The sequence below is a fragment of the Kineococcus haloalkalitolerans genome, from assembly GCF_050871905.1.
Lineage (GTDB): Bacteria > Actinomycetota > Actinomycetes > Actinomycetales > Kineococcaceae > Kineococcus.
Map to the genome: position 1 here is coordinate 1 of NZ_JBJLSH010000038.1, position 45,315 is coordinate 45,315.

The 45,315-nt window shown below is 77.0% G+C and carries 44 protein-coding genes and 1 pseudogene; 19 read left to right on the forward strand and 26 right to left on the reverse strand.

The features are described 5' to 3' along the window. Positions 1–115 precede the first annotated feature (115 nt). The 3 genes from ACRYMY_RS14585 to ACRYMY_RS14595 are packed head-to-tail and all read left to right on the forward strand — an operon-like array spanning position 116 to position 1,519. Entirely contained in the window at positions 116–271 is a 156-nt protein-coding gene (locus ACRYMY_RS14585; protein WP_369052658.1) for a DUF4177 domain-containing protein, read from the forward strand. Between the two features lie 2 nt (positions 272–273). Next, positions 274–747: a RidA family protein gene (locus ACRYMY_RS14590; protein ID WP_432547977.1), complete on the forward strand. Its 474-nt coding sequence runs from the start codon at positions 274–276 to the stop codon at positions 745–747. Further along, positions 734–1,519: an MBL fold metallo-hydrolase gene (locus ACRYMY_RS14595; RefSeq protein ID WP_432547978.1), complete on the forward strand. Its 786-nt coding sequence runs from the start codon at positions 734–736 to the stop codon at positions 1,517–1,519. Before ACRYMY_RS14590 ends, ACRYMY_RS14595 begins: the two co-directional genes overlap by 14 nt. Before the next feature lie 123 nt (positions 1,520–1,642). Here the strand turns inward: ACRYMY_RS14595 and ACRYMY_RS14600 are convergent, their stop codons facing one another. Further along, positions 1,643–2,317, reverse strand: coding sequence for a Crp/Fnr family transcriptional regulator (locus ACRYMY_RS14600; RefSeq protein ID WP_432548016.1), 675 nt, complete (start codon positions 2,315–2,317; stop codon positions 1,643–1,645). Positions 2,318–2,528: 211 nt separating this feature from the next. Then, on the reverse strand, positions 2,529–3,242 hold the full coding sequence (locus ACRYMY_RS14605; RefSeq protein ID WP_432547979.1) for a hypothetical protein: 714 nt from the start codon (positions 3,240–3,242) through the stop codon (positions 2,529–2,531). Positions 3,243–3,326: 84 nt separating this feature from the next. Between ACRYMY_RS14605 and nth the strand changes: the two genes are divergently transcribed. Genes nth through ACRYMY_RS14620 form a run of 3 tightly spaced genes read left to right on the forward strand, consistent with a single transcriptional unit; the run spans position 3,327 to position 6,000 of the window. Continuing rightward, positions 3,327–4,064, forward strand: coding sequence for an endonuclease III (nth, locus tag ACRYMY_RS14610; RefSeq protein ID WP_432547980.1), 738 nt, complete (start codon positions 3,327–3,329; stop codon positions 4,062–4,064). Further along, entirely contained in the window at positions 4,061–4,801 is a 741-nt protein-coding gene (locus ACRYMY_RS14615; RefSeq protein ID WP_432547981.1) for an NUDIX hydrolase, read from the forward strand. The genes nth and ACRYMY_RS14615 overlap by 4 nt, the downstream gene beginning before the upstream one ends. Then, the gene (locus ACRYMY_RS14620; RefSeq protein ID WP_432547982.1) at positions 4,798–6,000 is read left to right on the forward strand and encodes a MarP family serine protease; all 1,203 of its coding nucleotides are present in this window, start codon (positions 4,798–4,800) and stop codon (positions 5,998–6,000) included. The genes ACRYMY_RS14615 and ACRYMY_RS14620 overlap by 4 nt, the downstream gene beginning before the upstream one ends. 21 nt (positions 6,001–6,021) lie before the next feature. Here ACRYMY_RS14620 and ACRYMY_RS14625 read toward each other — a convergent pair whose 3' ends face one another. The 11 genes and pseudogenes from ACRYMY_RS14625 to ACRYMY_RS14675 all read right to left on the reverse strand — a co-directional run bounded on the left by ACRYMY_RS14625 (position 6,022) and on the right by ACRYMY_RS14675 (position 18,306). Next, positions 6,022–6,936, reverse strand: a complete 915-nt coding sequence (locus ACRYMY_RS14625; protein WP_432547983.1) for an alpha/beta fold hydrolase — start codon at positions 6,934–6,936, stop codon at positions 6,022–6,024. A 26-nt stretch (positions 6,937–6,962) separates the two neighbouring features. Beyond that, a complete protein-coding gene (locus ACRYMY_RS14630) occupies positions 6,963–7,397 on the reverse strand; it encodes a phage holin family protein (protein WP_432547984.1) in 435 nt (144 codons plus the stop codon). Positions 7,398–7,757: 360 nt separating this feature from the next. Next, entirely contained in the window at positions 7,758–8,819 is a 1,062-nt protein-coding gene (locus tag ACRYMY_RS14635; RefSeq protein ID WP_432547985.1) for an endonuclease/exonuclease/phosphatase family protein, read from the reverse strand. Between the two features lie 274 nt (positions 8,820–9,093). Continuing rightward, positions 9,094–11,037: an acetate--CoA ligase gene (gene acs, locus ACRYMY_RS14640; protein ID WP_432548017.1), complete on the reverse strand. Its 1,944-nt coding sequence runs from the start codon at positions 11,035–11,037 to the stop codon at positions 9,094–9,096. A 219-nt stretch (positions 11,038–11,256) separates the two neighbouring features. Further along, positions 11,257–12,036: pseudogene (locus tag ACRYMY_RS14645) on the reverse strand (EamA family transporter); the annotation flags it as partial. Between the two features lie 73 nt (positions 12,037–12,109). Continuing rightward, on the reverse strand, positions 12,110–12,841 hold the full coding sequence (locus ACRYMY_RS14650; protein ID WP_432547986.1) for a TerD family protein: 732 nt from the start codon (positions 12,839–12,841) through the stop codon (positions 12,110–12,112). Between the two features lie 219 nt (positions 12,842–13,060). Next, positions 13,061–14,113, reverse strand: a complete 1,053-nt coding sequence (tsaD, locus tag ACRYMY_RS14655) for a tRNA (adenosine(37)-N6)-threonylcarbamoyltransferase complex transferase subunit TsaD (protein ID WP_432547987.1) — start codon at positions 14,111–14,113, stop codon at positions 13,061–13,063. Continuing rightward, positions 14,110–14,709: a peptide deformylase gene (def, locus tag ACRYMY_RS14660; protein WP_432547988.1), complete on the reverse strand. Its 600-nt coding sequence runs from the start codon at positions 14,707–14,709 to the stop codon at positions 14,110–14,112. Before def ends, tsaD begins: the two co-directional genes overlap by 4 nt. 29 nt (positions 14,710–14,738) lie before the next feature. Beyond that, on the reverse strand, positions 14,739–16,379 hold the full coding sequence (locus tag ACRYMY_RS14665) for a SpoIIE family protein phosphatase (protein ID WP_432547989.1): 1,641 nt from the start codon (positions 16,377–16,379) through the stop codon (positions 14,739–14,741). 100 nt (positions 16,380–16,479) lie between these two features. Continuing rightward, positions 16,480–17,232 (reverse strand): YceI family protein, encoded by a 753-nt coding sequence (locus ACRYMY_RS14670; RefSeq protein ID WP_432547990.1) that lies wholly within the window; start codon positions 17,230–17,232, stop codon positions 16,480–16,482. 42 nt (positions 17,233–17,274) lie between these two features. Further along, positions 17,275–18,306: a helix-turn-helix transcriptional regulator gene (locus ACRYMY_RS14675; RefSeq protein ID WP_432547991.1), complete on the reverse strand. Its 1,032-nt coding sequence runs from the start codon at positions 18,304–18,306 to the stop codon at positions 17,275–17,277. 90 nt (positions 18,307–18,396) lie between these two features. Between ACRYMY_RS14675 and ACRYMY_RS14680 the strand changes: the two genes are divergently transcribed. The 4 genes from ACRYMY_RS14680 to ACRYMY_RS14695 all read left to right on the forward strand — a co-directional run bounded on the left by ACRYMY_RS14680 (position 18,397) and on the right by ACRYMY_RS14695 (position 20,263). Next, entirely contained in the window at positions 18,397–18,774 is a 378-nt protein-coding gene (locus ACRYMY_RS14680; RefSeq protein WP_432547992.1) for a VOC family protein, read from the forward strand. Beyond that, on the forward strand, positions 18,771–19,157 hold the full coding sequence (locus ACRYMY_RS14685; RefSeq protein ID WP_432547993.1) for a VOC family protein: 387 nt from the start codon (positions 18,771–18,773) through the stop codon (positions 19,155–19,157). The genes ACRYMY_RS14680 and ACRYMY_RS14685 overlap by 4 nt, the downstream gene beginning before the upstream one ends. A 56-nt stretch (positions 19,158–19,213) precedes the next feature. Then, positions 19,214–19,603, forward strand: a complete 390-nt coding sequence (locus ACRYMY_RS14690; RefSeq protein ID WP_432547994.1) for a hypothetical protein — start codon at positions 19,214–19,216, stop codon at positions 19,601–19,603. Positions 19,604–19,681: 78 nt separating this feature from the next. Then, the gene (locus ACRYMY_RS14695; RefSeq protein WP_432547995.1) at positions 19,682–20,263 is read left to right on the forward strand and encodes a histidine phosphatase family protein; all 582 of its coding nucleotides are present in this window, start codon (positions 19,682–19,684) and stop codon (positions 20,261–20,263) included. A gap of 94 nt (positions 20,264–20,357) precedes the next feature. On the opposite strand, the gene ACRYMY_RS14700 is transcribed toward ACRYMY_RS14695, so the two are convergent. Continuing rightward, the gene (locus ACRYMY_RS14700) at positions 20,358–20,978 is read right to left on the reverse strand and encodes a TetR/AcrR family transcriptional regulator (RefSeq protein WP_432547996.1); all 621 of its coding nucleotides are present in this window, start codon (positions 20,976–20,978) and stop codon (positions 20,358–20,360) included. Positions 20,979–21,077: 99 nt separating this feature from the next. On the opposite strand from ACRYMY_RS14700, the gene ACRYMY_RS14705 reads away from it, so the two are divergent. The 3 genes from ACRYMY_RS14705 (at position 21,078) to ACRYMY_RS14715 (ending at position 24,043) form a co-directional block, all read left to right on the forward strand. Continuing rightward, on the forward strand, positions 21,078–21,866 hold the full coding sequence (locus ACRYMY_RS14705; RefSeq protein WP_432547997.1) for an SDR family oxidoreductase: 789 nt from the start codon (positions 21,078–21,080) through the stop codon (positions 21,864–21,866). 234 nt (positions 21,867–22,100) lie between these two features. After that, positions 22,101–23,084, forward strand: coding sequence for an SDR family oxidoreductase (locus ACRYMY_RS14710; RefSeq protein ID WP_432547998.1), 984 nt, complete (start codon positions 22,101–22,103; stop codon positions 23,082–23,084). A gap of 56 nt (positions 23,085–23,140) precedes the next feature. Continuing rightward, complete coding sequence (locus tag ACRYMY_RS14715) at positions 23,141–24,043, forward strand: alpha/beta hydrolase fold domain-containing protein (protein WP_432547999.1); 903 nt, start codon at positions 23,141–23,143, stop codon at positions 24,041–24,043. A 177-nt stretch (positions 24,044–24,220) separates the two neighbouring features. Here ACRYMY_RS14715 and ACRYMY_RS14720 read toward each other — a convergent pair whose 3' ends face one another. Next, positions 24,221–25,267 carry an NAD(P)/FAD-dependent oxidoreductase gene (locus ACRYMY_RS14720; RefSeq protein WP_432548000.1) on the reverse strand — a complete coding sequence of 349 codons (1,047 nt, stop codon included), beginning with the start codon at positions 25,265–25,267 and terminating at the stop codon, positions 24,221–24,223. Positions 25,268–25,433: 166 nt separating this feature from the next. Between ACRYMY_RS14720 and ACRYMY_RS14725 the strand changes: the two genes are divergently transcribed. Then, complete coding sequence (locus ACRYMY_RS14725; RefSeq protein ID WP_432548001.1) at positions 25,434–26,198, forward strand: DUF429 domain-containing protein; 765 nt, start codon at positions 25,434–25,436, stop codon at positions 26,196–26,198. A gap of 2 nt (positions 26,199–26,200) precedes the next feature. Here ACRYMY_RS14725 and ACRYMY_RS14730 read toward each other — a convergent pair whose 3' ends face one another. Then, on the reverse strand, positions 26,201–28,189 hold the full coding sequence (locus ACRYMY_RS14730; protein WP_432548002.1) for a VanW family protein: 1,989 nt from the start codon (positions 28,187–28,189) through the stop codon (positions 26,201–26,203). A gap of 188 nt (positions 28,190–28,377) precedes the next feature. Between ACRYMY_RS14730 and ACRYMY_RS14735 the strand changes: the two genes are divergently transcribed. From ACRYMY_RS14735 to ACRYMY_RS14745, 3 genes are read left to right on the forward strand one after another with little or no spacing between them, the layout of a single operon-like run. Then, complete coding sequence (locus ACRYMY_RS14735) at positions 28,378–29,034, forward strand: TetR family transcriptional regulator (protein WP_432548003.1); 657 nt, start codon at positions 28,378–28,380, stop codon at positions 29,032–29,034. Then, positions 29,031–29,837, forward strand: coding sequence for an ATP-binding cassette domain-containing protein (locus ACRYMY_RS14740; protein WP_432548004.1), 807 nt, complete (start codon positions 29,031–29,033; stop codon positions 29,835–29,837). The genes ACRYMY_RS14735 and ACRYMY_RS14740 overlap by 4 nt, the downstream gene beginning before the upstream one ends. Then, positions 29,834–32,020, forward strand: a complete 2,187-nt coding sequence (locus ACRYMY_RS14745; RefSeq protein WP_432548005.1) for a YhgE/Pip family protein — start codon at positions 29,834–29,836, stop codon at positions 32,018–32,020. Before ACRYMY_RS14740 ends, ACRYMY_RS14745 begins: the two co-directional genes overlap by 4 nt. 116 nt (positions 32,021–32,136) lie before the next feature. Here ACRYMY_RS14745 and ACRYMY_RS14750 read toward each other — a convergent pair whose 3' ends face one another. From ACRYMY_RS14750 to ACRYMY_RS14795, 10 genes are all read right to left on the reverse strand, one after another. Then, the gene (locus tag ACRYMY_RS14750) at positions 32,137–32,760 is read right to left on the reverse strand and encodes a hypothetical protein (RefSeq protein WP_432548006.1); all 624 of its coding nucleotides are present in this window, start codon (positions 32,758–32,760) and stop codon (positions 32,137–32,139) included. A gap of 172 nt (positions 32,761–32,932) precedes the next feature. Continuing rightward, positions 32,933–33,463: a CAP domain-containing protein gene (locus ACRYMY_RS14755; RefSeq protein WP_432548007.1), complete on the reverse strand. Its 531-nt coding sequence runs from the start codon at positions 33,461–33,463 to the stop codon at positions 32,933–32,935. Between the two features lie 181 nt (positions 33,464–33,644). Continuing rightward, a complete protein-coding gene (locus ACRYMY_RS14760; protein ID WP_432548008.1) occupies positions 33,645–34,652 on the reverse strand; it encodes a sugar phosphate isomerase/epimerase family protein in 1,008 nt (335 codons plus the stop codon). An 11-nt stretch (positions 34,653–34,663) separates the two neighbouring features. Further along, a complete protein-coding gene (locus ACRYMY_RS14765) occupies positions 34,664–35,881 on the reverse strand; it encodes a Gfo/Idh/MocA family protein (protein ID WP_373694971.1) in 1,218 nt (405 codons plus the stop codon). Positions 35,882–36,079: 198 nt separating this feature from the next. Further along, entirely contained in the window at positions 36,080–37,186 is a 1,107-nt protein-coding gene (locus ACRYMY_RS14770; RefSeq protein WP_432548009.1) for a Gfo/Idh/MocA family protein, read from the reverse strand. Beyond that, positions 37,183–37,980: a ThuA domain-containing protein gene (locus tag ACRYMY_RS14775; RefSeq protein WP_432548010.1), complete on the reverse strand. Its 798-nt coding sequence runs from the start codon at positions 37,978–37,980 to the stop codon at positions 37,183–37,185. Before ACRYMY_RS14775 ends, ACRYMY_RS14770 begins: the two co-directional genes overlap by 4 nt. Positions 37,981–37,997: 17 nt before the next feature. Beyond that, complete coding sequence (locus ACRYMY_RS14780; RefSeq protein WP_432548018.1) at positions 37,998–38,750, reverse strand: carbohydrate ABC transporter permease; 753 nt, start codon at positions 38,748–38,750, stop codon at positions 37,998–38,000. Between the two features lie 116 nt (positions 38,751–38,866). Beyond that, complete coding sequence (locus ACRYMY_RS14785; protein ID WP_432548011.1) at positions 38,867–39,847, reverse strand: carbohydrate ABC transporter permease; 981 nt, start codon at positions 39,845–39,847, stop codon at positions 38,867–38,869. Continuing rightward, positions 39,840–41,069 (reverse strand): sugar ABC transporter substrate-binding protein, encoded by a 1,230-nt coding sequence (locus ACRYMY_RS14790; protein ID WP_432548012.1) that lies wholly within the window; start codon positions 41,067–41,069, stop codon positions 39,840–39,842. Before ACRYMY_RS14790 ends, ACRYMY_RS14785 begins: the two co-directional genes overlap by 8 nt. Positions 41,070–41,178: 109 nt before the next feature. Then, a complete protein-coding gene (locus tag ACRYMY_RS14795; RefSeq protein WP_432548013.1) occupies positions 41,179–42,207 on the reverse strand; it encodes a LacI family DNA-binding transcriptional regulator in 1,029 nt (342 codons plus the stop codon). Between the two features lie 262 nt (positions 42,208–42,469). Here ACRYMY_RS14795 and ACRYMY_RS14800 point away from each other — a divergent pair, with 262 nt between their 5' ends. Continuing rightward, positions 42,470–44,311 (forward strand): S8 family serine peptidase, encoded by a 1,842-nt coding sequence (locus tag ACRYMY_RS14800; protein ID WP_432548014.1) that lies wholly within the window; start codon positions 42,470–42,472, stop codon positions 44,309–44,311. Positions 44,312–44,461: 150 nt separating this feature from the next. Beyond that, the gene (locus ACRYMY_RS14805) at positions 44,462–45,268 is read left to right on the forward strand and encodes a DUF559 domain-containing protein (protein WP_432548015.1); all 807 of its coding nucleotides are present in this window, start codon (positions 44,462–44,464) and stop codon (positions 45,266–45,268) included. The last annotated feature ends 47 nt before the right edge of the window (positions 45,269–45,315 follow it).

Here is a 45,315-nt window from a genome sequence, read left to right on the forward strand (position 1 = left end):
CCCCCCCCCCCCCCCCCCCCCCCCCCCCCCCCCCCCCCCCCCCCCCCCCCCCCCCCGCCCCCCCCCCCCCCCCCCCCCCCCCCCCCCCCCCCCCCCCCCCACTACGGTGGCCGCCATGACCACCTGGGAGTACGCGACCGTCCCCCTCATCGTCCACGCGACCAAGCAGATCCTGGACCAGTGGGGGTCCGACGGCTGGGAGCTCGTGCAGGTCGTGACGGGCCCGGACGGCAACGGGCTCGTCGCCTACCTCAAGCGCCCCAAGGGCTGAGGGTGACCTCCCCCAGCGAGCGGCTGGCCGCGCTCGGCCTGCAGCTGCCCGAGGTCGTCGCGCCGCTGGCCGCGTACGTGCCGGCGGTGCGCGAGGGCGACCTCGTGCACACCTCCGGGCAGCTGCCGGTGACCGGCGGGCAGCTGCCCGTCACCGGCAAGGTCGGGCAGGGCGACGGGAGCGTCGACCCCGGCACGGCCGCCGAGCTGGCCCGCACCTGCGCGCTGAACGCCCTGGCCGCCGCCGCGAGCGTCGCCGGTGGCCTCGACGCGGTCGAGCGCGTCGTGAAGGTGACGGGCTTCGTGGCCAGCGACCCGGCGTTCACGGGCCAGCCCGGTGTCGTCAACGGCGCCAGCCAGCTGCTGCACGAGGTCTTCGGGGACGCGGGCCAGCACGCCCGCAGCGCCGTGGGGGTCGCGGTGCTGCCCCTCGACGCACCCGTCGAGGTCGAGATCACGGTGCGTGTCCGCTCCTGACGCGCCCTGGCGCGGTGGCCCGGTCACCGACCGGGCCACCTGCGTCCTGCAGGACAACCCCGGCCCGCTGACGCTGGACGGCACGAACACCTGGGTCCTCGCCGAGCCGGGGGCGCGCGACGCCGTCGTCGTGGACCCCGGCCAGGACGGCCCGTCCACCGGCGCGCACCGCGACGCCGTCCTGGCCCACCTGGCCGGGCGGGGCCTGCGGTGCGCGCTCGTCGTGCTCACCCACCACCACGCCGACCACACCGGCGCCCTGCCCGCGCTGCTGGCCGCGTGCCCGGGCGCGGAGGTCGTCGGCCGGGCCGACGTGGCCGACGGCGAGGAGCGCGAGGTCGGCGGGCTCCTCCTGCGGTTCCTGCGCACCCCCGGCCACACCGCCGACTCGCTGTCGGTGCTGGTGCCCGCGGACCGGGCGCTGCTGTCCGGGGACGTCGTCCTGGGCCGCGGCAGCACCGTCGTGGGTCCCGACGGCGACCTGGGCGACCACCTGCGCTCGCTGGGACGGCTGGCCACCGAGCCGGACGCGGAGGTCCTGCTGCCCGGTCACGGCCCCGCCCGCCGCGACGGCCGGGCGGTCGTGCGCGAGCAGCTGGACCACCGGCTGCAGCGGCTGGAGCAGGTGCGCGCGGCGGTCGACGCGGGCGCGGGGACGGTCGCGGCCGTGGTCCTGGCCGTGCACGGGCCGCTGCCGGAGCCCCTGGCCCGCGCGGCGCGCTGGTCGGTCGAGGCGCAGCTGCGCCACCTCGACCTCCGCCTGCCGGCCTGACCCCATCACCCCGCCGTGATCTTGCACTGAGTCACACCCGTCCTGCCGGGTCGTGGCGCCGGCAGGACGGGTGTGACTCAGTGCAAGATCACGGCGGGGTGGGTGGGGCGGGTCCCCGCGGGGTCAGCGGGCGCGGCGGGCCAGGCGGTCGACGTCGTGCAGGACGACGGCGCGGGCCTCCAGGCGCAGCCAGCCGCGCGAGGCGAAGTCGGCCAGCGCCTTGTTCACCGTCTCGCGCGAGGCGCCGACCAGCTGCGCCAGCTCCTCCTGCGTCAGGTCGTGCGCCACCAGCAGGCCGTCGGCGATGGGCCGCCCGAAGCGGCGCGACAGGTCCAGCAGCGCCTTGGCGACGCGACCGGGCACGTCGGTGAAGACGAGGTCGGCCAGCGCCACGTTGGTGCGGCGCAGCCGCTGGGCGAGGGCCTGCAGCAGGTGCTTGGCGACCTCGGGGCGCCGCTGCAGCCAGGCCATCATCTCCTCGTGGTTCAGGGCCACGAGGTCCGACTCGGACACGGCGCGCGCCGAGCTGGTGCGCGGGCCCGGGTCGAACAGGGACAGCTCGCCGAACATCTCCCCCGGCCCCAGGACCGCGAGCAGGTTCTCCCGGCCGTCCGGCCAGCGGCGCACCAGCTTGATCTTGCCCGAGCGCACGACGTAGACGCGGTCGCCCGGGTCGCCCTCGGCGAACACCTGCTCACCGCGCTCGAGGTGCACCGGCTCCATGGACCGCAGCAGCTCCGCCGCGGCCGGCTCGTCCAGCGCGGCGAACAGCGGCGCCCGGCGCACGACGTCGCTCAGCGTGTCCCCGCCCGCGTCGACCGCCGCGTCCCCCTGGCCCTGGCTCACCCGTGCTCCCCTCCGTGCCGGCGCCGGGCCGCCACGCCCGTGCGTGGCCGGTGGTCTCGACGCGCTGCCAGTGTGCCGCACGTCTCACGATCGGGCTCGCCGCTGCGCGGGCGCCGTCCCCCGGCGGAGGGGCCGGGAGGACGCGGACGGACCCGGCGGGGGGTCAGCCGGCGGGCGGGCGCCGCACCGGCAGCGGGCGGGCGCCCAGGGCCTGCGCGACGACGGCCAGCTCCTCCTCCAGGGCGGCGCCGTAGTCCTCCAGCAGCCGCAGCGTGCGCGAGGCCCGGGCGAGCTCCTCGCTGCTGCGCCCGTCCGCCTCGGCCGGGCGCACCCCGACCAGCGCGCGCAGGCCCGCGCCGGGGTCGGCCAGCGGCCCGCCGCGGGCGGCCAGCCACCGCTCGACGGGACCGCCGCCGGCCGCCGCCTCCACGGGCACCCGCAGGTCCTCCAGCTCCACGACACCGGCGACGAGCAGGTCCCGGCGCGCGCGCACCAGCCGGGCCCAGTGGCCCACCCGGCGCACCTCGTCGCCGAGCAGGTCGCGGCGGCGGCGCAGCAGCGGCAGCGGCAGCGCGTCCAGCTCGGCGCGCGCGACGCGCACGGCCCGGCGCGCCGCCCCGACGCCGCCGCCGGTGCGCCCGGCCGGCCCGGCGACCGTGGCGCTCCGCGGCTCCGCGGAGGCCGCCGGGGCGTCCAGCGGTGACGCCGGCGGGAGCACCAGCGGGGTCGCCGGCGGGGCGTCCGGCGCGTCCGCCACCTCGAGCGGGGGCGCGTCGTCGCCGGGGACGGCGGGTCCGGGGTGTTCCACGAGGTCCACGTCGTCGCCGGCACCGCCCGCCTTGACCGCGCGGGTGGTCGGCTCACCCTCCCGGTCCACGCGCCTCACCCGCCCGCGCGGGCGGCCACGCCCCGCCACCGGCCGACCGTCCGGGCGCGGGGCGGCCCGACGTACCCTCGGCGCGTGGACGCACCGGCCCCGCTGCGCGCGGAGACACCCCTCGCGCGGACGCGGCGGGCCCGCAGGGTGCACCGCCTCCTCACCGAGCGCTACCCCGACGCGCACTGCGAGCTGGACTTCACCACCCCGCTGCAGCTGCTCGTGGCGACGGTCCTGTCCGCGCAGTGCACCGACAAGCGGGTCAACGAGGTCACCCCGGCGCTGTTCGCGCGCTACCCCTCGGCGGCGGACCTGGCCGGCGCGGACCGCGCGGAGCTGGAGGCGCTCGTGCAGCCCACCGGCTTCTTCCGCGCCAAGGCCGACGCCCTGCTGCGGCTGTCGGCGCAGCTCGTCGAGCGGCACGGCGGGGAGGTGCCGGGGCGGCTGGAGGACCTCGTCGCGCTGCCCGGGGTGGGCCGCAAGACCGCCAACGTGGTCCTGGGCGACGCGTTCGGCGTGCCGGGCCTGACGGTGGACACGCACGTCGGCCGGCTCTCGCGCCGGCTGGGGTTCACCGTCCACGAGGACCCGGTGAAGGTGGAGACCGACCTCGCCGGGCTGATCCCCCGCCGCGACTGGACGATGTTCAACCACCGGATGATCTTCCACGGGCGGCGCACCTGCCACAGCCGGCGGCCCGCGTGCGGGGCGTGCCCCGTGGCCCGGCTGTGCCCCTCGTACGGCGTGGGCGAGACGGACCCCGCGCGCGCCGCGCGCCTCGTCAAGGGCCCGGACGTCCCCGGCGCGGCGGTCCCCGCGTGAGCGCCCCCGGCCGCGCCCCGCACCCGCCGTCCGCACCGCACCCGGACCTGCCGGGGTGGCTGCGCCCGCTGGCCGGGGCGCTGCCCGGGCTGCGCGCCGAGGACGTGGGCTGGCCCGAGCACCGCCTGGACGACGGCGCGGACGCCCGGCCCGCCGCCGTGCTCGTGCTGTTCGCCGACGGCCCGGCCGGCCCGGAGGTGCTGCTCACCGAGCGCGCCGGGACGCTGCGCCAGCACTCCGGCCAGGTCGCCTTCCCCGGCGGGCGCGCCGACCCGGGCGACGCCGACCCCGCCGCGACGGCGCTGCGCGAGGCCGCCGAGGAGACCGGCCTGGACCCGGCGGGCGTCGACGTCGTCGGGCAGGTGCCCGCCCTGCTGCTGTCGCACTCGCGGCACGCGGTCACCCCCGTCGTGGCGCACTGGCGCGCGCCCGGCCCGGTCGGCGTGCGCGACCCCGCCGAGGTGGCGCGCGTGGAGCGGGTGCCGCTGACCGAGCTGCACGCGCCCGGCGCCCGGCGGCGCGTGCGCGGGCCCGGCGGGTACACCGGACCGGCGTTCGCCGTGCGCGGGCTGCTGGTGTGGGGGTTCACCGCCGAGGTGCTCGTGCGGGTGCTCGCCCTGGGCGGGCTGGACGTCCCCGAGGCCCCCGGCACCCCGGAGCTGACCCTGGACGAGGCGCTGCGCTGGGCCGGCGGGGACAGCGGGGGCGGCGAGCCCGGCGGGGGGGACCGCGGGTGACGCCCTCCCTCGTCCTGGACGTCCTCCTCGTCCTGCTGCTGCTGGCCCAGCTGGTCGCCGGCTACCGGGAGGGTCTGCTCGTCGGGCTGTTCAGCCTCGCCGGGCTGCTCGGCGGTGCCGCCGCCGGCGTCCTCGTGCTGCCGGGGGTGGTGGCCGACTGGGCGCCGGGCGCCCAGCGCACCCTCGTCGTGGTCGTCGGCACCCTCGCGCTGGCGCTCGTGGGCCGCCTCGTCCTCGGGGTCGTCGGGCTGCGGCTGCGCCGGGCGGTCTCGTGGGCGCCCGCGCGCGCCGTGGACGCCCTGCTGGGCGCCGCGGCGAGCGTGGTCGCGACCCTGCTGGTGCTGTGGGTGGTCGCCGGGGCGGCCCGCACCGCGCCCCTGCCCGGGGTGGTGTCCGCCGTGACGGGCTCGCGGGTCGTCGCCGCCGTCGACCAGGTCGTGCCCGCGCGCACCGCCTCGGTGCTCTCGCAGTTCTGGTCCGCGGCGCAGGCCAGCGGCTTCCCGCGCGTCTTCGACGGCCTGGCGCCCGAGCCGATCCGGTCGGTGGACCCGCCGGCCAGCACCGTGCCCGAGACGGAGGGCCTGCGCGCCGCCCAGCCGGGCATCGTCAAGGTCACCGGGGTGGCGGCCTCCTGCCAGCGGGGCCTGGAGGGCAGCGGGTTCGTCGCCGAGCGCGGCGACGGGGCGGCGCGCGTGGTGACCAACGCGCACGTCGTCGCCGGCGTCAGCGCCCCGCTCGTGCAGCCGCAGGGCGTGGGCCGGCAGTACCCGGCGACCGTGATCGCCTTCGACGCGCAGCGCGACCTGGCCGTCCTGGAGGTGCCGGGCCTGGACGCGGACCCGCTGCCGCGCCGCGAGCGCCTGGAGCCCGGGGACGCGGCGATCGTGGCCGGCTTCCCGCTGGACGGGCCGTACACGCTGGCCACGGCCCGCGTGCGGCAGGTGCTGCAGGCGCAGGGCCGCGACATCTACGACGCCGCGGTCGTCTCCCGCGAGGTGTACTCGGTGTACGCGACGGTGGAGCCGGGCAACTCCGGCGGGCCGCTGCTGACCGAGGACGGTGAGGTCGCCGGCGTCGTGTTCGCCCGCTCGCTGGACGACCGCTACACCGGCTACGCGCTGACGCTGGCGGAGATGGACGCCGCGCTCGCCGCGGCCGGGTCGTCGGCGGTGCCCACGGGGGCGTGCGCGGCGGCCTGAACCGGGAGCGGGACGGACGCCCTACAGGCGCGCCAGCCAGGAGGTCAGGACGGCGGTCAGCCGCTCCGGGGCCTCCTCGGGCACGTAGTGGCCGGCGCCCGGCACCTCCACGACCAGGTGCGGGCCGTGCGCGTAGCGGGCGGCGGCGTCCAGGGCGGCGCGCCCGACGGTCGGGTCGAGCTGCCCGCGCACCTGCAGGACGGGCACGCTCGTGCCGGGGCGCAGCGCGGCGGCGAAGCGGCGGCCGTCGGCGCGCACGGCCGAGCGCACGACCCAGCGGTGCTGCTCCAGCGCCGAGTGCGCGACGAAGGGCACGCGGACGGCCTCGGCGTAGCGGTGCACGTCCTCCGCGGTGGGCCAGCCGGGTCCCGAGCGCGAGCGCAGCACCTGCTCGACGCCGTCGCCGCGCAGCAGGGAGCGCTCGGGCAGGACGGGCACCTGGCGGCGCAGCGCGGCCCCGGTCACCCCGGCGCCGGTGCGCGAGACGCGCTCGCGCAGCACCGAGCGCGACAGCAGCGGGTGCGCGGCGCCGACCGTCACCACGGCGCGCGCCTCGGCCGGGTGCAGGGACGGCAGCGCCCACGCGGTGCGCCCGGAGACGCCGTGGCCGACGACGACGGCCTCGCGCTCGCCCAGGGCCCGCACGAGGGCGGCCACGTCGGCCGCGGACGTGGGGGTGTCGTACCCGCGGGGCGGCTTGTCGCTGGCCCCGTACCCGCGCAGGTCCATGGCCACGGCGCGGTAGCCGGCGGCGGCCAGCCCCTCCAGCTGGGCGCGCCAGGCCCACCAGAACTGCGGGAAGTCGTGCAGCAGCAGCACGAGCGGGCCGCTGCCCATCTCGGCGACGTGGAAGCGGGCGCCGTGGGCGGCGACCAGCCGGTGCCGCCACGGCCCCTCGACGAGGACGGCCGAGACGTCGGTGGCGGCGCGGGCCACGGGCGCCGGGCCGGTGGTGAGCGCGGTCAGCGGGTGCTGGCCGCGCCGCTGACGCCGGCCTTGACCGCGGCGATGGTCTCCTTGGTGCTGCGGATGGTGCGCTCGGGCGGGCGGACCTTGCGCACGCGGCCGAAGCCGATCGCACCGGCGACGCCCGCGACGGCCAGCAGGGCGACCGCGACGAGCAGGTACGACAGCCACAGCGGCCAGCCGGCGCCCTCGTGCAGGGCGTAGGCGACGGTGATGCCGAGGAAGACGAAGGCGACGAAGCCGAAGACGCCCGCGACGGCGAACAGGCCCGCGCCCAGGCCGGCGTTCTTGACGTCGGCGGTGACCTCGGCCTTGGCCAGGGCGATCTCGTAGCGGACGAGCGCGGAGACGTCCTGGGTGGCGTCGGCGACGAGCTGGCCGATCGTGCGCTCCGGGGCTGCCGCGGTGGGTCGGTCCTGCAGGGTCGCCATCACTTCCTCCTCCGCACCGCCGCGGTCAGCGGCGGGGCGCTCAGCCGGGCCGGTCGCGGTCTCGCGCGGCGAGGAGAACCCTAGGCGTCCGCGGGGTGCGCTGCAGCGGCAGGTCCCGCGACACGCGAGGGACCGCACGGGCGCGGGGCGGGCGGGGTGCCGGCGGGGGTGCCGGTGGGGGTCGCGCCGCCGTCGGCGGGGGGACCGACGGCGACGCCCGGTCGTCCATGATCAGGGGGACGTGGCCGACCACTGACGACGGTAGGGGCCCGGGGCCGTGCGCGCGGGAGAACCGACGAACCTGTGGGTAGACGGTGGGTCAAGTCCCCCGTCCGGGGGTGTCAGCGCGCCCCGGCGTGGTCAGCGGGTGACGCCGCCCGGCGCGGCGACCGGGCGCCAGCGGGCCACCACCGCGCGGTGGTCGCTGCCCGGCAGGTCCGCCACCACCGTCCCCGTCGGCTCCCACGACGCGGCGTGGCCGAGGGCGTGGTCGATGCTCGCGCCCAGCGCGGCCGGCACCCGCTGCGGCCAGGTGCCGCGCGCGCCCGTGCCGGTGGCGCGGCCCGCGTCGACGCACCCGCGGGCGCCGGCCAGGCCGGGGTGGTCGAGCGTGGCGTTGAGGTCGCCGGCCACCAGCGCGCCCGGCGTCGCACCGCACCAGTCCGCGACGGCGGCGACCTCCGCGCGCCAGGCCTCCAGCAGGGCGCTGACGGGGGCCGCGGTGTGGGCGGCGGCGAAGACAGGTCCCTCGGCCGCCGCGGGCGCGGCCGTCACGACGGCCTTGACGCCGTCGTCCAGCTCGCCGGTGTCGCGGTAGGGCCCCCAGCGGTCGCCGACCAGCAGCGCGGTGCCGTAGCGGTCGTGCCCGTCGCCGCGGTCGGTGCGGAAGAGCACCTGCATCCGCGGCCCGCCCGCCGCGGCCACGCGGGCGGCGACGTCGCGCGCGTAGGCGAGGTCGGCCTCGGGCAGGGACAGCGCGTCCGCGCCGTGCCGCACGACGAGGTCCGCGACGGCGTCCCGGTCGGCGGAGGCGAACCGGACGTTGGCGGCCACGACGGTGACGTCCGCCGGGCCGGCGGGCGGCAGGGAGCCGGCGGACAGGCCGCGGGCCAGCGTGACGCCCAGCGACCCGGCCGCGGCGACCCCGAGCACCGCCGCGACCGGTGCCGCGAGCTGCCGGCGGAGGCCGCCGGACCGGCCCGTCAGCGCCGCGACGCCGGCGAGCCCGGCCAGGCCGGCCAGGCCCAGCCCCAGGGGCAGGCGGAACGAGACCGCCCACGCGAACGGGCGGGTGCCGCCCAGGCCCCACCAGTGCGGGGCGGCGACGACGGCCGCCCCCACGGCCGCCGACACCGCCGTCCCCACGACCAGCGCCGCCCCCGTGCCGGCCCGCGGGCGCCGGCCGGTCGTCCCCTCCTGCACGCGACCACGGTGCCGCAGCGGGCCCCGGCGCGGGTGGCCGCCCCGCGCACGGGCGGTGCAGGTCGTGTGCCCGGCCCCTCCCCTTCCCCGGTCCCCGTGGTGATCATGGACGGGTGAGGGCTCGCCCGTCCACGATCACGGCGAGGGACGGCCGGCCGGTCGCCCGCGCCCCCCTCCCCTCCGTGATCTTGCAGGGATTCCCAGCAAGATCACGGCAGGGAGGAGCGGGTGGGCGGTGCGGGGGTCGGCGGGTGGGCGGTGCTGGGTGGACCGCTCAGTCGGTGGACGTCATCCCGGAGCGGATGGAGTCCATCACCGAGGAGTCCGTCAGCGTCGTGACGTCGCCCGGCTCGCGGTTCTCGGCGACGTCGCGCAGCAGCCGGCGCATGATCTTGCCGGAGCGGGTCTTGGGCAGCTCCGCCACGACGAGGATCGACTTGGGCTTGGCGATCGGCCCGATCTCCTTGCCGACGTGCGCGCGCAGGTCCGCGACGGTGTCGGGGGTCTCCTCGTGGCCGCCGCGCAGGATGACGAACGCGACGACGGACTGCCCGGTGGTCTCGTCGCTGGCGCCGACGACGGCCGCCTCGGCGACGTCCGGGTGCGACACGAGCGCCGACTCGATCTCCGCGGTCGAGAGCCGGTGGCCGGAGACGTTCATGACGTCGTCGACGCGGCCCAGCAGCCAGATGTCGCCGTCCTCGTCGCGCTTGGCGCCGTCGCCGGCGAAGTACTTGCCGGGGAAGCGCGACCAGTAGGTGTCCTTGTAGCGCTGCTCGTCGCCCCAGATGCCGCGCAGCATCGACGGCCACGGCTCCGGCAGCACCAGGTAGCCGGCCTGCCCGTGGGCGACGGGCTCGCCGGCGTCGTCGACGACCTCGGCGACGATCCCCGGCACCGGCACCTGCGCCGACCCGGCCTTGAGGGTGGTCACCCCCGGCAGCGGGGCGATCATGTGCCCGCCGGTCTCGGTCTGCCACCACGTGTCGACGATGGGGGTGCGGTCGGAGCCGATGACGCGCCGGTACCAGCTCCACGCCTCGGGGTTGATGTTCTCCCCGACGCTGCCCAGCACGCGCAGCGAGGACAGGTCGTGGCGCTGCGGGTACTCCTCGCCCCACTTCATGCAGGTGCGGATGGCGGTGGGCGCCGTGTAGAGGATCGTCACGCCGTACTTCTCGACCACCGACCACCAGCGGTCCTTGTCGGGGGTGTCGGGGGTGCCCTCGTAGATGACCTGGGTGGCGCCGTTGGCCAGCGGCCCGTACGTGACGTAGCTGTGCCCGGTGACCCAGCCGATGTCGGCGGTGCACCAGTACACGTCGCGCTCGGGGCGCAGGTCGAACACCGCGCGGGTCGTGTACGCGGTCTGGGTCAGGTAGCCGCCGGAGGTGTGCAGGATGCCCTTGGGCTTCCCGGTGGTCCCGGAGGTGTAGAGGATGAACAGCGGGTGCTCGCTGTCGAACGCCTCGGCGGTGTGCTCGGGGCTGGCGGCCTCCAGGGCCTCGTGCCACCACACGTCGCGGCCCTGCGTCCAGTCGACCTGCTCGCCGTTGCGCCGCACGACGAGGACGTTCGTGACGCTGGGGCAGCCCTTGGCGAGGGCGGCGTCGACGGCGGGCTTGAGGGTGGTCGGCTTGCCGCGCCGGTAGGAGCCGTCGCACGTGATGACGACCTTCGCCTCGGCGTCGTTGATACGCGAGTGCAGGGCGTCGGCGGAGAAGCCGCCGAAGACGACCGAGTGGGGGGCGCCGATGCGCGCGCACGCGAGCATCGCCACGACGGACTCGACGAGCATCGGCAGGTAGACCGCCACCCGGTCCCCGGCCCGCACGCCCAGGGCCGTCAGCGCGTTCGCGGCGCGCGAGACCTCCTCCTGCAGCTGGGCGTAGGTGACGGTGCGCCGGTCGCCCGGCTCGCCCTCGAAGTGCAGCGCGACGCGGTCGCCGTTGCCGGCGGCGACGTGCCGGTCGACGCAGTTGACGGCCACGTTGAGCTTGCCGCCGACGAACCACTTCGCGAACGGGGCGCCGGACCAGTCGAGGACGTCGGTGAAGTCGGTGTCCCAGTCCAGGGCGGTGCGGGCCTGCTGCGCCCAGAAGCCCAGCCGGTCGGCGGCCGCGGCCTCGTACAGGTCGGCCCCGGCGACGGCCTCGGCGGCGAACTGCGGGTCGGGGGCGACGGGCGCCGGCTGGCTCGGACCCTCGGTGGTCGTCATCGACGTCTCCTTCGGCGGTCGGGCTGGTTCCTGCCGAGGCGGCACCGGCGCCGCCGTCGGCTCGTGCAGGAGGTTAGTCCGGGTCCCGTCGCGCGCACGTGGCACCGGGTGGCGGCGCCGGTGTGGCGCCCGCCACAGCAGCGGCGTCCGCGGCGTCCGCGGCGTCCCGGCCCGGGCGGGGCGCGAGCGCGCCGTGAGGGTCGAGCCGGCGCTGGCGACGACGACGACCGCGATCGCCGCCACCGAGGAGGCCGGCAGCGCCTGCGACAGCAGCAGGAAGCCGACGAGGGCGGCCAGCGCGGGTTCCAGGCTCAGCAGCACGCCGAAGGTGTGCTCGGGCAGTCGCCGCAGCGCCACGAGCTCCAGGGAGTACGGCACGACGGAGGAGGCCAGCGCGACGAGCAGCCCCAGCAGCAGGACGTGGACGTGGAGCAGGTCCGCGCCGGCGCCGGCCACGCCCGCCGGGGCGACGAGGACGGCGGCGACGACGCTGGCCACGGCCAGACCGCCCTGGCCGGGCACGGCCGCGCCGACCCGGGCGCTGAGCAGCACGTAGGCGGCCCAGAAGCCCCCCGCCACCAGGGCCAGGGCGACGCCGAGCGGGTCCAGGCGCCCGCCCGCGCCGTCGCCGCCCAGGCCGAGCGCGACGACGCCGGCCAGCGCCAGCACCACCCACAGCAGGTCGCGGGCGCGGCGGGTCAGGACGGCCGCCAGCGCCAGCGGCCCGAGGAACTCGCACGTCACCGCCACCCCGAGCGGGACCCGGGCGATGGCGGCGTAGAAGGCGGAGTTCATCGCGGCCAGGCTCACGCCGAACGCCGCGGACAGCAGCCACTGCCGCCTCGTCCACGAGCGCACCCGCGGGCGGACGAGGACGGCCATGACGAGCGCCGCGCAGACCAGGCGCAGCGCGGTGGCGCCGCTCGCCCCGACCAGCGGGAACAGCTGCGCGGCCACGCCGGCGCCGACCTGCACGGACGCGGCCGCGCCCAGGACCATCGCGACCGCGCCGGCGTCGCCGCGCCCGGTCGCCGTACCGGTGGTGCCGGCGCTCACCGCCGGGAGGAGCGGGTCACTTGCGCCCGGTGCGCCAGCGCATGCCCCAGCCGTAGGCCTCGTCGAGGGCCTGCTGGCCGCCCTGGACGTAGCGCACCTCGCGCTGCACGGACACCTCGCGCCCGTCGGAGACGAGCTGGGCGATGGCGCACATCGGGGAGCGGTCGTCGTGCTCGTCCAGGCGCACCTCGACCTCGGGGCCCTGGGCGGGGTGCAGGGTGACGACGCCGTCGGCGGCCGCCCAGTTCGGCACGCCCTCGTAGATGAACGCGAAGACGAGGACGCGCTTGATCCGGGAGGGGTCGCGCAGGTCGACGTACAGGTTCTCCCCGCCGCCGCCGCGCCGGTCGTCGCCGTCCAGCCACACCAGGGGGTCACCGGTGCCGCGGTCGCGGAAGGCGTTGCCGAGGGCCTGCACGACGCCCTTGGAGCCGTCGGCGAGCTCGTACAGGGCGCCGAGGTCGAGGTCGATCGCGCCGTCGCCGGCCGCGCCGGTGGCGGCCTGCTTGAGCTTGGCGAGGAACCCGCCGCCGGCGGGGGCGGGCGCCTGGCCGGGGCGGGCGTTCCACGCCAGGTGCACGCGCAGGGTGCCGCCGGCCGAGCCCTGCTTGGTCAGCGAGACGCGCGGCGCCGCCTTCGTCAGCGTCACCTTGCTGAGGTTCACCCCGCCGGCGGGGGCGCCGCCCGGCGCGCTCGCCGGGGTGCTCTCCGCGGGCTGGCCGGGCCGCTTGGTGTAGTCGATGGGCACGCTGCCTCCACCTGTCCGTCCGCGACCGGTCCGCCCGGTCCGCGCACGGGCAACGCCCGCGCGCCTCCCAGCGTGCCCCAACCGTCCGCGACGCTGCGCCCGCCCCCCGCCGTGATCTTGCACCGAGTCACACGCCGACCCGCGTGATCGACGATCCTGCGACCGAGGCGTGTGACTCGGTGCAAGATCACGGTGGGGGTGTCGAGTGCGACGGGTCGCTCAGGTCCAGGGGCCGGCGAGCAGGGCGCCGGTCAGCGGGGCCGAGGGGTCGGCGGCCAGGTCCAGGCCCGAGGCGGGGGCCCCACCGCGCACGAGCAGGTCCCCGACGGCGGCGATCATCGCGCCGTTGTCCGTGCACAGCCGCGGGCGCGGCACCCGCAGCTGGATCCCGGCCGCGGCGCAGCGCTCCTCGGCCAGCGCCCGCACCCGCGAGTTGGCCGCCACCCCGCCCACGAGCAGCAGCGCGTCGACGCGGTGCTCGCGGCAGGCCGCGAGCGCCTTGCGGGTCAGCACGTCGGCCACGGCCTCCTGGAAGGAGGCGGCCACGTCGGCCACGGGCACCTCGCCGCCGGCGTCGGCGCGGGCCTCCACCCAGCGCGCCACGGCCGTCTTCAGGCCCGAGAAGGAGAACGCGTACGGCGGGTCGGAGGGGCGCGAGAGCGCGCGCGGGAAGGCGATGGCGCGCGGGTCGCCGTCGCGGGCGGCGGCGTCGATCGCCGGACCGCCCGGGTAGGCCAGGCCCAGCACGCGCGCGACCTTGTCGAACGCCTCCCCCGCGGCGTCGTCGGTGGTGTCGCCCAGGTGCACGACGGGGTCGCGGGCGAGGTCGCCCAGCAGCAGCAGGGACGTGTGCCCGCCGGAGACGACGAGCGCCACGCAGCGCGGCGGCAGCGGCCCGTGCTCCAGGACGTCGACGGCCGCGTGCCCGGCCAGGTGGTGCACCCCGTACAGGGGCCGGTCGAGCGCGAACGCGAGCGCCTTGGCGGCGGCCAGCCCGACCTGCACGGCGGTGGACAGCCCCGGCCCGGCGGTCACGGCGACGGCGTCGACGTCGGCGAGGTCCAGCGAGGCGGCCTCGAGGGCCTGGCGGACCACCGGGACCATCGACTCCAGGTGGGCGCGGGCGGCGACCTCGGGCACGACACCGCCGAAGCGGGCGTGGGCGTCCATGCTGGAGGCGAGCGCGTCGCCGAGCAGGACGCCGTCGCTGACCAGCCCGACGCCGGTCTCGTCGCAGGACGTCTCCACGCCCAGGACGACGGGCGCGCTCACGCCAGCCCCGCGGCGGCGAGGATCTCCGCGCGCTGCCCGGCGGGCAGGCGGTCCACGTACACGACGCCCTCGAGGTGGTCGCTCTCGTGCTGCAGGCAGCGGGCCAGCAGCCCGGTGCCGACGATCTCCACGGGCTCGCCGCGCACGTCGACGCCGGTGACGCGGGCGCTGTCGGGGCGGCCCAGCTCGGCGTACTCGCCGGGCACGGACAGGCACCCCTCCCCGTCCACGTCCAGGCGGCGGCGCCGGCCGGTGGGCAGGTGCAGGACGGGGTTGACGACGTGGGCGACGACGTTGCGGCCGGTGCGCTCGGTGTCGTCGTCGGGGCAGTCGACGACGAAGACGGCGGCGTCGACGCCGATCTGGTTGGCGGCCAGCCCGACGCCGTCGGCGGCGGCCATGGAGGCGAACATGTCGGCGACCAGCTGCACGAGGTCGTCGTCGAAGGCGGTGACCGGGCGGCAGCGGCGGTGCAGGACGGGCGTGCCGTAGGTGGTGATGGGGTGCACCGCCCCGGTGCGCCCCTCGAACACGACGGGCTCCCGCTCGCCCGGCCGGCCGTCGTGCTCGTGCTGGTGCTGGTCCTCGTCCGCCACGGCGCCGATCGTAGGCGGGCGGGCGGGCCTCAGCCCTGGGGGTGGAAGCGGACGGCGAGGACGGCCACGTCGTCGCCGTCGGCGCCCATCTCGGCCAGCAGCGCGTCGACGCCGGCGCCCAGGTCGGGGTGGGCCAGGACCCCGCCGACGGCCCGCAGCCGTTGCAGGCCCGCGTCCAGGTCCCCGCGGCGGCGCTCGACGAGGCCGTCGGTGTACAGCAGCAGCGTCGAGCCGGCCGGTACGGCCACGAGGTGGTCGGTGCGCTCCAGGCCGGCGCCGGTGCCGACGATCAGCTCCGGCGGGGACGTCAGCAGCCGGGTGCGCCCGTCGGCCTGCACGAGCAGCGGCGGCGGGTGCCCGGCGTTGGCCCAGCGGAACCAGCGCAGCGAGCGGTCCCGGTCGTCGGCGTCGCGGCGCTGCTCGACGCGCCCGACGAGGCAGCTGGCCAGCAGCTGCTCGTCGCCCAGGGAGGTGACGACGCTCTCCAGGCGGGTCAGCAGCGCCGCGGGGCCGTCGTCGCGGTCCACCGCCAGCGCGCGCAGCGCGATGCGCAGCTGCCCCATGGCGGCGGCGGCGCGCACGTCGTGGCCGGCGACGTCGCCGATGACGGTCAGGGTGCTGCCGGTGGGCAGCAGCAGGACGTCGTACCAGTCGCCGCCGACCTGTGCGCCGCCGGCGGCGACGTAGCGGGCGATGACCTGCAGGTCGTCCGGCTGCGGCAGGCTGCGGGTGAGCATGGCCCGCTGCAGGGTCCGCGCGGTGCGGGTGCGCTCGGCGAGCAGCTGCGCGCGCTGCAGCGCTTGGGTGGCGCCGGTGGCCAGCGCGACGAGCAGGGCGCGCTGGTTCTCGTCCAGCGACAGGTCCTCGTGCCAGACCATCGTCAGCAGGCCGACGGAGGCGTCGCGGGCGAACAGGGGCACGGTGACGACGTAGCGCACGTCCGCGGCGCGCCAGCGGTGCGCCAGCTCGGGGAACTCGGAGTGCAGGGCGGCGGCGTCGTCGAAGCGGGGCCGGCCGGTGCGCAGGGCGAGGGTGCCGGGGCCCGGGCCGTCCAGCGGCAGGTCGGTCCACTGCTCCACGGCGCCCTCGGCGTACTCGCCGGAGAACGGGGTGCGCAGCAGGCCGCGCTCGTGGTCGACGACGGACAGCGCGGCGTAGGCGGCGCCGAACTCGCGGCGGGCGACCTCGACGACGGCGTCGGCGACGTCCTGCAGCGTCTCGGTGGCGGTCAGCGCCTGCGACAGGCGCAGCAGGCGGCGGGTGTGCTCCAGGCCCTCCTGGGTGGTGCGCAGCAGCTCGTCGCGCTCGACCTCCACGCGGTGCTGCTCGGTGACGTCGCGGAAGGCGCACAGCACCTTGCCGTCGACGCGCTGGGCGCGGGCGGTGAACCAGAGCTCGCGGCCGGGCACCTGCCCGGTCCAGGTGACGAGGTCCTCGGTCTCGCGGGTGCGCGCCAGCGCGGCCCGCCAACCGGCGCCGCCCGCGTCGGGGAAGAGGTCGGCGAAGGGGCGGCCGACGACCTGCTCGACGGGCAGCTCCAGCAGGCGGGCGCCGGTCGCGTTGACGTGGAGCACCTCCCAGCGGTGCTCGGCGTCGAGGACGACGATGCCCTCGGACACCTCCTGCCACGCCCGCAGGAGGAGCGGGTCGACCGCTGCTCCGGCTGCCACGGGAGCGACCTTAGGGACGGTCCGGGCTCGGCGCAGGTGATCGCGCGCTTCGCCGCCCTCCCGCGACCGGCCCGCGACCGGGGGACAGCGGGCGGGCGCGTCAGCCGCGGGCGGCGAGGACGGAGAACTCCAGCTCGCCGTCGGCGGCGACGGCCACGAAGCCCAGGTCGGGCGGGACGACGCCGAAGTCCGTCCAGGTCACGGGCACGGCACCGGTCACGGTGACCGCGTCCTCGCCGGTGCGCTCGACGGCCGCGGGGACGGTGACCGGGCGGGTCTGGCCGTTGAGGGACACGGTGCCGGTCAGCTCGACGGTCACGGCCGCGCCGGGTTCCTCCAGGCCGCCGAGGGGGGCGGGCCCGGTGAGGGTGAAGACGGCGTCGGGGTGGGTGGCGACGTCGACGACGGAGCTGCGGAAGTACTGGTCGCGGCTGCCGGAGTCGGTGGCCACGCTCGCCAGGTCGACGGTGAGGACGGCGGCGGTCAGCTCGCCACCGGTCACGGTCAGCTCGCCGTCGACCTCCTCGGTGCGCCCGGTGACGGTGATGTCGCGCCCCTCGAGGACCTCGGCGACGCGGTACCCGGCGACGCTGCCCGCGGCGACCGTCCAGGTGCCGTCGAGCTGCGCCCCGGCGGCCGGGGCGGTCGCGGTGGCGGTGGGAGTGGCGGCGGGGGCGAGCTGGGCGTCGGGTTCCCCGGCGACGAACCGCGCGTAGAGGGCGGGCCCGGCGAAGACGGCCAGGGCCGTCCCGGCGAGGACCAGGACCACGACGACCGCGGCGACCACCCACGGCCAGCGCCGGCGCCGGCGTCCCGTCCCCCGCTGCTCCTGCTGCTGCTCCTGCTGCGCCACCGTGCCTCCCCCCGCGCGCCGCCGGTCGCGGCCCCTGCCGGGTCAACGGCGCGGGCGCCCCCGGGGTTCGCCGGGCTCGCCGCGCTGGTCCGGCGGGTCGGACCCACCCGGCGGGTCTGCGTGGGCGAGCAGGCGCCGGGCCGCGCGCGCCACGGCGGCGCGCACCTCGGGGGGAGCGGACAGCCGGTGGGGCACGTCCTCGGGGATCCACAGCAGGGCGGTGGCCACCTGCTCGGGGTGCTCGACGGCGAGCGGCCAGCGGGTGCCGCCCGCGCCGTCGGCGACGGCGTCGCGCAGCCACCAGCCGAAGCGGGCGCGCGCCTCCTCCAGGGGCAGGTCGAGGTGGACGTCGACCCGCACGCGGGCGCGGTCGGCGCCGGAGACGGCGCGGGCGACGAGCTCGGCGGCGCTGGCGGTGGGCAGGGGGCGCGGCGCGAAGCGCACCCCGGTGGGCTGCAGGGCGGAGGCGCGGTCGAGGCGGAAGGTGCGCCAGGCGGCGCGGTCGAGGTCGTGGGCGACGAGGAACCAGTGCCGCGCCTCGGCGACGAGGGCGTGCGGCTCGACGCGGCGGCGGGTCTCCTGCCCGCTGCCGGAGACGTAGTGGAAGCGCACCTGCTCGCGGTCGCGGCAGGCCAGCGCGAGGCGGCTGAGCAGGTCGGTGGGCACGGGCCGCCCGCGCGGGCCGGAGGGCTGCAGGTGGTCGGCGAGGGCGTTGACGCGCCGGCGCAGCACCGGCGGCAGGACCTGCTCGAACTTCGCCAGCGCCGAGGCGGTGGTGTGCTCGCCGTCGGCCAGGCCCTGGGTGGCGGCCGCGCGCAGGCCCACCGCGACGGTGACGGCCTCGGCGTCGGTGAGCAGCAGGGGCGGCACGTCGCTGCCGGCCTCCAGCCGGTACCCGCCGGCGGCCCCGCGCACGGAGGTGACGCGGTAGCCGAGCGCGCGCAGGCGCTCGACGTCGCGGCGCAGGGTGCGCTCGGTGACGCCGAGGCGGCGGGCGAGCTCGGGGCCCGTCCACTGCCGGTGGGTCTGCAGCAGGCCGAGCAGTTCCAGCGCCCTCGCGGTGGTCCCCGACACGGCTCCGATCCTGGCAGCGCACCAGGACAGGAGCTGTCCTGTTGGGCTCCTAGCGTCGTCGGCACCAGGAGGAACGGCGAGGAGGACACCGTGGACGTGAGGATCGAACTGCTGACCGTGCCCGTCACCGACGTCGACCGCGCGATCGGGTTCTACGTGGACGGGTGCGGTTTCGCGCTCGACCACGACGTGCGGGTGGACGACGCCACCCGCTTCGTGCAGGTCACCCCGCCGGGGTCGGCCTGCTCGATCGTGCTCGACTCCTTCACCGGCACGATGCCGCCGGGGTCGCAGAAGGGCGTGCAGTGCGTCGTGGCGGACGTCGACGCGGCGCGGGCGGACCTGCTCTCGCGCGGGGTCGGGTGCACGGAGGTGGACGAGCAGCCGTGGGGCCGGTTCGTGTTCTTCGCCGACCCCGACGGCAATGCGTGGGCGCTGCAGGAACTGCCGCGGGAGGGGTCGCGGTGATCGACCACGTCGGCCTGCCGTGCGTCGATCCGGCGGCCTCGGCGGAGTTCTGGCTGCGGGTGTTCGCCCCGCTGGGGGTGCGCGAGGCGCTGCGGTTCCCCACGCCCGCCGGTCCGGTCGTCGGGCTGGCCGGACCCGGCGGAGGACCGGACCTGTGGTGCGCGCCGGCGGAGGGGCACGGCTCGCGCCCGGTGCACCTGGCGCTGGGCGCCCCGACGCGGGAGGCCGTCGACGCCGTGCACGCGGCGGCCCTCGACGCGGGCGCGGAGGTCCTGCACGCGCCCCGCGTGTGGCCGGAGTACCACGAGCACTACTACGCGGTGTTCGTCCGCGACGCGGACGGGAACAACGTCGAGGCGGTCTGCCACCGGCCGCCGGGCTGACCCCCACCGGCCCGCGGGGCTCGCGCCGCGGGTGGGCGCGGCGGGAGGATGCCCCTGTGACGACGGCGTCCCCTCCCCCGCCGCCCCGCCCGCTCACCGACCGCGAGCGCGGGGCGCTCACGGCGCTGCTGGAGCGCGGCACCGGCTCCGCCGGGGGCCGTCCCGTCACCGCGGAGGACCGCGCCCGGTGGTCGGCGCAGGTGCCGGGAACCCTCGCCGGGCGCCGCTGCGGGTGCGGCACCTGCCCCTCGGTGGAGCTGACCGACGCGGCCGGCCGCACCCCGGCGAGCGGCGACGGGCGCGTCGTGCTGGAGGCGTCGGCGCCGGGGGCGCTGCTCCTGCTGTTCGTCGACGAGGACCGGCTCAGCTACCTGGAGCTCGCGCCGCTGGACGACGCCGGTGTCGCCGAGTTCCCCGACGCCGGGCAGGTCCGCCCCCCGTCGTGACCGGTCGCGCGCGGGCGGGCGGGGGCCGGTGGTCCCGTCGTCCCGCGGCGGCGCCCCGCGCTCTGGGAGGTTGTCCGGGTGATCGTCCACGTGGTGTCCCACCCCGAGGTGCTCGTCGACCCGGCCGTGCCGGTACCGGAGTGGGACCTGTCGCCGGCCGGGTACGAGCGGCTGCAGCGGCTGACGGCGCTGCCGTGGGCCCGGTCGGCGGCGTTCGTGGCCTCCAGCGCGGAGCGCAAGGCGCTGCGGACGGCGCAGGCCGTGGCCGCGGTCAGCGGGTGCGCCGTGCACGTGGACGCCGAGCTGGGCGAGAACGACCGCAGCGCGACGGGTTTCGTGCCACCGCGGGAGTTCGAGGTGCTGGCCGACGCGTTCTTCGCCGACCCGGGGCGCAGCGTGCGCGGTTGGGAGACGGCGGCGGACGCGCAGCGGCGCGTCGTGCGGGCGGTGGACCGGGTCCTGGAGCGCGCGCGGGGAGTCGCCGGCGTCCCCGAGGGCGGTGGCGTGGTGATCGCCACGCACGGCGGGGTGGGCACGCTGCTGCAGTGCGCGCTGCGCGGAGCGGCGATCGACCGCCGGTTCGACCAGCCCGGGCAGGGCAGCTGGTACAGCTTCGACGCCTCCACCCGGCAGGTGCACGGCGGCTGGCAGCGGTTCTGAGGACGCTCGCACGACGTCGCGGCGACGGGGGCAGCGGCACGACCGCGACACCGGCCGACGTCCCCCGCGGCCGCGGGAGGACGCCCGGCACCGGCTACCGCGCGCCGTAGCGGGCGAGCGTGGTCAGCACGGCCTCCTCGACCTGGTGGGCGACGGCGGCGTCCGAGGGGTTCCAGTCGACGAGGAACATCCGGGGCCACAGCACGAAGTTCGAGATCATGCCGAGGAACTGGGTCGTCGCCGTCGTCGGGTCCGGCACGTGCAGCGACCCGGCGTCGGCGGTGGCCCGGAGGTAGCGGCGCACCTCGTCGAAGAACGGCAGCTTGCCGAGGTCGAACTGCCGGCGCCCGAGGTCGGGGGACGAGGGCGCCTCGGCGATGACGAGGCGGAAGAGCCCGGCGGTGTCCGGCCGGCCCAGCAGCTCGGCGTACACCGCGCCCACGGCCCGCAGCCCCGTCCCGGGGTCGGCGGGGTCGAGGTCGTCGGTCAGGTGCGCCCGGGGTGCCCACACCTCCTCGACGATCGCGTCGAACAGGGCGTCCTTGGTGGGGAACTGCTTGAACAGGGTGGCCTTGGAGACCTGCGCCGCGGCCGCGACCTGGGCGAGGGAGGTCCGCGCGAACCCCTGGTCGGCGAACAGCGTCCTGGCGGCGGCGAGGATCGCGGCCCGCTTGTCGGCGGCGACCCGCTGGTGGAACGAGGACGTACCGGGCACGCACCGACGGTACCGGAAGGTGAGTCACTTGACTCACCTCACCGTCGGGGTCATCCTCGCGTGAGGTGAGTCGACCGACTCACCTCAGAGGAGGAACCGATGCACGAGCGGTACACGCAGGACGTCGTCCTGATCACCGGGGCCACCGGCGGCATGGGGTCGTCGCACGCCCGCGGCTACCACGCCGAGGGCGCGCGCGTCGTGGTCACCGGCCGCCGCGACGACGAGGGACGGGCCCTGGCCGACGAACTGGGCGAGCGGGCCGAGTTCGTCCACCTGGACGTCACCGACCCCGGCGACTGGGCGCGCGCGGTCGCCGTCACCGAGGAGAGGTTCGGGCCGGTCAGCGTCCTGGTCGACAACGCCGGGCTGCAGACGCCGCCCGCCACGATCGAGGACACCGACCTCGCGGACTGGTCGCGCGCGCTCGCGGTCAACACCACCGGCACGTTCCTGGGCATCCGGGCGGTGGCCCCGTCGCTGCGCCGCGCGGGCGGCGGTTCGATCGTCAACGTCGTCTCGACGATGGCGAACACCGGCACCGCCCTCTTCGCGCCGTACACCGCCGCCAAGTGGGCCGTGCGCGGACTGACCCGCACCGCCGCGCTGGAACTGGGCCGCGACGGCGTCCGCGTGAACTCGGTGCACCCGGGCGTCGTCTCCACGCCGTTCGTCCACGACCCCGTCCCGGGCTCCGAGACCGTCATCGCCGACGCCTTCTCCCCCGACGCCCTCGCCGTGCCGCGCCTGGCGGAACCGCGGGAGGTCACCGACGTGCTGCTGTGGCTGACCTCGCGCGAGGCGGGTTTCGTCACGGGCGCCGAGATCGTCGTCGACGGGGGCCTGCTGCTGGGCCCGGCGCTGCGGGCGGGGACGGCCGGTGCCTGAGTCGCCGTCCGGCCCCGGCGCGGGGCTGAGCGTCCTCGACGCACCGCACGCCCCGCACCCGCGGACCGCCCAGCCACGGTCCGTCAGGCCGTGGATGCGCCCGGGCGGGGCGGGCAGGCTCGGGAGCACGCACCAGCCGGACAACCGGTGCGACGACCAGCGGCCGCGACACCCGGCAGCCCCGCGGAGGGGGCCGGGGCGCGGGACCCGCGTCCGACACCCCTGGGAGACACCGTGCCTCGCCACCGCTCCACCACCACCGTCCCCGACCTGACCGGGAAGACCGCCGTCGTCACCGGAGCCAGCGACGGGGTCGGCCTGGCCCTGGCCGCCCGCCTCGCCGCGGCCGGCGCCGAGCTCGTCCTGCCCGTGCGCAACCCCCGCAAGGGCGAGGCCGCGGTCACCGAGGTCCGCCGGCGCGTCCCCGGCGCGCGGGTCTCGCTGCGCGAGCTGGACCTGTCCTCGCTCGCCTCGGTCGCCGCGCTCGGCGCGACGCTGCGCGAGGAGGGCCGCCCGGTCCACCTGCTGATCAACAACGCGGGCGTGATGACCCCGCCGGACCGGCAGTCCACCGCCGACGGGTTCGAGCTGCAGTTCGGCACCAACCACCTGGGCCACTTCGCGCTGGTGGCGCACCTGCTGCCGCTGCTGAGCGCCGGGCGGGCCCGCGTCACCTCGCAGATCAGCATCGCCGCGCGTTCCGGGAGCATCAACTGGGACGACCCGAACTGGCGGCGCTCGTACCACGGCCAGCGCGCCTACAGCCACTCCAAGATCGCGTTCGGGCTGTTCGGCCTGGAGCTGGAGCGGCGCTCGCGGGCGGCCGGGTGGGGCATCACCAGCGACCTGTCCCACCCCGGTGTGGCCCCCACGAACCTGCTCGCCGCGCGCCCGGAGGTCGGGCGCGCGCGGGAGACCGGCGGCCGGCGCCTCATCGGGCTCATGTCCCGGGCGGGCCTGGCCGGCACCGTCGAGACGGCGCTGCTGCCCGCCCTGTTCGCGGCGACCTCCCCCGACGCCCGCCCCGGGCGCCTGTACGGGCCCAGCGGCCCCGGGCACATCAGCGGCCCCCCGGCTGAGCAGGAGCTGTACCGGCCGCTGCGCAGCACCGAGGACGCCGCACGGATCTGGGGCGTGTCCGAGGACCTCACCGGGGTCTCGTTCCCGGCGGTCGGCGCGGTCGCGAAGGGGTCGGCGCCCGCTCCGCCGTCGAACTGATCGGGTCTTGGGGGCAGACTGCGCGGTGCCGAGTCCGCCGGAGGGAGCTGCGCACCGTGGTCGACGTCCCCGACGCAGTGGTCCCCCTGTACCTGCGCCTGCGCCGGGCCAACCGGCCCTTCGCCACCGTCGAGGGGGCGCGGCAGCGGCTGCGGGAGGCGACCGTGCGACCCCGGCCCTACGGTCCCCCGCGGCGGCTGCGCCGCGACGTGCGCGTGGAGGTCACCGACGACCGGCACTGGCCGGTGTACACGCTCACCCCGGCCACCGGAGCCGCACCCGCCGGGAGCGTCGTCTACGTCCACGGCGGGGGGTGGGTGAACGAGATCTCCCCGCAGCACTGGAAGCTGGCGGCCGACGTCGCCGCCGGGGCGGGCACGACGGTCACCGTCCCGATCTACCCGCTGCTGCCCCGCGGCAGCGCCGCGCCGGTGGGCGAGCGGATCGTGGACCTGGTGCGCCGCAACGTCGACACCCACGGGTCGACGTGCCTGGCGGGTGATTCCGCCGGCGGGCAGATCGCCCTGTCCGCGGCGCTGCGGCTGCGCGACGCGGGGACCGTCCTGCCCCTGACCGTGCTGATCGCCCCGGCGCTGGACCTGACGTGGAGCAATCCGCGGATCCCGCAGGTGCAGCCGACGGACCCGTGGCTGGGACGGCCCGGGGGACGGTTCTTCGCGGACGCCTGGCGCGGAGAGCTGCCCCTCACCGACCCGGCCGTCAGCCCGCTGTTCGGGGACCTCACCGGCCTGGGGCCGTTGAGCGTGTTCAGCGGGACCCGCGACATCCTCAACCCCGACGCGCACCTGCTGGTCGAGAAGGCCCGCGGCAGCGGCGTCCGGGTCGCCTTCCACGAAGCGGTCGGGCAGGTCCACGTCCACCCGCTGGTCCCCACCCGGACGGGTCGCACGGCCGCGCGGACGGTGGTGCAGGAGCTGCGGACCGCCTGCCGGGGGTAGCGGTGGCACGGCGGGAGGCCCGTCGGGTGAGCCTCCACCGTCCGGTCGGTCGGCCCCGCGGCCGGTCAGACCGGCGTGATCCACCTCGCCTCGTCCAGCGACCACCAGCTGCCCGGCGGCCGGTCAGCCGTGGCTGTCAGCGGGTCGCGGACCGGGGCGACGGGGGAGGTGCCGACGTCAGCCACGGACGACCTCCCGCTGCGCGCGGTGGGCCGCGAGCGCGACCCGGGTGTCCTCCGCGACGAGGTCGGCGTTGAGGGCCGCCCCGGCCATCAGGCCGGCCGCTGCCGAGGCCACGACCTGGGCCATGGGGTTGGCGACGTTGCCCGCCACCCACACCCCCGGCACCGCGGTCGCCCCGGTGGGGTCGGCGGCCACGTGGGTGGCGACGACGAGGTCGCCCACCTCCATCTCGGTGACCGCCAGTCCCAGGTCGGTGAGGAGGTCCGCGTTGGCCGCGAAGAACGGGGCGACGACCAGGACCTGCAGCGGGACCGTCTCCCCGGAGGCCAGCCGCACCCCGCGCAACCGGTCGTCGACGACGTCGAGGTCGACCACCTCCCCGTCGACGACGTCGATGCCGCGGGCGGCCAGCACCTCGGACTGCTCGGCGCTGAGCGCAGGACCGGTGTGGGTGAACAGCGTCACCGAGTCGCTGAGCTGGCGGAACAGCTGCGCCTGGTGCATCCCGCCGGCGGGCCCGGCCAGCACCCCGATCGCCCGGTCGCGCACCTCCCAGCCGTGGCAGTAGGGGCAGTGCAGGACGTCGCGGCCCCACCGCTCGGCCAGGCCCGGGACCGCCGGCAGCTGGTCGGTCAGCCCCGTGGTGATGAGCAGCCGTCGGGCGCGGACGGTCGGGCCGTCCTGCACGTGGACGTCGAAACCCCGGCCGGCGTCGGGAGCGTCACCGTCTCCCGGCGGACCGGCGGGGCCGGCGAAGACCACCCGCCCGTCCAGCACGTGCGCCCCGTACCCGACGGCTTCCGCGCGGCCGTCGGCCAGCAGGTCCGCCGGCACGACCCCCTCGCGCCCGAGGTAGTTGTGGGCGTGCCCCGCGGTCGCGTTGCGGGGCTCACCGGCGTCCACGACCAGGACGCTGCGCCGGGACCGGGCCAGGGCCACGGCCGCGCTCAACCCCGCGGGTCCACCTCCCACGACCACCACGTCGTACTCCCGGCCGACCTGCTGACCGTCGACCCGCTGCCCGTCGAACTGCCCCGCCATCGCCTGTACCTCCGTCCCGGCTCGGCCGCCGCGCGGCCGTCACCGTCGACACTGCGCGAGCGCTCCCGCTCGTGACGAGGAGAGTTGCGGGTTCGGCAAGCCGGCCCGGTCCCCGACGTGCGCGTGACGTCGCCCGCTCCTGCCGGCCGGGTCCTACCGTGACCCTGTGATCACCGTCGGCGTGGACCTCGCGACCCAGCCGGCCCGCACGGGGCTGGCCGTCGTCGAGTGGTCGCCGGGCCGGGCGCGGGTCGCGCACCTCGCGCTGGGCGCCACCGACGCCGACGTCGTGGCGGCCGCGGGCGCGCCCGCCGACAAGGTGGGGATCGACTGCCCGCTGGGCTGGCCGGACGAGTTCACCGCGTTCGTCGCCGCGCACACCGCCGGGCGCCTGGCGCAGCACGTGGACACCGGTCCGGGTGCGGACGGCGAGGAGCTGCGCCGGCGGGTGGCGTACCGGCACACCGACCGGGTGCTGCGCCGCGCCGGGTACGTGCCGCTGAGCGTGTCCACGGACCGCATCGGCCTGACGGCGGTGCGGGCCGCGGTGCTGCTGGAGCGGCTGGCCGCGGCCGGGGTGCCCGTGGACCGCTCGGGCACGGGCGTGGTCGCCGAGGTGTACCCGGCGGCGTCCCTGCACCGGTGGGGCCTGGCGCACCGCGGTTACAAGGGCCGCGAGGGTGCGTCCGCCCGCGCCGCGCTGGTGGCGGGGCTGCTGGCGCGGACGCCGTGGCTGGACGTCGGCGCCCACCGGGCGCTGTGCGAGGCCTCGGACGACGCCCTGGACGCGCTCGTCGCGGCGCTGGCCGCGCGGGCGGCGGCGCTGGGGCGCTGCGCGTCCCCCGCTCCCGGCGAGGTGGAGCGGGCGCGCCGCGAGGGGTGGATCGTGCTGCCGGAGGGACAGGTCGGGGACCTGGTCGACCCGGCGTGAGGTCAGCCCTCCGGGACGGGGGCCGGCTCGCCCTCCGGCGCGGGCGGCGCCTCGGGCGGCGCGGGGGTCCCCGTCGGCGACGGCGTGGCCGTCGGGCTGGGGCGCACGGTGGCGGGGTCGGGACCGCAGACGATGCGGTTCTGCGGGTTGTACCGCGTCGTCCACGTCTCCCGCTCCTCCGGGCCGCCGCCGACGGGCGTCATCACGCGGGTGACGTCGATGGTGAAACCCGGGTTCGCCGACTGCGGGGAGCAGTCCGAGCTGGTGTCGTAGATGGTGCGCGGCTGGGTGGCGGCGTAGCGGCCGGAGGACTCCGCCCGCACCTGGCGGAACCTCGTCCCGTACATCGAGACGGTGACCTCGCCGTCCGCGACGTACGCCTGCACGTAGACGCCGTTGCCGGAGTCGTTGCGGAACCGGTTGTCGATGCTGCGCCAGTCGATCGTCGCCTCGCGCCCGGCCGGGTAGCGGGAGATGTAGAAGGAGTGCGGCCGGTGCTCGATCTCGTCGAGACCGGCGAAGAACACCGCGTTGAACAGGGTGGTCGACAGCTGGGAGATCCCGCCGCCGTAGTCCTCCACGAGCCGGCCGCCGGAGATGACGCCGGCGCGGTTGTAGCCGCGCTCGGGGGTGCGCTCGCCGACCACGTCGTTCATGGAGAACTCCTCGCCGGGGCGCAGCAGGGTGCCGTCGATCGCGGCCGCGGCGATCCGGATGTTCTCGGTGCGGTCGCGGTTGGACGTGAGCGTCGTGGAGAACGTGGAGATCCGCTCCACGACGTTCAGCTGCTGCAGCTGCTCGGTGGTCAGCGCGGGCACCGCGGGCCGCAGGTCCACCTCGGCGCGCCGGGAGGGTTCCGGCGCCGGGCCGGGGTCCGCGGTCGCCGTGCCGGTCGCCGTCGGCGTCGCGGTACCGGTCGCCGTCGCGGTGGGGACGGTCAGCGCGGCGGTGACGGCACCGGCGAGGTCCTCGGGGGCGAGGTCGCTGCCCTCCACGGACGGCACGACGCGCGGCACCTCGCCGTCGACCTCGATGCGGGCGTCCTGCGCGGGCACCTCGAAACCCGGGTCGGCGGCCAGCACGGCGGCCTGCAGCGCTTCGCCGTCGGCGACCAGCTCGGGGGTCCCGTCCACGGGCCGCACGGCCAGCGCAGGGGCGAACACCGCCGGGGCCAGGACGACGTCGCGCCCGCCGCCGGCGACGACGAGGTCCCCGGCGACGGCGGGGCGGGCGATCTCCTCGGCGGCGGCCTCGATCGCGGCGGCGTCGGCGCTGGGGCGCTCGACGTCGGCGGTCAGCTCGACGGGGCCGTCGGCGGGCCAGGCGGCGGCGACGGTGTCGGCGGCGGCCGCGACGTCCAGGGACCGGCCCTCGGCGGGGGCCTCGACGACCGGCTCGACGCGCGCGGGCGCGTCGCCCTCGGCGGGGGTGACGGCGAAGACGACGGCGCCCTCGGCGGCGGGCGCGTCGACGTCCTCGGCGACGGCGCGCAGGGCGTCGGTGAGGGCGTCGCGGTCGACGTCGACGACGGGGCGCTGCTCGCCGCCGCCGGCGAGGTGGCGCCACAGGTCGCGCGGGTCCCAGGCGGGGGCGGTGAGGGTGCCGGCGGTGGCGTCGACGTCGACGGCCAGACCGGCGGCCGCGGGGTCGAGGCCGGTGTCCAGGGCGGCCCCGGCGCCGGTGACGCGCAGGGGCAGCGGACGGCCCCGCACCTCACCGGCGGGGCCGGCGAGGGCGTCTGCGGCGGCGGCGCGGTCCAGGCCGCCGAGGTCGGCGCCCAGCACGGTCGTCCCGCGCGGGACGGTGCCGCCCAGGGCGAGGGCGGCGGCCACGTACCCGCCGCCGACGGCGGCGACGGCGCCCGCCACGACCCACGTGCGGGGACGGCGGACGGCGCGGCCGACGGCCGTGCGCGCACCCCGCTCCCCCGCGGTCCCGTTCTGCGTGGTGCGACGGTCCTGCTCCGCCGGGCGGTCGCCCCGGTTGCTCACTGCGTGTCCCCCCATCGGCCCGCACGGCCGGACGCTCCGCGCAGGTGGCACCACCCTACGGAGCGGCTGAGGGTGCTGCGGCGGGAACGGCGGCCCCGGCGGGTGGTGTGGTGCGGTTCACCCCGGCCATCCTGCGATGCGGACCGTATTCGATACGTTCTGCATCGAGCAGGGGTTACGGTGCTGCCGTGACTGAACCACCCGGGCTCACGGCCCGCCGGGCCCGGACCCGCCAGCGCCTGCTGGACGCCGCCCTCGCCGTCGTCGCCGACGCCGGCCTGGCCCGCACCAGCGTCGAGGCCGTCTGCGAGCGCGCCGGCTACACGCGCGGCGCCTTCTACTCCAACTTCGCCACCCTCGACGAGGTCGTCTCCGCGCTCTTCGCCCAGCAGGCCGACGCCCTCCTGACCGAGGTCGGCGCCCGCCTGGCCGAGCCCGCCGGCGAGGACGCCGCGGACCCCGCGGACCTGGCCGCGCTCGTCGCCCGCGTCCTGGACGTCCTGCCGCGCGAGCGCACCTGGCAGCTCGTGCGCACCGAGTTCACGGCCCAGGCCCTGCGCGACCCCGCCGCCGCGGCGGCCCTGGCGGCGCACCGCGCGGCGCTGCAGGCGCGCCTGGCGGTCCTCCTCGCCGCGGGCGCCCGGCGGGCCGGCCGGCGCCTGGGCGTCCCCGCTCCCGAGGCCGCCCAGGCCGTCGTCGCCGTCCACGACGGCTTCAGCACCCCCGCCCTGCTCGCCGGGCCGGAGGACGCCGCGACCGTGCGGCGCCTGGAGGCCGACGCGCTCACCGGGGTGCTGCTGGCCCTGAGCGTCCCGCTGGACGAGTCCGCGGGGACCGGCGCGTGAGCGGCCGTCACCTCGCGGGCGCCTCCCCCGCCCCGCCCGAGGACGCGCCGGACGGCTCTCCGGCCGGCCCCCCGGACGACTCTCCGAGCGGCGGGGCGGACGGCGGGGCGGTGCCGACGGCCGTGCGCGGGCGCGGGCTGGCGCTGCGCGGCGGCCGCCCGGCCACCGGCTTCGAGGGCGTGGACGTGGAGGCGCCCGCCGGCGCGCTCGTCGTCGTCCGCGGCGGCACCGGCAGCGGCAAGACGGCCCTGCTGCTGGCGCTCGCCGGGCGCCTGCGCCTGGACGCCGGCCGCCTGGACGTCCTGGGCCACTCCCTGCCCGGCGGGGCGAGCGCGGTGCGCCGGGCCGTGGCGCTGGGCGGGGTGCGGGGGGTCGACGACCTCGACGACGTCCTCACGGTCGGCCAGCACGTGGCCGAGCGGCTCGTCCTGCACCAGCCGTGGTGGCGGCCGTGGGCCACCCGCGCCGCTGTCGAGGACCGGCTGGCGCACCTGCGCGGCCTGCTCGGCGAGCAGGCGCCCGCCCTGGACGCGGACGCGCTCGTCGGCGACCTGCCGCCGCTGGACCGCGCGCTGCTCGCCGCGGGCCTCGGCCTGCTGGGGCGCCCGGAGGCCCTGGCCGTCGACGACGTCGACGCCCTGCGGCGCGCGGCGGACCGCCGCCGGGCGTGGGCGGCGCTGGCCGCGCTGCGCACCGCCACCGGGCGGCCCCTGACGGTCCTGGCCACCTGCACCGACAGCACCGACCTGCCCGCCGACACCCCCGGCCCCGTGGTGGTCGTGGACCTGGAGGACCCCCGATGAGCCCGCGCCGCCCGCGCCCGACGACCCTGCCCGGCCTGGAGCTGGCCCGCTTCGGGCGCGCCACGATCACCCGGCTGGCGCTGTTCGTGGTCGTCGTCGTGCCGCTGCTGTACGGCGGCCTGTACCTGAGCGCCAACCACGACCCGGTCGCGAACCTGGACCGGCTGCGCGCGGCCGTCGTCGACGAGGACGTGCCCGCCACCGCCACCGGGCCCGACGGGGCGACCACGCCGGTGCGGGCCGGCGCCGACCTCGTCGAGCAGCTGACCGGACCGGACGCCGACGCCGGGTTCACCTGGGAGGCCACCACCGCCGAGCGGGCCCGGGAGGGTCTGGCCGACGGCGACTACGCGGCCGTCCTCACCGTCCCGCAGGACTTCTCCGCCGCCCTGGCCTCCACGACGGGCGACGCGCCCCGCAGCGCGCGGCTGACCGTCACCACCGACGACGCCGTCAACCACGTCGTCAGCCAGGTCACCGACACGGTGGCGGCGAGCGTGCGCACGGGCCTGCAGCGCACGGCCACGGCCGGCCACCTCGACGGCGTCTACCTGGCCTTCAGCGACGTCCACGACTCCCTGGACCGGGCCGCCGACGGCGCCGACGAGCTCACCGACGGCGCCGCGCGCACCGACGACGGCGCCCGGGAGCTGCTCGTCGGCCTGGGCGACCTCGACCGCGGCGCCGCCCGGCTCGTCGACGGCACGGGCGCGCTGCGGACCGGGTCGCGGGAGCTGGCCGGCGGCACCGCGGCCCTGGCCGACGGGGCGGCCGCCGCGGACGCCGGCGCCCGCGACCTCACCACCGGCCTCGGCGCGCTGCGCGGGGGCACCGCCGCGCTGCCCGGGCGGACCGCCGAGCTGGCCGCCGGCTCGCGGCAGGTCGCCGACGGCGCCGCCCGCCTCGCGCAGGCGGTCGACGGCCTGGACACCGGCGCGCTGGACGCCGTCGCCGGCGCGGGCGCCGACCTGGGCCCCGCCCTGGACGACGCGCTGGAGCGGGCCCGCGCGGTCGCGGCCGCCTCCGGCGACCCGCAGCTGCAGGAGGCCGTGGAGCAGCTGGCGCGGGCGCGCGCCGGCCTGGACGACGAGCGCGTGGCGGCCGCCGTGGCCGACGCGGCGGCGCGGGCCCGCCAGCTGGCCGCGGACGTCGACGCGCTGGCCGCCGGGGCCGACGCCGTCGCGGCCGGCAACCGGGCGCTGGCCGACGCCGCGCCCGCGCTGGCCGCGGGCGCCGCCGCCGCGGCCGGCGGCGCCGAGGAGCTGGCCGGCGGCACGTCGTCCCTGGCGGCCGGGGCGCGCTCCGCCGCGGCGGGTGCGGGCGAGCTGGCCTCCGGCGCCGCCGCGGTCGACGACGGCGCGCGCTCCCTGCTGGGCGGGACGGGGGCGGCCGCCACGGGCGCCGGGGCGCTGGCCGACGGCACGGGCCGGCTGACCGACGGCGCCGGCGAGCTGGCGGGGAGCCTGCGCGAGGGTGCCGGGCAGGTGCCGGCCCTGAGCGCGGCCCAGCGCGAGCAGCGGGCGGGCGTGGTGGCCGATCCCGTCCAGGCGCAGCGGGTGGTCGAGAACCCGGTGGCGCACTACGCCGACGGCCTGGCGCCGCTGTTCGTGCCGGTCGCCCTGTGGGTGGGCGGGATGGTCACGTACATGGTGCTGCGGGCGCTGTCGCCGCGGGCGCTGGCCTCGACGGTCTCGCCGCTGCGGGCGGCGCTGGCGGGGTGGGCGCCCGGCGCGCTGCTGGCCGTGGCGCAGGGCCTCGTGCTGGGCGTGGTCCTGCTGACGGCGGTGGGCGTCTCCTCGCCGCGACCGGCGGCCACGCTGGCGTTCACGGTCCTGGTGGCGGTGGTGTTCACGGCGCTGCACCAGTGCCTGGTGGCGCTGTTCGGCGGCGCGGGCCGGCTGGGGGCGCTCGTGCTGCTGGTGCTCCAGCTGACCTCCACGGGCGGCACCTACCCCGTGCAGACGGCGCCGGCGTTCTTCCAGGCGCTGCACCCGCTGCTGCCGATGACGTACGCGGCCGACGGCCTGCGGCACCTGGTGGTGGGCGGGTCCGCGGCGGCGGTGTGGTCGTCGGCGGCCGTGCTCGCCGGGTTCGGGCTGCTGGGCCTGGCGGTCAGCGTCCTGGCCGCCCACCGGCGCCGCACCTGGTCCCCCGCGCGCCTGCACCCGGCCCTGACCCTCTGACCCCTCGCTCCCGCCCACTCCCTCTGCCACCGACGCCCCCACCCCGCCGTGATCTTGCAGGGATCACCAGCAAGATCACGGCGGGAGGAGGGGCGGAGGGTGCGGAGGAGTGCCGGTCAGCCGTCGGCGGGGTGCAGCTGCTTGGCGAAGCAGACGTGGCCGCGGTCGTCGCCGTCGACGGCGACGAAGACCTCGTCGCACCAGCGGCGCACCGCGGCGGCGTCCTCGAACGGGCCGGCGGCGAAGGTGTTCCAGTAGGCCTCGCCGCGCGGGTCGCGCAGCTCCTCGCGCAGGTCGGTGCTGCGCAGCACGAAGACCTCGCCGCTGGCGACGCCGGCGGCGAGGTCCTGCACCTGGGCGAGGATGTCGGTGGCGTAGAAGGTGTTGCTGCCGTTGGCGGCCGTCTGCTCGGGATCGGTCAGGCCGACGCTCTTGGCCGACAGCTGCGCCACCCACTGCCCCTCGGGGGCGTGCCGGCGCAGGCCGTCGGTGCGCAGCGCCTCCAGCCCGGCGAGGGCGTCGGCGTCGGTGGTGACGCGGGGCGCCGGTGCGGGCGACGGTCCAGCCCCGTCGGCGGGCGGTCCGGTCAGGGCCTGGGCGGCGTGGACGCCGAGCAGGCCGGTGAGGACGACGGCGAGCACCGCGGACGTGCGCCGCAGCGCCGCGAGGCCGCGGGGCGCCCGCGCGCGGGACGAGCGGGAGACCTCCAGCCGCGGCTCGGCGAGGTGTCCGCGCACCACCGGCCGCACCTCCTCGTCCCGTCCTGGCGTCCCGGTCCGGTCGTCGGACGCGCTCCCCACCACCACGGTTCCCGCAGAGCGACGACCCATTGACAGGGTGTCACGACGGGAACGTCGCGGCGGGCGCGTGCGCAGGGCCGTGCTCACGGCGCGACCGGACCGGGACGGGTGCTCATCCGGCGAAGACCTGCGTCCAGTAGGAGCCCGCGTGCCCGGGGGCCTCCGCGATGCCGACCTGGGTCAGGCGGCAGTCCAGGACGTTGCGGCGGTGCCCGTCGCTGGCCAGCCAGGCGTCGACGACCTGGTCGGCGGCGTACCCGAAGGCGACGTTCTCGGCGGTGCGGCGGGGGGAGACGCCCTGGGCGAGCAGGCGGGTGCGGGGGGTGCTGCCGTCCACGCCGGTGTGGGTCATGGCGCCCCGGGCGGCCATCTCGTCGGAGTGGCGCTCGGCGGCGGCGACGAGGGGGAGCGCCAGCTCCAGCGGCGCGCAGCCGACGGCGGCGCGGGCGGCGTTCGTCTCGTGCAGGACGTGCAGCGCCAGCGGGTCCGGCGGCGGCGGGGGCCCGACGGGCACGGCGACGGCGGGGGCGGCCGCGGCGGTGGCCAGCGCGAGGCCGGCGAGGGTGGCGACGGGCAGGGAGGTCAGGCGCGCGGCGCGGCGCGGCCGCGCGGTGGTGCGGGGGGAGGGCCCGGGGGTCGGCATGGCGCGTACCCAACCAGCAGGGGCGCGGGCCGCGGCGAGGTTTGTGAGCTGAACCACACGTCACGTGAACGATAGGTTACGCGCAGTCACCGAGGCCTTCCAGGTGGGACGCGCGCCGGCGCCCCGCGGTTCCCCGCGGTCCCGCAGGTGCGCCTGCGGGACCGCGGAGGACCGGCCCGGGTCAGCCCTGGGAGCTGAAGGCCGCGTCGAAGGCGGCCGCCGGCGGCTGGATCAGCTCGCCGAGGCGACGCACGAACGCCAGCGCGTCGGGGGCGCCGCGCAGCCGGTCCACACCCGCGTCCTCCCACTCCACGCTCGTCGGGCCCTCGTAGCCGATGACGTTGAGCTGGCGGAAGATCGCCTCCCACGGCACGTCGCCGTGCCCGACGGAGACGAAGTCCCAGCCGCGGCGGGAGTCCGCCCACGCCAGGTGCGAGCCCAGCCGGCCGGCGCGGCCGTCGAGCTGCTTCTTGGAGTCCTTGCAGTGCACGTGGTAGATCCGGTCGGCGAAGTCGCGCAGGAACCCGACCGTGTCCAGGTCCTGCCACACGAAGTGGCTCGGGTCGAAGTTCAGCCCGAACGCCGGCCGGTGCCCGATCGCCTCCAGCGCCCGCTGCGTCGTCCAGTAGTCGTAGGCGATCTCGGACGGGTGGACCTCGTGGGCGAAGCGCACCCCGACCTCGTCGAAGACGTCGAGGATCGGGTTCCAGCGGTCGGCGAAGTCCTGGTACCCGGCGTCGACCATGGCGGCCGGCGTGGGGGGGAACATCGCGACGGTGTGCCAGATCGAGGACCCGGTGAAACCGGTGACCGTCTTGACGCCCAGCTTGGCGGCCGTGCGCGCGGTGTCCTTGACGTACTCGGCGGCGCGCTGGCGCACGCCCTCCGGGTCGCCGTCGCCCCACACGGCGGACGAGACGATGTCCTTGTGGCGCTCGTCGATGAGGTCGCAGACGGCCTGGCCGGACAGGTGCGCGGAGATCGTCCACACCTTGAGCCCGTACTTGTCCAGCACCGCCTTCTTCTCGGCGATGTAGTCGTCGTCGCGGGCGCCGCGCGAGGAGTCCAGGTGGTCGCCCCAGGTGGCGATCTCCAGGCCGTCGAACCCCCACTCGGAGGCGAGGCGGCACACCTCCTCGAACGGCAGGTCGGCCCACTGGCCGGTGAACAGGGTGACGGGACGAGGCATCGGGGCCCTCCTCAGATCGTCGTGTAGGCGGAGTCGTTCTCGGCGCTGCGCTGCACCGCGTCCAGGACCTTCTGGACCTGCAGGCCGTCGGCGAACGACGGGCTCGGGTCGCGCTCGTCGGCGATCGCGCCCAGGAACTCCTGCAGCTCGTGCACGAACGGGTGGTCGTAGCCCAGGCCGTGCCCGGCCGGCCACCAGTTCGACACGCCCGGGTGGTCCGGCTCGGTCGCCAGGATCCGCCGGAAGCCGTTCTCGGCGTCCGGCAGGGTGCCGTCGAAGAACTGCAGCTCGTTCATCGACTCGAAGTCGAACGCGACGCTGCCCTTCGAGCCGTTGACCTCCAGGCGCATGGCGTTCTTGCGGCCCAGCGCCATGCGGGTGGCCTCGAACGTCATGAGGGCGCCACCGTCGCCGCGGCCGAAGAACACGGCGGCGTCGTCGACGGTGACCTCGCCCAGCTCGGTGCCGGCCTCGGCACCCAGCCCGGTGTTCGACCCGGTGCGCTGCGCCTCCACCGGCCGCTGCTTGACGAAGGTCTCGGTGGCGCCGGAGACGCCCGTGAGCAGCTGGCCGGTGACGAACTGCGCCGCGTCGATGATGTGCGAGCCGATGTCGCCGAGCGCGCCGGCGCCGGAGCGGTCCTTCTGCAGGCGCCAGGTCAGCGGGAAGGACTCGTCGACGATCCAGTCCTGCAGGTACAGGGCGCGCACCTGGCGGACGGTGCCGAGGCGGCCGTCGGCGACGAGCTGGCGGGCCAGCCCGAGGGCGGGGACCTTGCGGTAGTTGAACGCCACCATGCTGCGCACGCCGCGCGCGGAGGCCGCCTGCGCGGCCGCGGTCATGCGCTCGGCGCCGGCGACGTCCTTGGCCAGGGGCTTCTCGCACAGGACGTGCTTGCCGGCCTCCAGGGCCGCCACCGAGATCTCCTCGTGGCTGTCGCCGGGGGTGAGGACGTCGATGACGTGGACGTCGTCGCGCTCGATGAGCGTGCGCCAGTCGTCGGTGGACTCCTCCCAGCCGAACTGCTGCGCGGCGGCGGCGGCCCGGCCGGCGTCCCGGCCGGCGAGGGCGACCCGGCGGGTGCGGAAGCGCGGCGTGCCGACGTGGTCGACGGTCCGCCAGGCGTGCGAGTGGACGGCTCCCATGAAGGAGTGGCCGATGACGGCCACGCCGAGCTCGGGAAGGGACGTGTCGGGCAACTCAGACCTCCTCGTCGATCGTGCGGGCATCCTGCCACCCGGGCCCGCCCGGCGGGGCGACGGGCTGGACCGGTTCACCTCACCGCCACCCGGGCCCGCTCCCCCGCCCACCACCCCGTCCACCCCCTCCGTCGCACCCCCCGCCGTGATCTTGCGGGGACTACCAGCAAGATCACGGCGGGGAGGGGGGCGGTCAGCGGGGCCGCGGTCCGGGACGGGCTGGCCGGGTCAGGTGCGGGGCGTGAGGGCGCCGCGCACCGACGTCCACGACGCCAGCTGCGCGCGCACGTCCTCGCGCTCCTCCTCGGCCAGCGCCCGGGCGTAGGCGCGCTCCAGGACGTCGTCGACGAGCACGCGCGCGCCGCTCGTGGCCGACTCGACCGCGGCCTCGACCATCACCAGGCTCAGGACGTTCTCGTGGACCTCGCCGGTGGGCACCGGCCCGCCGCGCAGCGCGGCGGTGAACGCCTCCAGGGCCCCGGCGATGCCCTCCCCGACCGCCGGCACCGCCGGCGGGTCCACGGGCGGCTCGGTCTCCAGCACCGGGTCGGTGTCGCCGTCCCACAGGGCGCTGCCGCGCTCGCCGGACAACCGCCACGCGCCGTTCCAGGACGTCTCGCGCCCGGGGCTGCACCAGCTGCCGGTGTAGGTGTAGCGCACCCCGCCGGTCATCTCGAACACGGCCGCGGCACCCGCGTCCCCGCGGTACCAGCTCCACGGCGGGTTGAACTCCTCGCAGTACACCGAGACCGGCTCGGCGCCCAGGACGAAGCGGGCGGTGTCGAACGGGTGGATCGCCATGTCCAGCAGCAGCGGGTGGTCCATGTCCTCGCGGAACCCGCCGAAGTGCGGGGCCTTGAAGAACTCCGTCGTCAGGACGCCGAGCCGGCCCAGGGCGCGCGCCTGCTCGCGCAGGGCGTGCACGTGCGGGTTCCAGCGGCGCGACTGGCTGGTGACGAACAGCTCGCCGCTGACCTCGCTGGCCGCCACCAGGGACAGCCCGCGGGCGACGGTGTCGGCGACGGGCTTCTCCCCCAGGACCGGCAGCCCCGCGAACAGCGCGGCCGTGGTGACGGGGTGGTGCGCGCGCGGGACGGTCACGTTGACGACCGCCTCGGCGCCGGTGGCGCGGGCCAGCTCGACGGCGTCGCGGCCGAGCGGGACGTCCGGCACCCCGGCGGAGGCGGCGGCCTTCTCGGCGACCTCCAGGTCCAGGTCGACGATCCCGGCCAGCTCGGCGCTCGGGGAGGCCAGGAGGGTCGACAGCCACGCCTTGCCCATCCCGCCGGCGCCGACGAGGACGACCCGGACGGGGCCGTCGGGGCTGCCGGTCACCGGCCCGCCTCCTGCGCCTCGGCGCTCAGCGCGCCCTGGTAGCCGTGGCCGTTGTAGAAGTCCTCGGTGTCGTAGCGCAGCAGGGTCGGCAGCGTCCGCTCGGGGCGCACCGTGACGGCCCACTCGACGGCGTTGGAGATGACCTTGCGCACGCCGGCGTGGAAGTACGTCGGGTACTCCTGGTCGCCGGGGCGGAAGTAGAAGACCTTGCCGAAGCCGCGGCGCCACGTGCAGCCGGAGCGGAAGACCTCCCCGCCGGAGAAGGAGGAGATGAACACGAGCTCGTCGGGGGTGGGGATGTCGAAGAACTCCCCGTACATCTCGTCCTCCTCGATGACCATCGGGTGGGGGACGCCCTGCGCGATGGGGTGGGTGGGGTCGACGGTCCACACCAGCTCGCGGTCGTGCTCGGCGCGCCAGCGCAGCGTGCACGTGGTGCCCATGAGCTTGGTGAACAGCTTGGACCAGTGCCCGGAGTGCAGGACGATCAGCCCCATCCCCTCCAGGACGTGCCGGTGCACGCGCTCGACGACCTCGTCGGAGACCTCGCCGTGGGCGGCGTGGCCCCACCAGGTGAGGACGTCCGTCTCGCGCAGCACCTCCTCGCTCAGGCCGTGCTCGGGGTCGTCGAGGGTGGCGGTGCGCACGACGACGCGGTCGCCGAGGTTCTCCTCCACGCCCTGGGCGACGGCGCCGTGCATGCCGTCGGGGTAGCGCTGCGCCACCTCGGGCTCGAGCTGCTCGTGGCGGTTCTCGCCCCAGACGGTGACGCGGATCGGGCCGGTGGCGGCCATGGGAGCTCCCTGGGTGGTCACTTGACGGCCCCGCCGGTGACGCCGGCGGCGACGTACCGCTGGGCGACGACGAGCAGGGCGATGGCGGGCAGCGACGACAGGATGGCCGTCGCCATGATCGGCGACCAGTCGCTGACGAAGGTGCCGATGTAGTTGTAGAGGCTGAGCGTGATGGGCCGCACCTCGGGCGTGGTGGTCAGCGTGAGGGCGAAGAGGAAGTCGCCCCACGCGAAGAGGAACGTGAACAGCCCCGCGGTGATGAGCGCGTTGCGGCTCATCGGCAGCACGACGGACACGAACGCGCGCACGGGCCCGGCGCCGTCGACGAGCGCGGCCTCGATGACCGAGCGCGGGATGCCGCCCATGAACGCGCGCATCACGATGATCGAGAACGGGATGCCGAGCGCGGCGTCGGCCAGCACCAGCCCGCCCACGGTGTTGAGCAGGCCCAGGTCGCTGTAGGCGCTGTAGAGGGCGTTGGCGACGACGATGCCCGGCACCATCTGGGTGATGAGGATCGCGAACAGCAGGGGCGTGGCCCACCGGACGCGGAACTGCGCCAGCGCGTAGGCGGCCGGGGTGGCGACCAGCAGGCTGACGACGACGGCCCCCAGCCCGACCGCGAGGCTGGTGAGCAGGTTGCGCCGCTGCTCGCTGATCGCGGTGGCGTAGCCGTCGAGGGTCAGGTCGAACGGCAGCCACGGCGTGGCGACGGCGTTGCTGGACGGCTGCAGGGACACGTTGAGCATCCAGTACAGCGGGAACAGCATGAACGCCAGGATCAGCAGGCCGACGACGACGTGCCCCGGCTTGCGCGGTGCGCGGGCGCGGGCCGGCGCGGGCCGGCCGGTGCTCCGGGCGGGGGTCAGGGTGCTCACGGCGCTCCTCACTCGTCCACGGCGCGCCGGTTGAAGCGCAGGTAGACGACGGCGAAGACGAGGGACAGCAGGACGAGGACGTTGCCCAGCGCGGCACCGCCACCGAAGTCGAACTGGCGGAAGGAGGTGTCGTAGGACAGCGTCGAGATGAGCTGCGTGGAGTTGGCCGGCCCGCCGTTGGTGAGGCCGAGGATGACGTCGAGGACCTTCAGCGTGTAGACGACGCCGAGGACGAGGACGACGGTCACCACGGGCCGCAGCATCGGCCAGGTGATGTGGCGGAACGCCCGCCAGCCGGTGGCGCCGTCCAGCTGCCCGGCCTCGTACAGCTCCTCGGGGATCTCCTGCAGACCGCCGTACAGGATCGTCATGTTGAACGGGATGCCCAGCCAGATGTTGACGCCGATGACGGCGACCAGGGCCAGCGAGGTGCTGGTGAGCCACTGGGGGCCGGACTCGACGAACGGCAGGGCCTCCAGCACCCGGTTCAGGACGCCGTTGTCGGCGTCGAGGATCCAGCGCCACACCGCCGAGCCGGCGATCATCGGGATGAGCCAGGGCAGCAGGATCAGCGAGCGCATCACCCCGGACAGCGGGAAGCGCCGCTGGAAGAACAGCGCGATCGCCAGGCCGAGGACGAACTGCCCCGCGATGGACCCGAGGGTGAACAGCACCGTGTTGAGCAGGGCCCGGTCGAACACCGGCGAGGTGACGACGTTGACGTAGTTGTCGAAGCCGACGAACGGCGCCTCGCCGGTGAAGAACGTCCGGGTCGTGTACTCCTGGAAGCTCATCACGACGTTCTTGACGACCGGGTAGCCGAAGAACAGCAGCAGGTAGAGGGCGGCAGGCACCAGGAACAGCGCCTCGACCAGGCGCTGGCCGCGCCGGGTGGAGCGTCCCGGCCGGCCGCGCCGGCCACCACCCGGGCGGGTGGCGGCCGGGGCGGTGGTCGCGGGGGTCCCGCCGCGCACGAGGGCGTCAGCCATCCTGCGCCTGCCGCAGGGCGTCCTCGGGCGTCATGCCGCCGACGAGCGCGTTCTGCACCGCCGTGTAGATCTTCGTGGCGGCGTCCGGCCACTGCTCGCCCAGCTGCCCGGTGCGGGCGCGCAGGTCGGGCACCTGCTCGGCGAAGCTCTCCAGCGCGGGCACCTGGGCCACGGCCTCGTCGGTCAGCTCCGGCTTGGTCGGCACGGTGTTGGTGCCCACGGACGCGGCGACCACGTTCTCGTCGGAGTTCAGGCACTGCACGAACTCGGCGGCGGTCGCCATCTTCTCCTCGTCCCCGGTCTGCGGGACGGTCCACGCCTCGCCGCCGAACGGCGCGACGACGCTGCCGCCGGCCTCGGGGACGGGGATCGGGACGACGCCGTAGCGCAGGTCGGGGGCCTCGGCGAGCGAGCCGAAGTTCCAGGGGCCGTTGACCATCATGGCGGCGTTGCCGGCCTTGAACTGGTCGTTGACGTCGCCCTGGCCCCAGGTGACCACCGACTGCGAGGCGGAGCCGGACTGCACGAGGTCCACCCACAGCTGCAGCGCCTCGGCGGTCTCGGACGTGGCGATGTCCGCCTCGTCGCCGCCGTTGGACCACATGAACGGCAGGAACTGCCAGGTGCCCTCGTAGCTGTTGGTCGCCGAGAACGCGACGCCGTAGCGGTCGCCCTCGGTGAGCGCGGCCGCGGTCGTCCTCAGCTCCTCCCAGGTGGTGGGCGGGGTGAGCCCGGCCTCCTCGAAGACCTGCTCGTTGTAGAAGAGCGCGAGGGTGTTGGTCACCGGCTGCAGGGCGTACAGCTCGCCCTCGTGGGTCGCGGCGTCGACGACGCCCTCGGCGTACCCCTCGGTGTCGATGCCGAAGTCCGCGAGCGGGGCCAGGGCGCCGGAGGCGGCGATCTGCTGGATGTCGGGGTTGTCGAGCATGAGGACGTCGGGCAGCGTCCGCGAGGAGCTGGCCTGCAGCACGCGCTGGATGAGGCCCTCGCCCGGCACGGACTCGCGCTCGATGGTGACGCCGACCTCGGTGGCGCAGCCGTCGAGGACGCCCTGCCAGACGGACTTGTTGGGTTCGTCGTTGTAGTAGTCCAGCACCCGCAGGGTGCCCGGGTCCCCCGCGGCGGCGCTGCCGCCGCCGGAGTCGCCGCCGCACGCGCCCAGGGCCAGCGGGAGCGCCAGGGCGAAGGCCAGTCCGGCGCGCACGGTTCCTCGTCGAGCCATGTCGTTCCTCTCGTCGGCCCACGGCGTCGTGGGCGGTCGGGTCGAGCTCTGCACCGTCGATACGCATCGACGATGCGGGCGGGTCGGCCCCTCCCGGGAGCGGGCGGGGTCAGGGTCGGGGTCGGACGGAGTCCCGCCGGGTCACCTCGGCGGGGAACAGCTCCACGCCCGGCGGCGCACCGGCACCGTCGAGCAGGCGGAACAGGCGGGTCACGGCGCGCCGGGACACGTCGCGGGGGTGGGTGGAGCAGCCCGTGACCGCCACGGCCTGCGCCTGCGCCTCGGCCGCCGTCGAGAGCGCCACCAGGCTCAGGTCGGTCCCGGGGCGCAGCCCGCGGCGGGCCAGCGCCCCGACCGCCTCCGGCAGGGCGGTGGTGACCACGAACGCCGGCGGGGCTCCGCGGCCCGCCAGCACGTCCTCCAGCAGGGGGTCCAGGACGCGGTCGGCGGGCACCGGCGCCCACTCCAGGGCGACGCCGTGGCGCTGCGCCGAGCGCCGCGCGCCGCGCTCGAAGCGCGGCACGTAGTTGATGTCCCGGCTGGTCGTGTCGTCGCCCCACGCCAGGACCACCACGTCGCGCTCGCCCGCGGCGGCCAGCTCGCCGACCAGCAGGTCGGCGGCGGACTCGAAGTCGAAGTCGTTGCAGTGCAGTCCTTGTGCGTCATCGGGGACACCGATGAACAGCACCGGGACGCCCAGGTCGCGGGCGACCGCGACGCGGTCGTCGTCGGTGCGCACCTCCATGACGACCACGGCGTCGCACAGCCGCCGGCCCGCCACGCGCCGCAGCCCGGCGATGCCCTCGTCGGCCGTCACGAGCAGCACGTCGTGGTCGTGCGCGCGGGCGACCAGGGCGATCTCCTCGACGAAGGACATCAGCCCGTGCGCGCTCAGCGGCGTGGCGAACGGCACGACCACGGCGATGACGCTGGTGCGCTGCCCGGCCAGCGCGCGCGCCCCGGCGTGCGGTTCGTAGGTCAGCTGGGCGATGGCGTCCTCGACGAGCTTGCGGGTCTTGGCCGAGATCGGCCGCTTGCCGCTCATGACGTAGGAGACGGTGCTCTGCGAGACGCCGGCGATCCGTGCGACGTCCTTGCTGGTCGGGCCCGAGCTGCCGGGACTGGTGGTGCGCGGCACGTCGCCCTCCCCTCGTCACCGGTGACGTCTGGCTCCCCGCCGCTCGCTCGCGGCCCGTTGGCCGTCGATGCGCATCGACGTTGTGTGCCGCGACTGTAGGCGGGCGGCCCGCCCGGAGACAACCCCCTGCGGCGCTCGGGTCACCGGATCGGCTCAAGTCCTCCCGATCACGCACCGAGGTGCGAGAGGTTCGGCCCGTCACCCTCGGGTACACAGGGGTGACGACCGCACGCACCGCCCGCACCACCGCACCGGGAGACGCATGTCCGAGCACGCGAGCACGCCGACGGCACGGTCGCGGCGCCGGGCCGCCCCGCTCCTCGCGGGCGCGGGTGCGCTGGTCCTGCTCGTCGCCACCGCGCCGGCCGCCGCGGGCGCGAGCGCGGACACCGCTCCCGTCGTCGTGGACGTCATGCGCGTCGTCGACGGCCGGCCGCAGGTGACCTCCACGGTCGTCGCGGGCGAGGGGAGCGCCGAGCGCCTCGTCGCGCGCCTGGAGGCCGACCCCGCGGTCGCGGCCGCCGACGTGCAGACCACCTACCGGCTGGACGCCGCCGACCCGCTGCTGCCGCGCGCCACCCACCTGGACGACGTGCGCGCCCCGCAGGCGTGGGCGACCACCACCGGCCGCGGCGTCGTCGTGGCCGTCGTCGACTCCGGCGTGGACCCCACCCAGCCCGACCTCGCCGGCCGGGTCCTGCCGCAGGCCGACTTCGCGCGCGGTGGCGACAGCGGCTCGCACGGCACGTGGGTCGCCACCGTCCTGGCCGGCGCGCTCGGCAACGGCGTCGGCGCGGCCGGGGTGGCCCCCGACGTCACCGTGCTGCCGGTGCGGGTGTGCGAGGTGGACGTGTGCGCCTCCGCTCCGCTGGCGCGGGGGATCGTCCACGCCGCCGACGCCGGCGCGAGCGTCGTCAACCTCTCCCTCGGCGGTGGCGCGCCCAACGACGTCGTCCGCCAGGCCGTCGCCTACGCCCTCGGCAAGGGCGCCGTGGTCGTCGCGGCCGCCGGCAACACCGGCGACAGGGGCAACGTCGTCTCCTACCCGGCCTCCTACCCCGGTGTCGTCTCGGTGTCCGCGGGCACCGAGCAGGCCGCGGCGCCGTGGGCGCAGCACAACGAGTTCGTCGACCTGTCCGCGCCCGGCACCGGCATCGTCGCCGGCGGCCCCGCCTCCGCCCGGCACGCCTACAGCGCCGTCACCGGGACGTCGTTCTCCGCGCCGATGATCTCCGCGGCCGCCGCGCTGGCCCGCTCGGTCGCCCCGGCCGCCGGCCCGGCGACCGTCGAGCAGTGGCTGCGCACCAGCGCCCGGCCCGCGCCGTCCTGGCCCGCCGGGTACGGCACGGGCGTCCTGGACGTGGCCGGCACGGTGTCGGCGGCGCGCGCGTGGGCGGCGGGCGCCTCGGTGACCTCGCGCTCGGACGGGACGGTCGCCTACGCGCGCAGCGGGTCCACGACCGTGCTGCGCGGGGCGATCCTGGAGCGCTACCGCGCCGCGGGCGGCCCCGCCTCGTCCCTGGGCTGGCCGGTGACCGGCGAGGTGCCCGTCGCGGGCGGGGCCTTCGCGGCCTTCGAGGGCGGGTCGGTGTACTGGTCGCCGGCCACGGGGGCGCAGGTCGTCAAGGGCGACGTGCGCGCCCGCTGGGCCTCGCTCGGCTGGGAGCGCTCGTGGCTGGGGTTCCCCGCCGGCGAGGAGGTCGCCGTCCGCGGCGGGGTCGTGCAGCGGTTCACCGGCGGACAGGTCTGGTGGTCGCCGGCCACGGGCGCGCAGGCCGTGCGCGGCGCGGTCCTCGACCGGTACGCCCGCAGCGGCGCCGAGACCGGCCCGCTGGGCTTCCCCACCACGTCGGAGGCGCCGCTGCGCGGCGGCGCGTTCTCGGTGTTCCAGGGCGGGTCGGTGTACTTCTCGCCCGCGACGGGCGCGCGCGTGGTCACCGGCCGCATCCGCGACGAGTGGGGCCGGCTCGGCTGGGAGACCGGCCGCCTGGGCTGGCCGCGCACCGAGGAGGTCCCCGTCCGCGGCGGCGTGCGCCAGGACTTCACCGGCGGCTCGGTCACGTACTCCTTCTCCACCGCCCGCACCACCGTCACCTACCGCTGACCCCTCCCCCACCACCGACCCCGCCGTGATCTTGCAGGGTTCCCCAGCAAGATCACGGAGGTCGTGGACGGGAGGCTGTGGACGGCGGAGGACGGTGCGGACTGTGGACGACGGCGCGGGACGGACCGCGGGCCGCGGCAGGGTCCCGGAGTGGCCGCTCCCCCCGACGTCCTCGCGTCCCCCGGCAGCGACGAGCTGCTGCGGTTCCGCCTCCTCGCCTCCGTCCTGCCGCGGGGCGCGGCCCTCGCCCGCCGCTCGGCGGCCGCCGTGCACGGCTTCCGCCTGGGGATGCCGCACGAGCGGGACGGCCCCCACCTCCTCGAGGTGGTCGTCCCCGCGGGGTCGACGCCGCTGCGCAGGGCCGGCGTCACCTGCTACGCCGCCGACCTCGGGCACGACGTCGTCGACGTTGCCGGGCTACCCGTGACCTCACCGCTGCGCACCGCCGTGGACGTCGCGCGGTTCTGCACCGACCCGGTGGCGCTGTCGACGCTCGACCTGGCGCTCCGCCTCGGCGCGGTGCGGCGCGAGGACGCGCACGCGGTGCTCGCCGACCTGCCCGGTCAGCGCGGTGTCCGGCGCGCGCGCCGCGTCGTTGACCTGGCCGACCCGGGCGCCGAGTCGCCCGGGGAGTCGTGGACGCGACTGCGCCTGGCCGACGCCGGTTTCCCGCGGCCCGAGCTGCAGGTCGAGGTGCCGTCCGGCGGTCCGGTCCCCTACCGGCTGGACTGCGGCTGGCGGGAGCGCCGCGTGGCCGTCGAGCACGACGGGCGCGAGCACCACGAGTCGCCCGCCGACCGCGCCCGTGACCTGCGCCGCCGGGCCCGGCTGCACGAGGAGGGGTGGACCGTCCTGGCCGTCGGGGCGGGCGAGGTGCTGGGCCGGTCGCTGCTGTTCGAGGCCGGCGTCGGGGAGCTGCTGGGCCTGGCGCCGCGACTGCTGTCCCGCCGCTGGTGACCCCTCCCCCGCCGTGATCTTGCTGGGAAACCCTGCAAGATCACGGC

Excerpts from the sequence above, each read along its gene's own strand:
- ACRYMY_RS14780 (WP_432548018.1), bottom strand. The coding sequence starts at position 38,750 with ATGCTGTTCCCGCTGTACTGGATGCTCAACGTGTCCCTGCAGCCGTCC.
- ACRYMY_RS14745 (WP_432548005.1), top strand. The coding sequence starts at position 29,834 with ATGAGCCCGCGCCGCCCGCGCCCGACGACCCTGCCCGGCCTGGAGCTG.
- ACRYMY_RS14800 (WP_432548014.1), top strand. The coding sequence starts at position 42,470 with ATGTCCGAGCACGCGAGCACGCCGACGGCACGGTCGCGGCGCCGGGCC.
- acs (WP_432548017.1), bottom strand. The coding sequence starts at position 11,037 with ATGACGACCACCGAGGGTCCGAGCCAGCCGGCGCCCGTCGCCCCCGAC.
- ACRYMY_RS14720 (WP_432548000.1), bottom strand. The coding sequence starts at position 25,267 with ATGGCGGGGCAGTTCGACGGGCAGCGGGTCGACGGTCAGCAGGTCGGC.
- ACRYMY_RS14760 (WP_432548008.1), bottom strand. The coding sequence starts at position 34,652 with ATGCCTCGTCCCGTCACCCTGTTCACCGGCCAGTGGGCCGACCTGCCG.
- ACRYMY_RS14585 (WP_369052658.1), top strand. The coding sequence starts at position 116 with ATGACCACCTGGGAGTACGCGACCGTCCCCCTCATCGTCCACGCGACC.
- ACRYMY_RS14705 (WP_432547997.1), top strand. The coding sequence starts at position 21,078 with ATGCACGAGCGGTACACGCAGGACGTCGTCCTGATCACCGGGGCCACC.
- ACRYMY_RS14785 (WP_432548011.1), bottom strand. The coding sequence starts at position 39,847 with ATGGCTGACGCCCTCGTGCGCGGCGGGACCCCCGCGACCACCGCCCCG.
- ACRYMY_RS14630 (WP_432547984.1), bottom strand. The coding sequence starts at position 7,397 with ATGGCGACCCTGCAGGACCGACCCACCGCGGCAGCCCCGGAGCGCACG.
- ACRYMY_RS14775 (WP_432548010.1), bottom strand. The coding sequence starts at position 37,980 with ATGGCCGCCACCGGCCCGATCCGCGTCACCGTCTGGGGCGAGAACCGC.
- ACRYMY_RS14765 (WP_373694971.1), bottom strand. The coding sequence starts at position 35,881 with ATGCCCGCACGATCGACGAGGAGGTCTGAGTTGCCCGACACGTCCCTT.
- ACRYMY_RS14755 (WP_432548007.1), bottom strand. The coding sequence starts at position 33,463 with ATGCCGACCCCCGGGCCCTCCCCCCGCACCACCGCGCGGCCGCGCCGC.
- ACRYMY_RS14790 (WP_432548012.1), bottom strand. The coding sequence starts at position 41,069 with ATGGCTCGACGAGGAACCGTGCGCGCCGGACTGGCCTTCGCCCTGGCG.